Genomic DNA, 56827 nt, shown 5'->3' on the forward strand with positions numbered 1-56827 from the left:
AGAGTAACTTCGAGATCAGGTTGGGCCAGGAAATGGCCCAACCTGGCCTCGGATTACTCTAGGGGACCGGGCATGCGTTTTCTTGTTTTTCAACATCTGGATGTCGAGCATCCCGGGGTGTTCCGGGAATTCTGGGACGACGCCGGCCACGAGTGGGTCGGGGTCGAGCTGGACGCGGGGGAGCCCATCCCCTCCCTGGACGGATTCGACCGTCTGGTGGTCATGGGCGGGCCCATGGACGTCTGGCAGGAAGACGAACATCCCTGGCTGAAGCCCGAGAAGGAAGCGATCCGCACCTGGGTGCAAACCCTAGGGCGCCCGTATCTCGGGGTCTGCCTGGGTCATCAGCTTCTGGCGGCGGCCTTGGGCGGAGAGGTGGGCATGATGGCGCGGCCGGAGGTCGGGCTTTCCACCGTGTCCCTGACCGACGCGGGCGTGGCCGACCCGGTGCTGGGCACGCTTTCCCAGCCTTTTCTCACCTTCCAATGGCATGGGGCCGAGGTGGCGCGTCCGCCCGAGGGCGCCGTGGTCCTGGCGGCCAACGCCGCGTGCCCGGTGCAGGCGCTGCGCTGGGGGCGCCATGCCTATGGGCTTCAGTTCCACATGGAAATCGGCCCCGCCTCGGTGGGCGAGTGGCGCGCCGTTCCCGCCTACGCCGCCAGCCTGGAACAGGCGCTGGGGGCGGCGGGGGCGGCGGCCCTCGACGACACCCTGGCCCCCCACTGGCCGACATTCCGGGCCTCGGCCCAGGGGCTGGAGCGCGCCCTGGCCGCGCTGTCCTGAGGAAGGCGCGCCGCCGGCCGGGAAGGCGGCGCGTTTTCAGGGTCGTCCGGAGCCGGAAGAAGAAAAAACGCGGGCTCACCGGCAGGGCCTGGGTGTGTCATAATAAGCAAACAAGTACCCAATAAAGTAATAGAAGATTCGATTCCAGCCTTTAAGCGCGAGTTCTCCCTCATTGGATCGATAAAGACGCATTCTGGTGAGAAAATTAGGGATCTCTCTTGACAGGATGAAGACGGTCGGAGGATACCGTCTGTCTCTTGTGCGGTCGTCGCGGGTTTTGTCCCGCTTGCTAAGGGAGGCCGCACCAAACACGAGGGAATGAACCCGATGTCTTCGATTGCTCAAGGGGCCGCCGCGCCAAAGCTGGGAAATCCGGCCGTTCTTGGTCTTGCTGGATTCGGTCTGACGACGCTTCTTCTTCAGTTTCATAACCTGGGCCTGGCCGGAACGGGTCCCGTTGTCTGGACCGGTTTGATTTTTGGCGGCCTGGCTCAGATGATCGCGGGCCTTCAGGAGCAGAAGTGCGGCAATAATTTCGGGTATTCCGCGTTCACCTCGTTTGGTGCTTTCTGGATCTCGCTGGTTTTCATTTTTCTTGGAAACAAGTTCGAGATCTTCGCCCTGTCGTCGACCGATCTGGGGTATTTCCTGCTGGCGTGGGCTTTGTACACCGCCATTTTGTGGGTGGCGTCGGCGCGCATTCACATGGCGATGTTCCTGACCTTCACCACTCTTGAGATCGGCTTCATCTTGCTGGTGCTGGAGAAGTTCGGGTTTGGCGCGTCCTTGGGCTGGTGGGCCGGTGTTGACCTGACCGTGTGTGCCCTGCTCGCCTGGTACATGATGGCGCACACCATTTACCGCGATCTGTTCGGCCGCGATATTCTTCCGGTGGGCAAGCCGCTGGTGCAGTAACGAAGGGTGGCACGACCCCGGCCGGGGTCGTGCCCCTTCCAAACAGCGTGCCTGTTCTTCCCGCCGGACCCGGGGTCATGTCCTTCCCCACCGGGTCTTGATGGGGGGCGAGGGGTGGGTCAGGCCGCCACGGGCAGGGGGAGGGTGGACGCGGGCAGAATGACGCCGCCCTGGGTGGTCTGGGCCGCCCGCGCGCTGAGCGGCAGGGCCTGCACCCGGTGCGCCGTTTCATGGGGCATGACGATGCCAAAGGCCGCCGCCGCCCGGAAGCCGAACCGGCTGTAATAGGCGGGATCGCCCACCAGCACGACCATGTCGACCCCCAGCCGCCGGGCTTCGCCCAGGGCGTGGTGCATCAGCGCCGCGCCAATGCCCATGGCCTTCAGGGCGGGGTCAACGGCGATCGGGCCCAGCAGGACGGTGTTCAGCGGCTGTCCCAGCGCGTCGCCGCCCGACAGGGTGACGGGCCAATGCCGCACCGTGCCGGCCAGGGCGTGGTCGATCAGGGCGGTGAAGCACAGGGGGGCCAGGGGCGCGACCCCGTCCCGGTACCGGTACGAGGTCTTGGCGGTCCGCCCGGGACCAAACGCCTGATCAAGCAAGGTCTCGATCGACGCGGCGAAAACGGGCAATTCGTGCTGAAGGACGAGCATTCTGGAAGATCCCGGAAAAAAGGGGGCACGAGCGGATCGGAAAACCGCGCGTCACGGCGCCACCCAGCGGGATCGGAAAACAGGAAAAACGATCGCGGTCCCTGGGGTCTAGGCGACGGCACGCCTCCGCGCCATGGCGCGGAAGCCGGTTCGTCGTCGCAGACAGAGCATGACCGTTGGAGACAAGGGTCCCACCTTCCAAAAAGAACGGTGCTGTGAGTACACGACGCCAACGCCCCTGTCAAGGCGTGTCGATAGGTTTCGCAGGGCAATCGGTTCACCCGGTTGCCCTGAAGGGTTTCGGGAGCGGAAAACGGCGTGGGTCAGGGAGTGTCGGAGGAAGACACGAGGCCAAGCAGGCGTTTGACCGGCAGCTTCATGGGGACGGGCTGTTGCAGGGAAGCCCGGTCCCCTTCGCCCAGGAAATCAACCGTCCAGACATCGGAACGTTGTGTAAAGGCTTCAACTTCGCGGTTAATGGTATCCACCAGCAAATAGGCATGAAGCCCGGGCAGTCGCCGGTACGAGGCCCACTTGCGCCCGCGATCGCGCAGTTCGGTGCTGCCCGACAGGACTTCGACAACGATGACCGCGCTGGCAATTTCCCGGGTCGTGGTTTCGGCCAGGGCTTCGCGCGAGACCACCATGACATCGGGCAGGAAACGATCCTCGCCAATGCGCAGCCACGGACCCGCCGTCACCGCGTCGAAGCCATGGTCGCTGAGCACCGCCCGGAGCGCGAGCCCGACCCCCAGGACCGCGCGCGCATGGTCGCGTGTTCCCGTGGCCTGCAAAACCGGTTGTCCGTCGATGAACTCGGCGCGGTCGGCGACCGAATCGGCATACGACACGAACTCGGGCCAGGACCAGATTTGCGGCTGGGGCCGAAGAAGGGAGGACATCCGCACACCTCGCGGGCTGAACAGGTGTTCGCCATGCTGCGAAGGAAAGGGGCAGGGGCATGCCCCTGGAGGGCCGGGGGTGAGTCGGTCAAGGTGCTCCATGCCGTTGGAAAGGCACGGCTGTCCTTTGACTCCCGGTCGACAATGACGGACAGATCATAAGTATAGAGATCCGGTTCCCTGCTTTCAAGTTGGTTAACGCGGGTCGGGTTGGGGGGGCGACCAGGGCGGACACAAGGCGGCGACGGCGGCCAGGATGGTCCGGGTCGAGGCATCGGCCTGCCCCGTGACCGCCGACGGCCGGTAGTGGCGCTGGAAGGCGCGCACGGCCGCCGCCTCGTCGGTGGTGTCGTATCCCATGCGCGTCAGAAGGTGGGTTTCGTCTCCGGCCGGGGGCGCCGTGGCGTCTGCCGGCGGCACGCCCAGGCCGACCCCGGCCCGGGCCAGGCGCGGCCAGTCGAACAGTTCGCCGGGGTCCTCCTTGCGCGTGGGGGCGATGTCGGCGTGGGCGACCACGTTCCAGGGCAGGAGGGCATGACGGGCCACGATGGCGGCGCACAGATGCTCGACGGTGGCCATCTGGGCCTCGGGAAACGGGCGGTAGCCGAACTCATGGCCGGGGTTCACGATCTCGACTCCGATCGAGCGGGCGTTGATCGCCCGCTCGCCCCGCCAGAACGCCCGGCCCGCGTGCCAGGCCCGGCGTTCTTCGTCGACCAGACCCACCAGGCGGCCGTCCTCGTGCACCAGCCAGTGGGCACTGACCTGGGCGGCGGGGTCGGTCAGGCGCGCCAGGGCCGCCTCGGCCGAGGGCATCCCGGTGTAGTGAATCACCAGCATGTCGATGGCCTGGTCCCTGGGGCGGGCGTCGTGGTTGGGGCTGGCGATCCACGTGGGCGTCATCGGGGATCCTTGGCGGGAGTGAGGCAGGGCTCCTGCGGCCCCGGCTTCCGTTATGTCACGAAGCCGGCCGGGCCCAAAGCCCCAGGCCCGTTTTCCGGCCGGCCTTGCGCCGCCTCGGGCTTTCCTGTCGGGGACGGCACGAAAAAGGGGGCGCGCCACGCCCCCTTCGTGTGAAGGCAAAAAGCCGGTTATTCCCCCAGCACGAACAGGGGCACCCTTCCGCACGGAAGGGGAGCCGTCGACAGGGCGGTGAAGGGGGTGGCATTCAGGTGATGTTCGATGTGCCGGGCCAACTCGTGGCTTTTCAAGACGACCTCGGGGTCCTCGCACACCACCGCCCGCAGGCGCCGGGCCAGGGCCCGCAGCTCCTGCTGGCTTTCGGATTCGGAAAGGTCGAGCGGCGTAATCGCGTTCATCGGGGATGCCATTCCTTGAGAAATCGCCTGGCCGGGGCGCGAAGGCCCCACGCCCTTCTGGCCCCCCTAGCATGACGTGCTCCGTGCGCCTTGCGTCTTGAAGACTCCATGACAAATGCCCGCGAATCGGAATTCCCCTGAAAAACGGCCCTTCGTGGTGCCCGCCCGGGATCACTGCCCCTCTTGCCGCTGAGGCAGGGGCGGCAGGGCGAAGGCGGGCGTGTCGGGACCATCGGGATTGGCGTTGTCGCGGTTGACGGAGCCGTCGCGGCCGATTTCGAAGCCGGGCGCGACATGGCCGATCGCGCGCGGACCCTTGGCATCCCAGGCAATGCCGGGGAGCGAAAACAAGGGCAGGGGGCCGGCGTGCAAAACCCGCCGGCGGACCGACACGGGCACGCTCAGGCTGTCGCCCCGCACCAGGGCCCCCAGCACGACACGGGCCATGCTGGCCTCGGCGGCGCGCATCCAGCCGACGCGGGCGAGGCCGTCGATCAGGGGGAACAGGCCTTCGGTGCTGAGGGAAAGGCCGCCTTCGGGCTGCAGGTCCTTGTCCAGCGTGAACGACCCCGCGCCTTGCATCCGCAAGGGGGGCCAGTCCACGCTCACGCCATCGACCCGCACCAGTCCCTTGGCGTCGCGCCACTGGGGCAGGGCCTGGGCCAGGGGGCCGGGAGGCACGGGGCCGAACACCCGAAGCTCCAGGGCCGCGCGCTCGATGGTGGGGCCGAGGCCCAGCGGCAGGCGCGGGGGCGGCGAGAGGGCGTTTGCGTCGACGACCAGGCTCCAGGCCACGCTTCCCTTGGGGGCGGTGCCGTACAGGGCCCCCTTGAGGGCGTGCACGCGCAAGGTTCCCACTCTCGCCGGGCCCTCGGGCAGGCCGTCCACGCCGGCGCCGCGCACCAGAAGTTCGGCCTCCTCCAGGGCGTCCTCGTCGCCCCGGTCCAGGCGCAAGGTCAAGGTGTCCGCCGTCATCACCAGGCGGCGCGCGGGCGTGCCGGCCCCGGCGGGAAGGATCAGCGTCTGGGGCGCGTGTCCGTCGAGGGTCATGGTCGACGGGCTCATGGGGTTGATGTGCGCCGACACGGTCTCGGCCGACCAGGTCCAGCCCCCCGCCGACGCGGGCGCGGTGATTTCGGGCGCCGTGATCCGTCCTTCCACGGTGGAAGGAAAGCCCTTGATGGCAAAGGTGTCGTAGTTGACCCGGTAGCCTTCCGCCTGGCGCGCGGCGGCCCAGGACTCCAGGTCCTTGCGGACGTGGGCGGCCGCGCTGAACCACAAGGCCAGGTGCGTGAGCGCGAGCACGACCATGAGCGCCGCCGCGCCCATGCCCAGCGTGCGCGCCGTCGGGAACCGGCGGGGCTTGGGACGCACGAGCGTGTCGGGGGAATGAAAGCGGGGGTCGCGTCCCGACAGGGGGCGGCCTTCCGGGTTGCGTTCCGCCGCCTTCTGGGTGGGATCGTTGCGCTTGCGCGCCGACGGAGCCGCGGGCGCGGCGGCCTCAAGCGCGGGAGAGGGCGCGGAGGGCCTGGGGGGAGCGGAGGCGGAAGAGCCTTTTTTTCTGGTTGCCACGCCGGGATCTCCTCGGCTGGTGCACGCGGTCTCTGGCGAAAGGCCTTCCCTCGCCCCACGTTGACAGAACCGGGGGCGGTAGGTGACTCTGCCGCCCCAGACCCTAGCATGGATGATGGGAGCAGGGATACCCGATGACCGACCCCCAGGAAACCACCGACCCGGCTGCGGGCCTGGCATGGGTGTTCGCCTACGGCTCGTTGATGTGGCGTCCGGACTTTCCACACGTGGAAACCCATCCGGCCGTGTTGCAGGGCTATCACCGGGCGGCGTGTATCCTTTCAACTGTATACCGGGGCACGCCGGAGCATCCCGGGTTGGTCCTGGGGCTCAAGCCCGGGGGGGAGTGCCGGGGCCGGGCCTACCGGGTGGAGCCAGACCAGCGTCTGGCGGTGCTCGACGCGCTGCGCGCGCGCGAGATGATCAACGCCGTTTATGTCGAACGCCTGCTGCCCGTGGTCCTGGAAGACGGGCGCCGGGTGGAAGCCTTGTGCTACGTGGCGGATCCGGCGCACCCGCAGTATCGGGGCGACCTGACCCAGGCCGAGGCCGCGCAGCTGATCGTCCAGGGACATGGCGCCCAGGGGTCGGCGCGCGAGTACCTGGAACGCTCGGTGGCCCACCTGGAAGCCCTGTCGGTGTGCGACGAGGGCCTTTATCACCTGCTTCAAGTCGTGCGCGCGTCGGATGGCGGGGGCGATCTGGAGTCGCGACGGGGCGGGGTTCCTTTTTAGACGTCTCGCGCGGAAGAGGGCGACATTCCGGCGCGTGGTGGTGTATAATACCTCCCAAACGCTATCTTCCCCGCCTTTCCTTCGTTCTGGGGACACCGGACCATGGATCAAGTCACCCTCTCAACCGGCACGCAATCGGCCATACGGGCCTTGCAGCAAACGGACCGGGTTCAGTCCACCAACCAGCAGGAGCTGGCGACGGGACGCAAGGATCCCAGGTCCGACGTTATCGCCGAGCTGATTTCGCGCGCGCTCAACGACCAGGCCGCCGACTTGGCCAGCACCAAGGACGAGACCAACAGCGCGCTGAACACCATCCAGGCCGCCGACAATGGCCTCGACGCCATTGAGGAGTCGCTCAAGCTCGCGCGTTCGGTGGCCGAGCAGTATCAGAACACGAGCGATCCCGCCGAACAGGCGCGCCTCCAGGAGCAGTTCGACACCATCGCGAGCCAGATCGATGCCCTGGCCGCCGACAGCCGGGGCGTCAACGGCTCGCTGATCGCCAGCGACGCGCAGGACATGACGGTGAGCTATGGCAGCGCCTCCGATGGCTCGCTGACCGTCGCCGCCAGTCCCAGCGACAGCGCCTCGCTTGGCCTGACCTTGTCGGTCGATTCGGTCGACGCGGCCCTGGCCCAGGTGCGTGACACCCGCCAGACCCTGGATTCCGCCGCCTCCACCCTGGCCGAGCGCAACAACTTCACCGATGCGATGCAAAATAACCTGGAGGAGGGCGCGGCCGATCTCGTTGAAACCGATCTGAACGAGGACGCGGCACAGGCTCTGTCCTTGCAGACCCGCGACCGCCTGGGGGTGGCCAGTCTGGCCATGGCCGCCGAAAGCAACCGGGCGGTGTTGCAGTTGTTCTGATGCCCGTTCCGTCCGGATCGTGCGCGCACCATGCAAGAAACAAAGGGCGAGGAATCCAACTTTTTCGCGCAAGATAGAATGGCTCTCGTTGTGGATTCTTCATTTTAAACGCGGCCTGAGGAAAGAAGGCCGCGTTTTTCTTGTTTTGGGTGATTTTTTCTGTCGTGTCCCGCCGGACGGTGCGCTTTTCGCACTGTCGTCTTAATCTTTGTTGCGCGACTAGAGTGTTCCATTATCATGGGTGATGGTGGCTCAAGGCCATGTCCGGCCGGCGGGGCGTTTCAATTTGAAAACCCCCGACGTTGCGTGAGTCCCTTCAAGCCCATTCCCAGGGGGCGCCGACAAGACGGCGAACGTCGCCCAGAGCGAGACCCGAAAAGTGGGAACCGCTTTTCGGATAAGTCGAGCGTATGAATAAGGAATCAGGGCACCGTGTCCGGGTCCGGTTTGGTGCACGGTGCTTCAAGCGTGCGGAACGTCCCTTTGTTTTTGTCCCTCCGCCTCGACAACTCCGGAGACCGCGATGTCTCGACCAACCATCCGACCAACCAATGTTGAACGGTTTTTCGCCGAAGATGATGTGATCGTCTCGAAAACCGATCTGAAAGGCATCATTACGTATGCCAACAAGATCTTTCTTGATATCGCCGATTATACCGAAAAGGAGGTTGTCGGCCAACCGCATAATATCATCCGCCACCCCGAGATGCCGGCCGGTATCTTTCGGTTGATGTGGGATACGATACAAGATTCCCGAGAAATATTCGCCTATGTGTGTAACATGACCAAGGGCGGGGATCACTATTGGGTTCTGGCGCACGTGACACCAACGTTTAATGAGAAGGGTGTCCCCATCGGCTATCATTCGAACCGCCGGGTCCCCGAGCGTCGGGTGATGCCGGGAATCCAGGAGTTATACGCGCGGTTGCGCGCCGAGGAACGCCGCCATGCCTCGCCACGCGAGGGGGCAACCGCTAGCCTTGCGATTATCAATCGGATGTTGGCCGATAAAGGTGTGTCGTATGATGAATACATCCACGGTCTTTAAGCTCGCCCTGGGGGGCGTGCTGACCGTCGTGACAGCGCTGGCGGCCGCGGGGTGTGGCCTGGCGGGACTGGCGGAGGCGGCGGCCGGGGCAGCCCTGGCCGCGGCCGCGTGCGCGGGGTTCACCTTGTTGTTCGTCCGCCGGGTGATGGCCGAGGTCGACAAGGCCGCCGAGGCCGCCGAGGCGGCGGCGCGCGGGCATCTGGGTGCCCGTATCATGAACATTCACGACACGGGCCGTCTGGGCCAGATGCACCACAATATCAACCACTTACTGGACGTGATCGAAGCCTTCGCCCGCGAATCCGGCGCGGCGCTGGATTATGCCAGCCGGGGCGATTACTTCCGCAAGATCCTGGCGCGGGGCATGGTGGGCGACTTTGGCCTGTACGCGGCCACCGTGAACCGGGGCCTTGAGGCCATGGAAACCAAATCCAACGCGTTTCAGGACAGCGCGTCGCGGATGGGCGCGCGCATCATGAACGTGGTGGGCACGGTGTCGGCGGCCGCGTCGCAGCTGGAGGCGTCGGCGCAAAGCCTGTCGGGGGTCGCCGTCGAAGCCGATCACCAGTCCGCGCGGGTGGCGGCGGCCGCGCGCGAGGCCTCGGCCAATGTGTCCAGCGTCGCGGCGGCGACCGAGGAGTTTTCGGCGTCGATCAACGAGGTGGCCAACCAGGTGGGGCATACCTCGGAGGTGGCAAACGCGGCCGTGGCCTCGGCCAGCGCCGCCGAGCACACCATTACCACGTTGTCCGAGGCGTCGGCCCGCATCGGCGAGGTGGTGGGCCTGATCAACGACATCGCGAGCCAGACCAACCTGCTGGCGCTCAATGCCACCATTGAGGCGGCCCGGGCGGGCGAGGCGGGCAAGGGCTTTGCCGTGGTCGCGGGCGAAGTCAAGAACCTGGCCAACCAGACGGCCCGGGCCACCGACGAAATCGTGAGCCAGATCGACGACATGCGCACGGCAACCGCCGAGGCGGTGGCCGCCATTCAGGGCATCGCCGCGACCATTCGCGACATCAGCGGGGCGGCCCAGGCCATTCATGCCACCGTCGATGAACAGCGCGGCGTGGTGAGCGAGATCGCGGGCAACATTCACCGCGCCGTTGACGGGGTGCACGTGGTTGCCGATGGCATCGCCTCGGTGGCCGATGGCGTGCGGGAATCCACCGGCGCGGTGAACGAAATCACCAGCGCCGCCGCCGACCTGTCGCACAATTCCGAGGGGCTGAGCGACGACGTGCAGAAATTCATCCAGCAAGTGGCCACCATGCGCTGACGGGGGCTTTTGATCACCGCATTGCGCACGATAAGCGGGGGATGCGAAAAAGGGGGCCCGGGCCCCCTTTTTGCTGTCTCAAGGGGCGGCGACTCCGGGGATCACGGCCCGGTCTCGCGGTCGCGGCGCAGCAAGACGAGTCCGGCTCCGATGACCAGCGGCAGGCCCAGGAGGGTTTCCCGGTCGGGGAAATCACCGAACAGGAACCAGCCCAGCCCGGTGGCCCAGACCAGATAGGTGTAGTCAAACGGCGCCACCGTCGAAGCCGGCGCCAGGCGCAGGGCCATGGTCAGCAGGATTTGCCCCAGGCCACCCGCGATGCCCAGGCCCAGAAGCCAGGGCGCCTGATCCCAGGTTGGGGTGACCCACACGACGGGCAGCAGGGGAAGAACGACGAAGGGCGCCACGGCCAGGAACCAGAAGGCGCTGGTGATGCTGGTCATCACCCGGCCCTGGATGCGCAGGGTAATGATCAGCAGGGCATAGGCCAGGGCCCCGGCGAGCGCCAGCAGTCCCCCCGACGACACCACGCCGCCCCCGGGGCGCAAGATCACCAGCATGCCCGCGAATCCGACCAGCAGGGCGATCCAGTGCCGGCGCGAGACGGGCTCGTGAAGAGCCAGGGCGCCCAGCGCGGTGACCAGGAACGGCGCGGCAAACGAAACGGCGGCCACCTCGGCCATGCCCAGCGTGGTGAGGGCGGCGAAGTAAAGGGCCACGCCCGCCAGCCCCAATCCGGCGCGCACGGCCAGGAGCCCCGGGTTGACCAGCCGTCGCTGGGGGGCGGGCTGGCGGAAATACAGGGGGGCCACCACCAGCAAGCCGCCGATCAGACGGAAGAACACCAGCTCCGGCACGGGAAGCGACGCGCCAAGCAGTTTGGCCTGGGCATCCATCAGGGCAAAAAAGGCCATGGCGCCGATCATGCACGCGATGGCGCGACCGGGGCGGTCGATGGACAAATTTGGGGATGTCATGAAGGCTCCGGAATCGAGAGTCCGCAAGCCTACCGTTCTTCGCGAGAATCCCCAAGCTGTCTCGGGTTGATCCCGGACGTGTTTTTCTGTACGAGCATGGATGAAAGACTATATGAACGCCGACAGTTTACACGCGGAAGCAGGTTGCCTTAAGATGGCCTTCATTTCGAGTCCTAATCAATCCAAGGTCAACTCGGGCCTCTGGCGTCGCGGATTTTTCGGCCCATATAGGGGGCGGACGATCCAAGGGCCGAGAGGGAGTTCCCCGAACGCTCAGGGGAACAAGGTCCATCAGGGCACTTCCTGCCCGCCACTGGTCGACTCTCGCCAAGGGAGCGGCGCACTGGCCCTTGAACGGCCTTAGGGAGGACATGACCATGAAACAGGCTGCCCTGCGCATCAGTCGCGGCCCTTCTGCTGGGGCCTCTCCTCGCCCGTGGCGCAAGGGGCGGGCCCTGTGGCCCGATCCCTATCCCGGGACGGAGGAGCCGACCCTGGATGATCTCTTCAACGATGACGTGATGCAGTGCGTGATGATCAGCGACCGTGTCGCGCATGAAAGCCTGGCTTCGCTGATCGAGACCACGCGCGGCCGTCTTGGCCTGTAATCCGCTCCTCGCGGACCTGTCGCGGGCCCGCCGTCGCGCGGACCCGCCCCCGGGCCAGGAGAAGCATGCCATGCCGGCCAGGAAAACGGCCCCGTCGGGCACGGCGCGCGCGATGGCGTGGCGGTCTGCCGGACGCGGGAACTTGGCCCCTTGATGTTCCCTTGATCGCGTCGTCTTGCGCTCCTTTCCTTTGATCAATGACAATTCGCAAGACGAGAAAAAGGGAAAAACGGTATTCTCTCATACCCGGGATTGAGAGAGGGGCCGGCTGTCCGGCCCCTCTCTTGAGGCCGTTCATACGGACGATGGAGAGAAACACATGAATGCGAAACGCATCCCGAGTCGATGGGGCGTCGCCGTTGCGGTTCTTGGTGGGGCGTTGATGCTGGCCGGGCCTCTGGCGGCCCAGGGCATGGGCGGCGGTCCCGGCATGGGCATGGGCGGGGGCATGGGGCGGGGCATGCAAGGAGGCGGCATGCGCCAGGGCGTGCTGCCGCCCGATCCCGCCACCTTGGAGACGCTGAAGGGTCAGTTGGGGATCAGGCCCAATCAGGAAAAGGCGTGGGACACGTATGCCGAGGGCGTGCGCAACGCGGCCGATTTCCGCTCGGCCATGCAGGCTTCCCGCCCCGCCACGCCTGCCGAGCGCCTGAGCGAGCGGCCCGAGCGCCAGATGGCGGCCGGCGACGTGCACCGCGACATGGCCGACCGGCGCAAGGGGCTGTGGGATGTGCTGGATTCCAAGCAGCGGGCGATTCTCGACAAGGAAGCCCCGTTGCCCCCGGGCCCGCCGGGCATGACCGCGCCGCAATAACGCCTTGAGGCCGGGCAAGGCTGTCTTGCCCGGCTTCCGGGGGCGGGAGTTCCCGGGAAATCCGCCACCCCCCGATGAACAGCCGGGGCAACCGGGTTGGTCCGATTGCCCCGGCAAGACAAGGAAGGGCTCCCGGGGTCAGCTCACCGCGCTGGCCAGGGCGGCGGTCAGGCGGCGGGCAAAGGCCACCGGGTCGGCCGGGGCGTCGCCTTCCAGGATGCGGGCCTGATCCATCAACAGATGAGCGGCATCCTGAAGGCGGGCATCGTCGGCCGGGGCCTCGGCGCAGCGTTTCGCCAGGGCGCGGATCAGGCCATGGCGCGGGTTGATTTCCAAAACGCGGTCGTCGGGCAGGTCGGTGGACTGGTTGGCCTGGCTCAGCAGCTTGCGCAGGTGCGGGCTGAGCGAGCCTTCCTTGGCCACGAGGCAGACGGGGCTGTCGGTGAGGCGGCTGGACGCGCGCACGTCGGCCACGTCCTTGCCCAAGGTGGCGCGCAGGGCGGCGATCAGGCGATCAAGCTGTTCTTGGTCGGTGGGGGCGCGTTCCTGCGCTTCCTCGGCGGTTTCGGGCTCGGTCAGGGGCAGGGCGTCGAGGTCGGCCCCGGCGGCGGCCACGGGCTTGAGCGGCTTGTCGTGGACGGTGGGAACGGCGCTGACCCAGAATTCATCAATGGGGTCGGTCAGAAGCAGGACCTCGATCCCGCGCGCGAGGAAGCCTTCCACCTGCGGGCTGCGGGCCAGGGCGTCGGCATCGTCGCCGGTGATGTAGTAAAGGGCCTTCTGGCCTTCCTTCATGCGCCCGGCGATGGTTTCCAGCGAGACCGGCGTGGTCGAGGCCGTGGTGCGGAAGCGGGCGAGGCGCAGGATTTCGTCCTTGCGCTCGAAATCCTCGTAGATGCCTTCCTTGAGCACGGCGCCGAACTGGGTCCAGAAGGTCAGGTAATCCTCTTCGTTGTCGCGCGCGCGCCTGGCCATCTCGTCGAGCAGGCGCCGGGTCAGGCCCGAGCGGACCTTGCGCAGGCGCGGGTCCTCTTGCAGCATTTCGCGGCTGACGTTGAGCGGCAGGTCCGAGGAATCAACAACGCCGCGCACGAAGCGCAGGTACGAGGGCAGCAGGGCTTCGCAGTCGTCGGTGATGAACACCCGGTTCACGTACAGTTTCAAGCGCGGCTTGCGCTCGGGCGTGAACAGGTCGAAGGGGCGTTCCTGGGGGATGAACAGAAGGCCCGTGTATTCCATCACGCCCTCGGCGCGGAAATGCACGGTGTGCCAGGGGGCATCCATGCCGTGGGCGACGTGGCGGTAGAAGGCCGTGTACTGCTCCTCGGTGATGGTATCGCGCGGGCGCGTCCACAAGGCGCTGGCTTCGTTCACGGTTTCCAGGGTCGGGGTGCCATTTTCGTCGTGGCCCACGAACTCGACCGGAATGGCGATGTGATCCGAATAGGTGCGCACGATGGTGCGCAGGCGGTGTTCGTCCAGGAACTCGTGGGCGTCCTCGCGCAGGTGCAAGGTGATGGCGGCGCCCCGCGTGGCCTCGGGCGCCTCGGCGATCGAGAAGGTGCCCGATCCGCCCGACGTCCAGCGCCAGCCGTGCGCATCGCCCGCGCGGCGCGTGACCACGTCCACCCGGTCGGCGACCATGAACGACGAGTAGAACCCGACGCCAAACTGACCGATCAGCGACAGGTCGGCTTTATCGTCGGCTTGGCGCGCCTTGACGGCCTCGGCGAAGGCCTGGGTGCCCGAGCGGGCGATGGTGCCCAGGTTGTCCACCAGTTCCTGGCGGCTCATGCCAATGCCGTTGTCGGCGATGGTCAGGGTGCTGGCTTCCTTGTCCACCGACAGGCGGATGCGGAAGGTGGCGTCTCCTTCCAGTAGCGCGGGCTCGGTCAGGCCTTCATAGCGCAGCTTGTCGCACGCATCCGAGGCATTCGAGATCAGCTCGCGCAGGAAGATCTGCCGGTCGGAGTATAGCGAATGAACGACAATATCCAGAAGTTTCGAGACTTCGGCTTGGAAGGACAGGGTTTCCTCGGACATGACCGGGCCACTCTTCTCTATTTGTGTTTACAGGATGAAACGGGATCCTCCGGCCCCCTGGTTCGGGCCGCCCGGGACCGGAGCGCGCCCCACATATGAGGCCCTCGCGCGCGCGACGCAAGAGAGCCGTGCCCTTGTCCCTCCTTGCCCGCCGGGCAGGTATCCGTTCCAAGCCAGGAAACGTTTTGTGATTCGAATTGTGGCCCGAAGGGCTTGACCCCGCCCCCAAAAATCGGCTTGGCTGAGGGGGTCCGTCCTATCCGACTCCTCATGAGGGAGAGCTCCATGCAGAGTCCCGCCCAGATCGTCTTTCACGGAATCGACCACTCCGACGCCGTCGAGGAAAGGATCCGTGAAAAGCTTGCCAAGCTGGAGCAGTTCCATAAGAACATCACGGCCTGTCGCGTGGTGGTGGAACTTCATCACAAGAACACGTCCCAGGTCCATAAGCGCGGAGAGCCGTTCCTGGTGACGATTTCCGTCAGTGTCCCCGGCGAGGAACTGGTGGCGTCCTCCGATCCTGGCACGCCCGACGGGTTGAAGGCGCACGAGGATATCGGGCTTGCGCTTCGCGATGCGTTCGAGTCCATGGAACGCCAGCTGCGTGATCTGGCCGATCGCCGCAAGTCCGAGATGAAGGCGGTCGTGGCCGACTGATCGCAAGCCCCGGGAAGGCGCCCGCCTTGGCGTCCCGCGTGTCGTTCGGGCTTGCTTTTTCGCACGGCGCGCGCAACGGTGTGCCTGTCATGACGGACCCAGGCACACCGGCCCGCATCACGGCCGTACTCGGCCCCACCAACACCGGCAAAACCCACCTGGCCATGGAACGCATGCTTGGCCACGCGTCGGGGATGATCGGGTTCCCGTTGCGCCTGCTCGCGCGCGAGAACTACGACAAGGCGGTGCGCCGCATGGGCGCGACCCGGGTGGCCTTGGTGACGGGCGAGGAAAAAATCATCCCCCCCCGACCGCTGTACTACGTGTGCACGGTCGAAAGCATGCCCGTGGATCGGCCGGTTGAGTTCCTGGCCATCGACGAAATTCAGCTGTGCGGCGATCCCGATCGCGGCCACCTGTTCACCGACCGCCTGCTGCACGCGCGCGGCCGGGTGGAAACCATGTTCCTGGGCGCCGAAACCATGGCGCCCCTGATCCGTCGCCTCGTGCCCGGCTGCACGTTCGATACGCGGGAGCGCTTTTCGCGCCTGACCTGTTCGGGGCACGGGCGCCTCACCCGCTTGCCCCGGCGCTCGGCCGTGGTCGCGTTTTCCGCCGACGATGTCTATGCCATCGCCGAGTTGACCCGCCGCCAGCGCGGCGGCGCCGCCGTGGTCATGGGGGCCCTGAGCCCGCGCACCCGCAACGCCCAGGTGGCCTTGTACCAGTCGGGCGAGGTGGATTACCTGGTGGCGACCGACGCCATTGGCATGGGCCTGAACATGGACATCGACCATGTGGCCTTTGCCGCGCTCGACAAGTTCGACGGTACCTGGCAGCGCGCCTTGACCCCGCAGGAAGTGGCCCAGATCGCCGGGCGGGCCGGACGGCATCGCAACGATGGCACCTTTGGCACCACCGCCGACGCCCGGGCATTGTCGGAAGACATGATCGCGCGCATCGAGGCCCACTCGTTTCCGGCCCAGCGCACGATCTTCTGGCGCAATTCCGCCCTTGACTTCCGCTCGGTTCGGGGACTGCTGTCATCCCTGGCGGCTCCGCCTCCGGCGGAAGGCCTGATCCGGGCGCGCAGCGTTGGCGATCAGGAAGCCCTGGAGGCGCTCACCCGCGATCCCGAGATCCTCGGCGCCGCCAGCGGCGTTGACCGGGTCGCGCTCCTGTGGGATGTCTGCCGGGTACCGGATTTCCGCAAGCTGCAGGCGGAAAACCATGTACGCTTGCTAGGCCAGATCTATCGTCATCTGGTCGGGGCGAAGCGGGTCCTGCCCGACGACTTCGTGGCCGGACACGTGCGACGCCTTGACCGGGCCGACGGTGACATTCATGCCCTGGTCGATCGAATCGCAGCCATCCGCGTGTGGACCTACGTGTCCCATCAGGCGGGCTGGACGACCGACCCGGGCCATTGGCAAGGCATAACACGCGCGATCGAGGATCGCCTGTCGGATGCCCTGCACGACCGCCTTACGCAGCGGTTCGTCGATCGGCGAGCCGTGATCCTCCTGCGCCGTTTGGGAGAACGCGCAATGCTCGAAGCCGAAGTGGCGGCCACCGATGGCCGCGTCCTAGTGGAAGGCCAAGACGTGGGCCGGCTGGTGGGGCTGACGTTCCATCCGGAACAAACCGGGGAACGGGAAGGAGACCGCGCCGTGCTCAATGCCGCGCATCAGGCGCTACGCCGCGAAATCGGCGAGAGGGTCGCGCGACTGGCCGCCGACGGGGACGACGCCTTCTCCCTGGATGCCAACGGGCGCCTGCTGTGGCATGGCGATCCGATCGCCCGCCTGGAAAAAGGCCCCCATCCGTTGCGCCCGGGGGTCACCCGGCCCTCGAACCCGTTCCTGGACGAAGCGCAGCTCGATACCGTTGCCTTGCGTTTGAAGACGTGGCTGGACGGTCAGCTGCAATTGCGCCTGAAGCCTCTGATGGATCTGGAGACCGCGCCCTTGCAAGGCGCGGCCCGGGGGCTGGCCTACCAGGTGGCCGAGAATCTGGGCACGCTGCCCCGCACCGGGGGCGCCGACCAGATCGACCAGCAGGTCCGCGCGCTGGGCGACGTGGACCGCAAGGCCCTGGCCCGGGCCGGCGTGCGCCTGGGCGTTGAATGCCTGTTCATGCCCGAGCTTCTCAAGCCCGAGCCCCAGCGCCTGCTGGCGGTGCTCTGGCGCCTGTTCCATGGCCGCAGTGGGGGCGAGGTGCCCACCGACGGCCGGGTGTCCTTCCCCGCCGACAAGCGCGTGCCCCACGCCTTTTATCTGGCCATCGGCTACCGGGTGATCGGGGCCAAGGCGCTGCGCGTGGACATGGTCGAGCGTTTCGCCGCCGATATCCGCCGTCTGGTGCGCGAGGGACTGCGCAAGCCCGAAACGACCCCCGCCGAGGGTGCGGACGCGTCCGGGGGCGAGGAAGCGCAGGCCGACGCAAGCCTCTCCGAGATCGTGACCACCGAGGTTCCCTTGGAGGACGCGCCCGCGCCCGAGGCTCCCGTGCCGGAGACGGCGGACGACGAAGCGCCGGCGGCGGTCGAGGAAACTCCGGAAGTCCCGCAAGAAGCACCCGAGGGCGAGGCCGTCGAGGCCGAGGCCGCGACGGAGGAAACCCCCGAGCCCGCCGAAGCCGCCGACACGGCCGAGGGCACCGGGGACGGGGAAACCGAGGACGCGGAAGCCCGTCCGGCCCGCGAGCCGCGCGTGATTCCGGAAGCCCGTCCGGGCGAAGTCCGCCTGCCACCCGAGGTTCTGCCGCAGCTGGGCATCGGTCTGGATGAAGGCGCCCAGGTGCTGCTGGCGTTGGGCTATCGCGCGCGCCAGGACGAAGGCGCGGTGTTCCTGCGCCCCGGACGGCGCAAGCCGGCGGGAGCCCCGCCCGGTCGCGGCCGGGGACGCGGGCGTGGTCGCGCCGACGCCGCCCCGGGCACCGGAGCCCCGGAAGGCACGGCCGAGGGCGAAGGCGCGGGACGCGGGGGGCCGCGCGGCGGCCGGGGGCCGGGACGCGACCGGCGACCCGACGAGCGCGGGGAGCGCGGCGAGCGTGGCGCGCGGGGTGATCGGCCCGACCGCGGAGAACGCGGCGAGCGTCCCGATCGCGGGGAACGGGGTGAGCGTCCCGATCGCGGCGATCGTCGGGGCGGCAAGGGGCAGGGCCCCCGCCGGGGACCGGGCGAAGGTCGGGCCCCGTCGTCGCAGACCATCGATCCCGACAGCCCGTTCGCGATTCTTGGCACCTTGCTCAAGCGCTGAGGTCCCATGCACGACAAGGCCCCGGACGGGGCCGGGGGCGCCGACATTCCGGCCGGCGCCCAACGCCTGGACAAGTGGCTCTGGTACGCGCGTTTTTGCAAAACGCGCACCCTGGCGCAGGCGTTGTGCGGGGCCGGGCATGTCCGGCGCGACGGCCAGGCCCTGCTGAAACCCTCCACCCTTGTGCGCCCGGGCGATGAACTGGCCTTGTTGCTGGGCCCGGTGCAGCGCCATGTCGTGGTCCGCGCCCCGGGCACCCGGCGCGGTCCGGCCCCCGAGGCCCAAACCCTGTACGACGAACCCACCCCCCCGGTGCGCCTGGTCGATCCCGTCGCTCCTCCCGGCGGCGTGCGCGAGGCCGGCTCCGGCCGCCCGACCAAGAAAGACCGCCGCGCCCTGGATCGCCTGCGCGGGGGGGACGAGTAGGGGGCGAGGTGCGATAGGGCTTGCGCCCTGTGGGGACTGCCGTCCCCACGCCCCCGCTTGGGGAAGCGTGCTTCCCCAAACCCCAACGGTTTTGACTTTCCAATACGGCGTATCTGGTTTTGAACCAGGGCGGGCCCTTGCCGCGTGGCGCGCGCGGCACGGTGCGCGTCGAGCGCTTGCTGATTTGATACGAACGCTTATTCATTGCTACTCTCTGGTTTCGGGCGTACCATTCTCGCGGATAAAAAGGTCCGTGATCACTCGAATGGGTGATGAACTGGGCCAGGAGAGACCAGGAGAATCAGAATGGTTCAATCCTCTGGGGTTGGCGGTACGTCGGTTTCTCCCTACGCCTTGGGGCTGGAGAGCAGCCGGGCGCGAACCAGCCAGAACGACGCAGCCGAAACACAAGGAACGACAACGGCCGCAAGCGCCCAAAGCGCGGCCTCCACGGCGGCTTCGGCCCGGGTGGACGCGGCAGGCCTGATCGCGGATCTGGAAGAGCGCTTGGGTGCCAAGGTTGGCGTGGGCGCCTGGGGTGGCGAGGCGCAGGCGCGGGGCCTGGTGGCCAGCGGGGTGAAACGATCCGTCACCATCGATCCCGCCGCCTTCGAGCGCATGCAAACCGATGAAACCTTCCGGGCCAAGGTGACCAAGGATCTGGAAGACGTCGACGCGGCCTTGAAGGCCCAGCCGATTCCGGGGCTGGTGTCGCAGGGCATGGTGGTGGACGCCGAGGGCAACATCAGCACATGGTCGGTCAGCCAGACCTCGACCGAAGGTCCCGGCGACCGCCGGAAGGAAGACGAAAAGGCCCGGGCCGCCAAAAAGGACGAAGAGGAACGCGCGGAGGAAGCCCGCCAGAAGCGGGCCGAGGAACGCGAGGCCCTGCTGGAGAAAGCCGGGGCCGACGACACCCAACCCCCGCCGCCCCCCGAGCCGGAGCCCGAAACGGCCCCCGCAGCCCCGGACAATACCGCCGCCGACGCCTTGGTCTACGTGCAGTCGATGGCCCGCCTGGGAGTGCCGGTCAACCTTCAGGCTTGAGCGCCGCCGGGGCTGGGAAGGGGAAATGGGAAGGGGAAGGGGGGGGCGGGGCTCGCGCCCTGTGGGGACTGCCGTCCCCACGCCCCTGCTTGGGGAAGCGCGCTTCCCCAAACCCCAACAGTGGCAAAACGTAGATTGGTTCATTACGAGTGACGGAAGAAAAAGGAAAAGGCGCCCAAGGGCGCCTTTTCAGAAAGAATGGGGGCTCACTTTTCAACAATCACAAAAAGAACACAGAAATTATGAAGTGTAAAAGATCGAGTGCCGTTTCAGAGGCTTCCGGAAGATTTAGGTTTCCATCGACATAACTGCTGATATTTCCAAGTACATCGCGCATAATTTGGTGGAGGTCATAAGATTCTATGTACAGCGAAATATACTTCTTCCATGTATCGCCGTCACGCTGCGACATTTTCTGCCGTGGCCATGTGTGGGTTTCCTTCCGCCGGGCAATCGCTGTTGTATTCTATCCAAAGTAGTCATCATCATATCTCGCTACCGCTTCATTCGATAAAAGTTGTATCAAGGGCGTAGATCTACACAGAGATGTGGCGGAGCCCCCAGGAACCACCCAGGGACATATGTGGGCGGTCGCCGGCCGGCGCAAGGGGTGCCACGAGCGTGATCACCCTCGGGGTCCGGGGAGGCCCCGCCTCCCCGGGCGGGGGTTGGGGGCCGCGCCCCCAAAAGGCGCGCCAGCGCCTTCCACACCGCCCTCTTCCAAGCCCCGCCCCCCGCTCAATCCCGCCGACGCGAGCGTCCGCGTCCGAGGCCGCCGGACCCGGGCTTGCCGGCGGTTGAGCGGGGCGTGGGGCGGGGGGACGGGGTGTCTTCGGCCAGGTCGCGGGGAGAGCCCAGGCCGAGGTCGGTGGCTTCCAGGCGGCGGATTTCGTCGCGCAGGCGGGCGGCTTCCTCGAACTCCAGGTCGGCGGCCGCCGCGCGCATGCGCTGCTCCAGGTCGGCGAGGTGGGCTTTCAGGCTCTTGCCCTGGAAGGACGGGGCGCTGGCTGCGGTATCGACGGTGACGTAGTCGCGCTCGGCCACGTGGGCCAGCACGTCGGTGATGCGCGAGCGGACCGAGGCCGGCGTGATGCCGTGTTCGGTGTTGAAGGCGCTTTGGATTTCGCGCCGGCGCTGGGTTTCGCTGATGGCGTAGCGCAAGGACTCGGTCATCGTGTCGGCGTACAGGATCACCCGGCCTTCCACGTTGCGGGCGGCGCGGCCGATGGTTTGGATCAGCGAGGTTTTCGAGCGCAGGAAGCCTTCCTTGTCGGCATCCAGAATGGCGACAAGGCCGCATTCGGGGATGTCCAGGCCCTCGCGCAGCAGGTTGATGCCCACCAGCACGTCGAAGGCGCCCAGGCGCAGGTCGCGAATGATCTCGATGCGTTCCAGGGTATCGACGTCGGAGTGCATGTAGCGCACCCGGATCTGGTTTTCGGTCAGGTATTCGGTCAGGTCCTCGGCCATGCGCTTGGTCAAGGTGGTGACCAGCACCCGCTGGCCCTTTTCGGCGCAGGCGCGGGCCTCGGCCAGCAGGTCGTCGACCTGGGTTTCGACCGGGCGGACCTCGCATTGTGGATCGATCAGGCCGGTGGGGCGGATGAGCTGTTCAACGATTTCGCCCTTGGTTTGTTCCAGCTCCCAGGGGCCCGGGGTCGCCGACACAAAGATGCTTTGCGGGCGCATGCGCTCCCACTCCTCGAACTTCAAGGGGCGGTTATCGACGCAGGACGGCAGGCGGAAGCCGTAGTCGGCCAGCACGCTTTTGCGGTTGAAGTCGCCCCGGAACATGCCGCCGATCTGGGGCACCGCCACGTGGCTTTCGTCGACGAACAGCAAGGCGTCCTCGGGCAGGTATTCGAACAAGGTGGGGGGCGGTTCGCCGGGGGCGCGGCCAGTCAGGTGGCGTGAATAGTTTTCGATCGATTTGCAGTGTCCCGTGGCTTCCATCATTTCCAGATCGAAGCGGGTGCGCTGCTCCAGGCGCTGGGCTTCCAGCAGCTTGCCCTGGGCGTTCAGGTCGTCCAGGCGCTGGGCCAGTTCCACCTTGATGGTGCGAATGGCCTGCGACAGGGCCGGGCGCGGGGTCACGTAGTGGCTGGCGGGGTAGACCACCACCTGGTCGAGGGCCAGCACCACCTCGCCGGTCAGGGGATCGAACTCGCGCACCGATTCGATTTCGTCGCCCCACAGGCTGACCCGCCAGGCGCGATCCTCGTAGTGGGCGGGGAAGATTTCGATGGCGTCGCCGCGCACCCGGAAGGTACCGCGCGTGAAGGCGATATCGTTGCGGCTGTATTGCAGCTCAACCAGACCACGCAGGATATCGGCCCGGTCCACGGTGGCGCCCCGGGTCAGGGTGAGGATCATGTGGGCGTAGGATTCAACCGCGCCAATGCCATAGATGCACGAGACCGAGGCCACCAGGATGACGTCGCGCCGTTCCAGCAAGGCGCGGGTGGCGGCGTGGCGCATGCGGTCGATCTGTTCGTTGATGCTGGAATCTTTTTCGATATAGGTATCGGTCCGGGGCACGTAGGCCTCGGGCTGATAATAATCGTAGTAACTGACGAAATACTCCACAGAGTTCTCGGGGAAGAAACTTTTGAACTCGCCGTACAACTGGGCGGCCAGCGTTTTGTTGGGGGCCAGGATCAGGGCCGGGCGCTTCAAGGCCGCGATGACCTGGGCCATGGTGAAGGTCTTGCCCGAGCCGGTGACCCCCAGCAGCACCTGATCGCGCTTGCCGGCGCGCAGGCCCTCGGTCAGGGCGGTGATGGCCTGGGGCTGGTCGCCGGCGGGGTCGAAGGCGCTGCTCAGGCGAAAATCGGCCGGGGCTCCGGCGGGCGGGCGTTCGTACATCGGAACGGGAACGGGCAGGATCATGGGGCCAGGATCCTCGTGGGGCAAAAACAAAGGGGTTCGGGGCATCGCCCCAAGCGGGTTCGGGCGGCAGCCCAAGGGAAGGCGCCTTCCGCCGTGACGCGGGAGGAGGAGGCGCTTTCCCTGTTCAGACGATTCGTTGAAACGGCGTGCGATCGGGCGGCCCGGCGGCGAACCACAGCCGGCCCTGGCCCCTGGCATGCCCGGGTTCGGGCAGGGCGACCAGGGTGGAACACACGGTGCCAAAGCCCTGTTCGGTCATGAAGCACACGGCCGAGGTCGGGCGATCGGGCCGGGCCGGGGTGGTGTCGGCAAGGACGGCTTGCCAGGCGTGCCAGCCGTCTTCTTCGTCCTCGGGGTTGGGGCGGGGCAGGGCGCGCAGCCGGGGCAGGGCACCGGCCAGGCGGGGATCGGCTTCGTCATTCAGATCCAGCGCGGTCAGCACCGACAGCCCCACGGGCAGCGGATGGACCGTGATGGGCGCGGTGCCGGTGGGGTCGGCGTGGCGAATCCAAAAGGCATCGCGGTTGTCGGCCACGATCAGGTTGAACGGGCGATAGGCGCGTCCGTCCAGCTCGGCCAGGGCCTGGGCGCCGTCCACGGCGTCGGCGTGGTCGAGGGCATCAAGCACCAGTTCCCCCCGGCTGCGTCGGCCCGGGGCCGGGCCCAGGGTTCCCAGGCGGTTGAGCACGCAGGCGACCACGCCGGTCTCGTTCAGCCCGATCCACGAGCCTCCGGCCAGGGAATCGATCGGGGCCAGCACGTCGGGGCGATCGGGCCAGTGGCGGGCCGGGCCTTCCCACGGTCGGGACCGCATTTCGTCGCGGTTGCCGGCGAGCAGCAGGGGCCATACGGTACCCGGGCGCCAGTCAAGGACCACCGTGCACATGAAAGAGTCTCCTTGGGCTGCCTTCGGTGGCGTTGCCCTGGAGTTTGGGGGTGCACGTTCCCCTGGGCAAGCGCTATAAACCGCGCTCAAGGGCGCGTGGAGGCGGCTCCGGCGCGCCACGCCCGGCGCTGTGCATAAGTTGCAACTTTTAGGCGAAATAGAGGGTCACGATCCCATGAGCGATGCGTTTACCGACCGAGAGCGCGCCTTTGAGGCCGGTCACCAGCACGAACAGGAAGTTCAGTTCAAGGTGGCGGCGCGTCGCGACCGGCAATTAGGGCTGTGGGCCGCCACCGAGATGGGGTTGGAAGGCGACGCCGCTGAAGCCTATGCCAGGGCCCTGGTCGAGGCCGGCCTGGAAGCCGCTGGCGAGGATGGGCTGATTGCCCGGGTTCTGGCCGATCTGACGGCCAAGGGCGTGGAGATGACCGAGGGTCGACTGCGCATTAAACTGGATCGCCTGCGAGCGGAGGCCGAAACGGCGGTTCGCGCCGGCTGACGCGTTTTTGAGGGGGGGAGCGACCGGGTCTGCCTTGACCCGCCCTTGGGCCGTGCAAGGCTGGTGCCCGGGTTTTGGTCCGGAGGCTTGCGCTTCCGGCCTTCCCCCTGTTTTTCGGTTCATGGCGTAGTAAAACGAAGGCGGTCCGGGGCCCCGTTGTGGCGGGGCACGGGCCGCCTTTTTCGTTTCAGGATTACGCGGTCGTGCCTTCAGGGCCGCGTGACCCGGGGCACGATCAGGCGCACCGGCTCGGGGGCCATGACGATCTCGACCGGCATGTGCGCGATGGTATCGCCGTCGGCGTGCAGGGGCTCGGCATCCTGGATGCCGATGCGCACGCGGGTGGCCTCGATCACCCGCACGTCGGGCAGGCGTTCCAGCCGGCCCAGGGCCAGCCACAGGCCATAGCGCAGCACGTTGAGCAGGCCCGGCCGGGGCAGCAGGACCACCTGGAAGGTGGGACGCGAGATGTCGGCGGCGCGGGCGGCCACGAACGGCCCCCCGTAATGGCGGCCGTTGCACACCACCACCGTGGCGGCCGTGGCGCTGGTTTGGGTGCCGTCCGGCCCCCAGACTTCCACGTGGCAGGGCGGGAAGGTGTAGGTGAAGGCGCGGTGAAGGGCGCCCCAGGCATAGGCCAGCCCGCCGGTGCGGCGCTTCAGCCCCAGATCAACCTTGTCCACCACATGGGCGTCGAAGCCGGCCCCGGCCATCATCACGAAGCGGCGCGGGCCGCCCAGCGGGGTTTCCGCGCTGGTCCGCACCTCGCCCAGGTACAAGGGCCGCTCGCCCCCGGTGGCGATCACGCGCGCGGCCCGGGCTGGATTGCGCGGCAGGCCGGCTTCGATCGCCAGCACGTTGGCCGTGCCCAGGGGAATCACCCCCAGGGCAACCCCCGACCCGGCCAGGCCGTTCGCCACCTCGTTGATGGTGCCATCGCCGCCGGCCGCCACCACCACGTCGATTTGCCCGCTGGCCGCCGCCTCGCGCGCCAGGCGGGTGGCATCGCCGGGGCGGGTGGTGGCGCGCACGCTCACCCGGCAGCCCAGGGCTTCCAGGCGGGCCAGGGCCCGGGCCAGACGGCGCCCGCGCAGGCTGCCGGCGGCCGGGTTGGCGATCACGCACACGCGCCGGGGTTCCGCCTGCGGGTGTTCGGCAAGCGGTCCGCGCGAGAGAAGCGACAAGATCCCCGGGCGCGGGGAGGGAAGGGGCTTCGCGGACATGGGCAGGTTCCTCGGGGCGGCCCCGGCGGCGCGGGGAACAAAAAAACGCCCCGCCTCGGGCCGTGGGACGGATCGGGCAAGGCGCGCTGTGTGCGCTCTATACATAGGAGTGTTTCAGTTCGGCGGCAAGGGTGTTAAACAATCGTGGCGTTGGCGGAATCGGTTGGCCGGGCCTTGAACGACGGGGTACAACGCCGCAGCCGCCGGGCAGGCGGGGCCGATCAACCGGCGGGTTTCCTTCCCCCGGCGATCACGCAAGGTCCACCCATGCCGCCCGGCATGTCGGATCATCGTTTCAGGGATGCGCAGTCAAGGCCATGACGACGGACATCACCCGCTACCGCGCGATTTTCCTGTCTGACATCCACCTGGGGACGCGCGGCTGCAAGGCCGAGTACCTTCTGGATTTCCTGCGCTACACCGAGTCCGATACCCTGTATCTGGTTGGGGATATCGTGGACGGCTGGCGTCTGCGCAAGAACTGGCACTGGCCGCAGGCTCACAACGACGTGATCCAAAAGCTGCTGCGCAAGGTGCGCAAGGGCAGCAAGGTCATCTTCATTCCCGGCAACCACGATGAGTTCGCCCGCGGCTACTGCGATGCCGAGTTCGGGGGCATCACCGTGGTGCGCGAGGCCATCCACGAAGGCGCCGACGGCCGGCGCTACCTGGTTTTGCACGGCGACGAGTTCGACGGGGTGGTCAAATACGCCAAATGGCTGGCCCGCCTCGGCGACTGGGCCTACAACGGGCTTTTGGAGGTGAACCACTGGTTCAACTACGGCCGCCGGCGGATGGGGCTGTCGTACTGGTCGTTGTCCAAGTATCTGAAGCACAAGGTCAAGAACGCGGTGAAGTTCATCGACGATTTCGAGACCTCGATGGCCGATCTGGCCCGCCGCCGCGACCTGACCGGCGTGATTTGCGGCCATATTCACCAAGCCGAAATGCGCGACGTGGACGGAATCCTCTATTGCAATGATGGCGACTGGGTGGAAAGCTGCACCGCCCTGGTCGAGCATTACGACGGGCGCATGGAAATCCTGCACTGGTCCGAAATGCGCAAGCTGTCGATGTACGACGCCTACGCCGGGGCGCGCGACGGGGCCGACACGGCCCACTCTCCGGCCGAGGCCCTGGCCCACGCCCGCGACGACGAGGCGGTTTCGACGCCCGCCGACTAGATCGGTGACGGGAAGCCGGATCGGGCCGGCGCGCTGGATCACTCTGTTCGGAAGATTGGGACACTGGATGAGAATCGTCGTCGTCACCGATGCCTGGTTCCCCCAGGTCAATGGCGTGGTCAGAACCCTGGATACCTTGCGCGCGCGTCTGATCGCGCGCGGCCACGAGGTCGAGTTCATCACCCCGCAGTCGTTTCGCACCGTGCCGTGTCCGACCTACCCCGAGATCCGGCTGGCGCTGCGGCCCCGCCGTCACATGGCCCGGACCATTGAAACCTTTCAGCCGTGCGTGGTCCACATCGCCACCGAGGGCCCCCTGGGCCTGAGCGCCCGCGCCTACTGCGTGCGCCGGGGTATTCCGTTCACCACCGCCTTCCACACCAAGTTCCCGGAATACGTCAACGCCCGCCTGCGCGTGCCCGTGTCGTGGGGCTACGCCGTGCTGCGCTGGTTCCACAAGCCGTCCCGGGCGATCATGGTGGCGACCCAGGGCGTGGAGGACGAACTGCGCCGCTGGGGGTTTTCCGCCATCCGCCGCTGGACGCGCGGCGTGGATACCGACCTGTTCCGCCCCCGCCCCAAGGACAGCCTGGACGGCGTGATCCAGGGCCCGCGTCCGTGGTTCGTGTACGTGGGCCGGGTGGCGGTCGAAAAAAACATCGAGGCCTTTTTGTCGCTGGACCTGCCCGGCACCAAGATCGTGGTCGGTGGCGGCCCGCAACTGGAAGCCCTGCGCGCCCGCCATCCCAAGGTGGTGTTCGTGGGCGAAAAGCATGGGGACGACCTCGCCCGGCATTTCGCGGTGGGCGACGTGTTCGTGTTTCCCAGCCGCACCGATACCTTTGGCCTGGTGCTGCTGGAGGCGCTGGCCTGCGGGTTGCCGGTGGCGGCCTATCCGGTGGCCGGGCCGCTCGATGTCATCGGCGACGCGCCCGTGGGCGTGCTCGACGAAGACCTGGGCGCCGCCGCCCTCAAGGCGCTGGACATGGACCCCGAGGCCTGCCGGGCCTTCGCCCTGGGCCGGTCGTGGGAAACCTCGGTCGATCAGTTCCTGTCCAATGTCTGCCCCTTCGAACCCGCCGATTTCTTCGGTCCCGAGCCGCCCGCTCCTCCGGCGCCTCCCGTGTAAGGCGGCCTCCGCGACTCCTCGGATTCGCGGCGGCGTCTCCTGGTCCCCAAGGCCGGGAGAACAGCGCGGAACCGGGGCGGACCGGCCCGGAATACCCAATCCAGACGTAGCCTTTCGGTGATCGCGTCCGACGGCCGCTGACCCCTGGACAGCGGCCGTCGGGTGTGGTGTATATGCACCCACGCCCTGATCCCCTGGCGGGCCGGGACGTCATGGTGGCGCTCCATCCATGTCCAGCCAGAACCACCCTGCCGTCCCAGGCGGGATGTTTCGTGTTGCGACGACAGCGAGGAGATCCCCCATGTCCCTGTGTGGGCAAGATACCCTGAAGACCCGGCGGACCCTGACGGTCAACGGGCGCGAGGTTGACTACTTCAGCCTGGAAGCGGCCGGTCTTGAGGGCATCGACACGTTGCCTTGCTCCCTCAAGGTCCTGCTTGAAAACCTGCTGCGTTCCGAGGACGGCCGCAGCGTCACCACCGACGATATCAAGGCCGTGGCCGACTGGGCGCGCGAGCGCCGCTCGGACCGCGAGATCGCGTTCCGTCCCGCCCGCGTCCTGATGCAGGACTTCACCGGCGTGCCGGGCGTGGTTGATCTTGCCGCCATGCGCGAGGCCATGAAGGCCCTGGGCGGCGATCCCACCCGCATCAATCCGCTGTCGCCCGTTGATCTGGTCATCGACCACTCGGTGATGATCGACCACTTCGGCAGCGCCGACGCGCTGACCCGCAACATGGCCCTGGAGTTCGAGCGCAACGGCGAGCGCTACGCCTTCCTGCGCTGGGGCCAGAAGGCGTTCAACAACTTCCGCGTGGTGCCGCCCGGCGTGGGCATCTGCCACCAGGTGAACCTGGAATACCTGGCGCGCGGCGTGTGGACCAGCGAGGAAGACGGCCGCGTCGTGGCCTTCCCCGATACCCTGGTGGGCACCGACTCGCACACCACCATGATCAACGGCCTGGGCGTGCTCGGCTGGGGCGTGGGCGGCATCGAGGCGGAAGCGGCCATGCTGGGCCAGCCCCTTTCGATGCTGATCCCCGAGGTGATCGGCTTCGAGCTGACCGGCACCCTGCGCGAGGGCACCACCGCCACCGACCTGGTGCTGCGGGTCGTGGAAATGCTGCGCAAGAAGGGCGTGGTCGGCAAGTTCGTGGAGTTCTACGGCGACGGCCTCGACGCCCTGCCGCTGACCGACCGCGCCACCATCGCCAACATGGGCCCGGAATACGGCGCCACCTGCGGCTTCTTTCCCATCGACGCCGAAACCCTGCGCTACCTGCGCTTCACGGGCCGCGACGAGGACACGGTGGCCCTGGTCGAAGCCTACGCCAAGGCCCAAGGCCTGTGGCGGACCTCGGGCGCCCCGGCCCCGGTGTTCACCGATACCCTCAGCCTCGACATGGGCACGGTCGAGCCCTCGCTGGCCGGCCCGCGCCGCCCGCAAGATCGCGTGGCCCTGTCGTCGGCCGCCCCCGCCTTCGCCGAGGCCCTCAAGACCCTGGCCCCCGATGCCGGCCTCGGCCGTGCCGTGCCGGTGGATGGTGCCAGCTACTCGCTTGAGGACGGCTCGGTGGTGATCGCCGCCATCACCTCGTGCACCAACACCTCGAACCCGTCGGTGATGATGGCCGCCGGCCTGCTGGCCCAGAAGGCCGTCGCGCGCGGCCTGACCCGCAAGCCGTGGGTGAAGACCTCGCTGGCGCCCGGGTCCCAGGTGGTGGCCGATTATCTGGTCAAGGCCGGCGTGCAAGATGCCCTCGACGCCCTGGGCTTCCAGATCGCCGGCTTCGGCTGCACGACCTGCATCGGCAACGCCGGCCCGCTCGACGAGCCGATTGCCCGCGCCATCGATGGCAACGGCCTGGTGGTCGGCGCCGTGCTGTCGGGCAACCGCAACTTCGAAGGCCGCATCAGCCCGCATGTCCGGGCCAACTACTTGGCGAGCCCGCCCCTGGTGGTGGCCTACGCCCTGGCCGGCTCGCTGCGCATCAACCTGGCCACCGACCCGCTGGGCCGCGACAAGGACGGCAACGAGGTCTTCCTGAAGGACATCTGGCCGACGGCCGCCGAGGTTGCCGCCGCCATCGACGGCGGCATCACGCCCGACATGTATCGTTCGCGCTACGCCAACGTGTTCGACGGCACCCCGGAATGGCAGGCCATCGAAGTGGCCGAGGGCGAAACCTATGCCTGGGATGCCGCGTCAACCTACGTGCAGCATCCGCCCTACTTCCAGGGCATGAGCGCCACGCCCGCGCCCCTGTCGGACGTGGTCAAGGCGCGCCCGCTGGCCATCCTGGGCGATTCGGTGACCACCGACCACATCTCGCCCGCCGGTTCGATCAAGGCCGATAGCCCGGCCGGCCAGTACCTGGTGGCCCACGGCGTCGCCAAGGCGGATTTCAACTCGTATGGCGCGCGGCGCGGCAATCACGAAGTGATGATGCGCGGCACCTTCGCCAACATCCGCATTCGCAACCTGATGGCTCCGGGCACCGAAGGCGGCGTGACCAAGCACCATCCCTCGGGCGCGGTCATGCCGATCTACGACGCGGCCATGGCCTACCAGCGCGAGGGCGTGCCCCTGGTGGTGATCGGCGGCGCCGAATACGGTACCGGCTCGTCGCGCGACTGGGCGGCGAAGGGGACCAACCTGCTGGGCGTCAAGGCGGTGATCGCGATCAGCTTTGAACGCATCCACCGTTCCAACCTGGTGGGCATGGGCGTGCTGCCCTTGCAGTTCGCCGCCGGCGTCAACGCCGCCGCCTTGAACCTGGACGGCACCGAAACCTTCACCATCACCGGCCTGGCCGACCTCTCGCCGCGCCAGAACGTGGACGTGACCCTGACCCGCGCCGACGGCTCGACCACCACGTTTGAAACCCTGTGCCGGATCGATACCCTCGACGAGGTTGACTACTTCCGCAACGGCGGCATTCTGCAAACCGTCTTGCGTCACCTCACCCGCTGACCAATAACGCGTTAACGGGTTTTCCTTCGGGCGCGGCTCCTTAAAGGGAGCCGCGCTTTTTTTCTTGGGGAGAGGTGATGTGATCACTCTTTCGATCGTCGAAGTCAGCGAACGCGCCGCGTTCAAGAAACATCTTCAAGAGGCCTTCGCGGTGGCCGTCATTGAAACGTTCGGATCCCTGCCCGACGGCCCGATTCCCTCCGACGACGACCTGGACCAGTCGTTCGCTTCCCCCGGTGCCGAGGCGCTCCATGTCCTTGACCAGGGCCGGAAGGTTGGCGGCGCCATTGTCACCATCAACCAGGAAACCCACCGCAACACGCTGGATCTGTTTTTCATCAAGCTGGGGGAGCATGGCCATGGGCTGGGCCTGAGGGCGTGGCAAGCGATCGAAAGGCGCTACCCCGACACGCGGGTTTGGGAAACGCACACCCCCTTGTTCGAGACGCGCAACATCCACTTTTACGTGAATAAATGCGGATTCAAGATTGTTGAGTTTTTCAACCCGCACCATCCAAACCCCCACGGCCCCGGGGGCGACGACCTGCCCGGCGAGGAGGCCGACTTTCGCTTCGAAAAGGTCATGTGACGCGTCATGGGGGGCGTGGAGAAGGGCTGGCGCCCTTTGGGGGCGAGGCCGCCCCCAAGCCCCCGCCCCGGGGAAGCGAGGCTTCCCCGGACCCCTGGGCAACAACGGGAAAGGCGTGGCGGGGCTTGTCGGGCCGGGGGCGGGTGGATACCCTGGCGGACTTTTGGGGAGCGGCGTTCGGGATCGCGAACGAGGCCGCCCCCAGGTCGGAAGGGTGAGGGCCACATGAACGCCGTTGAAATTGAACAAGCCGTTTCCCTGCTGGCGGAACAACCCTTCGATGCCGAGGAGTTCCCGTTTGCCTTCCTGCGGGCGTTCGGAAACAAGGAAACAACAATCAAGCGGTTGCGCAAGGGCGATACCAATAAATCCGACCAAAACGGCGTTCTGCAAACCAATAACATTCATATCGCGGTTGCCCCCGCCGGTCAGGTAAAGGCAACCCTGGATGCCCTGCGCGGCAGCCCGGCCACCCAACGCCACAAGGCCCGCTTTATCCTCGCCACCGATGGCGAAACCCTGGAAGCCGAGGACCTGGGCAGCGACGAGGCGCCCATTGTCTGCCCCTACGCGGAGTTCCCCAACCACTTCGGTTTTTTCCTGCCCCTGGCCGGGATTTCCACGGTGCGGCAGATCCGCGAAAACGCCTTCGACATCCGGGCCACCAGCCGGTTGAACCGGTTGTATCTGGAGTTGCTGAAGGATAATCCGGACTGGGGAACGGCGGAACGGCGCCCGGAAATGAACCATTTCATGGCGCGCCTGATTTTCTGCTTTTTTGCCGAGGATACCGATATTTTCAACGGCACCGGGTTGTTCACGGCCACGGTCGAGCAGATGAGCGCCCGGGATTCATCGAACACGCACGAGGTGATCGGCGAAATCTTTCGTGCCATGAACACGGCCATTCCCAACCGGGCAACGGCCCGCCTGCCGCGCTGGGCCGATGTGTTCCCGTTCGTCAATGGCGGCCTGTTTTCCGGCTCCCTCGCCGTGCCCCGATTCAGCAAGATCGCGCGGTCGTACCTGCTGCATATCGGCAACCTGGACTGGACCCGCATCAACCCGGATATCTTTGGATCAATGATCCAGGCCGTGGCCGACGACGAGGAGCGCGGCCGGCTGGGCATGCATTACACCAGCGTGCCCAATATCCTGAAGGTCCTCAACCCGTTGTTCCTGGATGACCTGCGCGCGCGCCTGGAAGAGGCGGGAACCAATGCTCGCATGCTGTTGAATCTGCGCAAGCGGCTGTCGAAAATCCGCGTTTTCGATCCCGCGTGTGGATCGGGAAATTTCCTGGTGATTGCCTACAAGGAAATGCGTGGCATCGAGGCGGAGATCAACCGGCGCCGAAGCGAAGGGGATCGGCGCACCGATATTCCCCTCACCAATTTTCGGGGCATCGAAATCCGCGATTTTCCCGCCGAAATTGCCCGCCTCGCCCTGATCATCGCCGAGTATCAATGCGATGTTCTTTATCGCGGGCAAAAGGAAGCCTTGCAGGATTTCCTGCCGCTGGATGCCGAAAACTGGATCTTGTGCGGCAACGCCTTGCGCCTGGACTGGCTGTCCATCTGCCCCCCCTCCGGCGCCCGCGCCACCCCGCGCGGCACCGATTTGCTGGACCTCCCTTCCGACGCCCCCGACGTGGCTTTTGAAAACGAGGGTGGGGAAACCTATATTTGCGGGAATCCGCCTTATGTTGGGTCTACCTGGCAAGATGAACAGCAGAAATCAGATTTGGGTTATGTTTTTTCAGGTATTACAAAAAATTGGAAGTCTCTGGACTATGTGTCTGGGTGGTTTATGAAAGCGGCGGAATATGGTTCTATAACAAAAATATCAGCGGCATTCGTTGCTACAAATTCAATATGCCAAGGGCAGCAGGTATCTTTTCTTTGGCCTCTTATATTGGAATTGGGGCAGGAAATTATATTTGCGTATAAAAATTTTAAGTGGTCAAATCTAGCTAGCAATAAAGCCGGGGTGACTGTCGTTGTTGTTGGTATTTCAAGTTATTCAACCCACATTAAAAAGATTTATTGTGTATCGGAAAGTGGATCTATTGTGGAAAAAAATGCCTGCAATATAAATCCGTATTTGGTTGATGCCCCTAATGTTATTATAAAAAAAGAGATGCAACCTAAAAATGATGTTAGTGCAATGGATTTCGGTAACAAGGCGGACGATGGAGGGCATTTAACAATTGTCCCTAATCAATTAAATGCAATGGGATTGACTGAATACTATCGAAAAAAATTTATAAAGCGGTTTTTTGGATCCAAAGAATTTATTAATGGTGAGATACGTTATTGTATCTGGATTAGTGACGATGATCTTTCTGAGGCTGAATCAAATTATTGCATCAAAATGCAGGTGGATAAGGTGAGAAATGCTCGTCTTGCTAGTAAAGATGCCTATGCACGCAGTCTTGCTTCGCGTCCTCACCAATTTAAAACGCCACGTCTTGCAAAAAAAAGCGTTATTGTTACTCCTCGCGTAAGCTCTGAAGAAAGGCCTTATCTGCCTGTAGGATTAATGGATAGCAACGGAGTTGTTGGAGATAGAAATTTCGCCCTCTACGACGCCCCCCTTTGGAACATGGCGTTGATCGCCTCTCGTTTGCATTGGGTGTGGGTGGGGACGGTGTGCGTGCGGTTGAGAACGGATTTTTCCTATTCCAATACCCTGGGATGGAACACCTTTCCCGTACCGCCCCTGACCGAGAACCAGAAGGCCGCGCTGACCCGGTGTGCCGAGGATATTTTGCTGGCGCGCGAGGCGCACTTTCCGGCCACCATCGCCGATTTGTATGATCCCGACACCATGCCGGAAAACCTGCGCGCGGCCCATGATCGCAACGACGAGGTGTTGGAGCGTATTTATATCGGGCGGCGTTTTCGCAACGATACCGAGCGGCTGGAAAAGCTGTTCGAGATGTATAGCAAAAAGGTGGCCCCCCAGGGGAGCCGCAAGGGCAAGACAGGGGGGCGTTCATGAGCGGTGGCAGCCAGTCCGTTCCGTCCGTTTCGGTTTCGTATACCCGCACCGGACGCTCCACCCGGGCCAACGAATGGGGCATGCGCCCGATGCAAGAGCGCGCCTACGAAAAACGGGGCGAGCCCTATTTGTTGATCAAATCGCCCCCGGCATCGGGCAAAAGCCGGGCCTTGATGTTCATCGCCCTGGACAAGCTCAACAATCAGGGATTGAAGCAGGCGGTGATCGTGGTGCCGGAAAAATCCATCGGTGCCAGCTTCAACGACGAACCCCTGACCCGGTTTGGTTTCTGGGCCGATTGGACCGTGGCGCCGCGCTGGAACCTGTGCAATGCGCCCGGGGGCGAGGGCGGCAAGATTCGCGCCCTGGGGACGTTCCTGGAAAGCACCGACCGGATTGTGGTGTGCACCCATGCCACCTTCCGCTTCGCCGTGGATCAGTTCGGCGTGGCGGCCTTTGATGACCGGCTGATCGCCATCGACGAATTCCACCACGTTTCGGCCAATCCGGACAACAAGCTGGGCGTGCACCTGGGCCAGTTCATGGCCCGCGATCGCGTGCACATCGTGGCCATGACCGGATCGTATTTTCGCGGCGATGCCGAGGCGGTGCTGGCCCCCCAGGACGAAGCCCGATTCGATACCGTGACCTATACCTATTACGAACAATTGAACGGGTATCAGTATCTGAAACACCTCGATATCGGCTATTTCTTTTATACGGGATCGTATACCGAGGATATTCTTCGGGTTTTGAACCCGGCCGAAAAAACCATCGTCCATATTCCCAGCGTCAACTCGCGCGAAAGCACCGGGCAGAAAATCAAGGAAGTGGAACACCTGATCGAGGCCCTGGGCGAATGGCAAGGCACCGATCCCACCTCTGGGTTCCTGCGCATCAAAACCCCCGACGGGAGGATCTTGCGCGTTGCCGACCTGGTGGACGATGATCCCCCCTCCAAGCGCGAGCGGGTGATGGCGGCCCTGCGCGATCCGGCCCACAAGAACAACCGCGACCACGTGGACCTGATCATCGCCCTGGGCATGGCCAAGGAAGGGTTCGACTGGATTTGGTGCGAACACGCCCTGACAGTGGGCTACCGTGCCAGCCTGACCGAAATCGTGCAAATCATCGGCCGCGCCACCCGCGACGCGCCGGGCAAGACCCGGGCCCGTTTCACCAACCTGATCGCCGAACCCGACGCTTCCGGGCAAACCGTGGCCGAGGCGGTCAACGATACCTTGAAGGCCATCGCCGCCAGCTTGTTGATGGAACAGGTTCTGACGCCCCGCTTCGAGTTTAGGCCCAAGAACCCGGCCGGCGCGCCCACCCCCGGCTTCGACTACGGCGAGGCTGGATACGACCCTTCGCGCTGTAACGTGGGTTTTAACGAGGACCAGGGCGTTTTCGAAATCGAGATCAAGGGACTGGCCGAGCCCACAAGCGACGAGGGCCGGCGCATCTGCCAGCAGGACCTGAACGAAGTCGTGGCCGCCTTCGTGCAAGACAAAACCACGATCGAACGCGGGCTGTTTGATTCCGAACTGGTGCCCGAGGAATTGACCCAGGTCCGCCTGGGCAAGATCATCAAGGACAAATACCCCGACCTGGACGCCGCCGACCAGGAAGCCGTGCGCCAACACGCCATCGCCGCCCTGACCTTGACCCAAAAAGCCAAGGAAACCGCCCAGGGCGCAGGAGAGGGCCCCGAGGAGCAGGGCCCCAACATCGCCTTCGTGCTGGGCGTGCGCCGGTTTGTCACCGACGTGCGGGACCTGGATATCGATCTGATCGACCGTATCAACCCCTTCGGGGAGGCCTACGCCATCCTGGCCAAGGCCATGGACGAGGAAAGTCTGAAACAGGTCAAGGCGATGATCGAGGCCAAGCGCGTGGCCTTGTCGATGGAAGAAGCCCGCGCCCTGGCCACCCGGGCCCTGGCTTTCAAGAAGGAGCGCGGCCGCTTGCCGTCGATCACCGCGCCCGACCCCTGGGAAAAACGCATGGCCGAGGGCGTGGCGTTTCTTGCAAGGATGAAAGCGGAGGCGGCGCGTGGCTGACTTCACCGACGAGGACGACGCCCTTCTTGATGCCTTGGGCGTCGAGGTTGAAACCAAGGCAGACAGCGCCCGTACCCCGCGCGAGGAACGGATCATCGCGGGGTTCGAGGATATCCAGCGCTTTGTTCAGGAAAAAGGCCACGCGCCCCGCCACGGCGAGGACCGCGATATCTTCGAACGCCTGTACGCCGTGCGCCTGGACCGGCTGCGGGCGCTTGAGGAATGTCGAACCCTGCTGGCGCCCCTGGATCATCAGGGCCTGTTGTCGGCCGAAACAACCGAAGCCGCCCCCGATCTCCTGGACAACGACGCCTTGCTGGCCCAGCTGGGGATTGAAGACCGCGCCGCGTCGCCTCTCACCCAGTTGCGCCATGTGCGCTCCGCCGCCGAACGTCGCGTCGCCGAGGAAATCGCCGCCCGCGAGCCATGCCACGACTTCGCGCGCTTTAAGCCTTTGTTCGAGGCGATGAAGCGCGATTTGGACGAAGGAGAGCGCGTCTCGCGGGCCATCCGCAAGGACGCCGGGTTCCTGAAAACTGATATCCGTAAAGGTGAGTTTTTCATCCTGGGCGGACAAATCTTGTACGTGGCCGAAAAGGGCGAGCCGATCAAGGCCCCCAACGGGGAAATGGATGCCCGCCTGCGCGTGGTCTATGACAACGGCACCGAAAGCAACCTGCTGCTCCGCTCCCTTCAGCGGGCCTTGTACAAGGATAAAGCCAGCCGGCGGATCACCGAACCGCTGCCCGGCCCCCTTTTCGCCGAAACTTACGACTCCGACGATTCGGCGAGTGGGACCATCTATGTCGTGCGCAGCCTGTCCGATCACCCCGGCGTGGCCGCGCATCGGGACGTGTTGCACAAAATCGGCGTGACCGGCGGCGCCGTGGAACGCCGGATCGCCAATGCGCGCCTGGATCCCACCTTCCTGATGGCCGATGTCGAGGTTGTCGCAACCTACGAATTGTTCAACATCAACCGGGTTCGGTTGGAAAACGTGATCCACCGGGTGTTCGGTTCCGCCCGCCTGGAGGTTGAAATCAAGGACCGCTTCGGAAAGCCAGTAGTCCCTCGCGAATGGTTTATCGTCCCGCTTCCGGTGATCGACGAGGCGATCGGCAAGATTCGCGATGGGAGCATTGTCAGCTGTGTCTATGACCCCAAGGAAGCCCGTCTCGTACCCGCGTAAGGGGCTACGAGCCCTGCGAGGGCCAGCGGGGAGCGGGGCGGAGCCCCGCAGCCTTGGGCCTTGTCGTGCCTCCGGCCCCTTACGCCGCGTTCACGGTAAAACTTTCGCCGCAGCCGCAGCGGGCGGTTTCGTTGGGGTTGTGGAAGACGAACGACGACGACAAGGTGTCGGCCTTGAAGTCCATGGTGGCGCCGATCAGGAACATCACCGCGCCGGCTTCCACGAACACCGTTACCCCGTCCTGGGTGACGGTTTCTTCCAGGGCGCGCGGGCCGTCCTCGGCGAAGTCCACCTTGTAGGACAGGCCCGAGCAGCCCTTGCGGGTGATGCCCACCCGCACGCCCACCACCGGGGTTTCGGCCTGGCTCATCAAGGTGGTGATCCGCTCGACGGCGGCGGGGGTCAGCGTCAGAAGGGGCGGCAGGCTCATGCGGACTCTCCTCGTGGCGGAAAAACGCAGGCGTCGGGCCGCGCCCTCGCGGGATCAGAACATGTCGAGCGCGACCCGGGCCACATCACTCATACGTTCCGGGGTCCAGGGCGGATCCCAGGCGAGGGTGACAATCACCTCGCCCACGCCGGGCACCGAGGCCACCCGGTGGGCCATTTCGTGGGGCAAGGTGCCGGCCACCGGGCAGGCCGGGGCGGTGAGGGTCATCAGGATGCGGCACGTCCCCGCGTCGTCGAGGGCGACGTCGTAGATCAGGCCCAGGTCGTAGACATTGACCGGGATTTCCGGGTCGTAGATCTCGCGCAGGGCCTCCGTCACCGCCTCGATGGGGGCGGGGGGGGTGCCGGGATCGAGGGGGGCGCCGGCTTTGGCGACCTCGCCCGCCTCGGGCGGGGGCAAGGGCGAGGCGGACAGGGCATAGGGAGGCATCATCGGGGGATCTCGCTTTCTCGACCAGGCATCAGGCGAAGAACGAGCGGACCGTTTCCAGTCCGCGCACCAGGGCGTCGATATCGGCGCGGGTGTTGTACAAGCCCAGCGAGGCGCGCGCCGTGGCACTCACCCCCAGCCGCCCCATCAGCGGCTGGGCACAGTGGTGCCCCACGCGAATGCACACCCCGCTTTGGTCCAGGACGGTGGCCATGTCGTGGGGATGGGCACAGTCCAGGGTAAAGGATATCACCGCCACCTTGCCCGGCGCGGTGCCATACAGGCGCAGGCCCGGCACCGATGAAAGCGCCTGGACCGCGTAGGTCAGCAGATCGGCTTCGTGGGCCGCGATCGCCGCTTGCCCCAGGCCGGTCACGTAGTCGATGGCGGCGGCAAGGCCGATGGCCTGCACGATGTTGGGGGTGCCGGCCTCGAACTTGGCGGGCGGCGCCGCCCATTCCGAGCGCTCGAACGACACCGAGGCAATCATGTCGCCGCCCCCGCGCCACGGCGGCATGGCCTCCAGAAGGGCGTGGCGGGCGTACAGCACCCCGATCCCGGTGGGGCCATAGAGCTTGTGGCCCGAGAACACGTAGAAGTCCACGTCCAGCGCCTGGACATCGACCCCGCCATGCACCACGCCCTGGCAGCCATCCATCAGCACCAGCGCGCCCTGGGCATGGGCGCGGTCGATCAGGCGCCGGGCCGGCGGCACCGTGCCCAGCACGTTCGATGTCTGGGTGAAGGCCACCAGCTTGACCTCGGGGGTCATCAGGCGATCGAAGGCCTCCAGGTCCAGGGCGCCTTCGTCGGTGATCGGGCAGACCTTCAGCGTCACGCCCTTTTCATCGCGCAGCATCTGCCAGGGCACGATGTTGGAGTGGTGCTCCATTTCCGTGATCAGCACCGCGTCGCCGGGGCCAAGGTGGGCGCGGCCGTGGGTTTGGGCCACCAGGTTGATGGCGTCGGTCGCCCCCATGGTGAACACGATTTCCTCGGGGCGGGCGGCGTTGACGAACCGGCGCACGGTCTCGCGCGCCTGTTCATAGCGCACGGTCGCGCGTTCCGACAACCAGTAGGTGCCGCGATGGACGTTGGCGTATTCGCCTTCCATCATCTGGACCATGGTGTCGATGACCGCGCGCGGCTTCTGGGCCGAGGCGCCACTATCCAGGTAGATGATCGGCTTGGAGCCGTGCACCTTTTTCTGGAACACCGGAAAATCGGCCCGCGCCGCCTCGACGTCAAAGCTCGTCGGGTTGGACGCTGGCGAGGAACCCCCTGTCGTCGTCATCATCGCTTCTCACACGTTCCAGGTCGCCTGGGCGCGGCCGCGTTGCCAGTCGCGCACCCGTTCGGTCAGGGCGTCGCGCACCGCCTCGTCGGCCACGGTGGTCAGGGCGTCTTCCAGGAAGGCCTCGACCAGCAAGGCCCGCGCCGTTTCCTCGTCGATGCCCCGGCTTTGCAGGTAGAACAGAGCCTCGGCATCCATTTCGCCGGCGGTGGCGCCGTGACTGCAAGCCACGTCGTCGGCGTAGATCTGCAATTCGGGCTTGATGTCCACCTCGGCGCCCGGGGTCAGCAACAAGGCCTGGTGCAACTGCTGCCCGTCGGTGCCCTGGGCATCGCGCCGGACCAGGATCTTGCCCTGGAACACGCCGCGCCCGGTTTCATCCAGCACGCCCTTGAACAGCTGCGACGATTTGGCGTTGGGCACCGCGTGATCCACGAACACCGTGTTGTCGATGTGCTGGCCCTTGCGCGCGGCGTAGGCCCCGTTGACGTGGGCCTGGGCCCCTTCGCCGTCCAGCAGCACCCGTATTTCGTTGCGCACCAGCCGCCCGCCCAGGGTCAAGGTGAAGGCGTCGTAGCGCGCCCGCGCCCCCACGGTGGCGAGCACGGCGCCGATGTGCACGCCCTCGGGGGCTTCCGCCAGCAGGCGGACGTGGGACAGGTGGGCGTCTTCCCCCAGCACCACGTCGGTCACGGCGTTGATGACCGAGGGCGCCCCGGGCAGGCCGGAGTAGCTGACCGCGAGCGTCGCCCGCGCGCCGGCCCCCAGGCGGATCAGGCCGCGCGGGTGGGCCAGGGTGGCGCTCTCGCCGGGCACGCTCAGATGAATGATATGCAAGGGCCCCTCGACGCTCACGCCGGCGTCGATCTCCAAAACCAGGCCATCGGACAAGAAGCCGGTGTTGAGCGCCGCCAGCGGCAGCGTGGCCACGGCTTCCTGGGCCTGGGGCCGCTCCAGCACGGGGCGCAGGTGCCCGGGATCGGTCAGCAGCACCGCGCGCAGGCTGCCGGCCCGCACCCCGGCCGGCAGGCGGTCGAGGTCGGAAAGCGGCGCGCTGAAGCGGCCGTTCACGAACACCAGGCGCGGCACGTCCAGGGGCAGCAGGCGATCACCCGGCAGGTCGGCCGCCGTCAAGGCCGGCACGGCAGGCGGGGTTTCGACCGCCAGGCGGCCAACGGCGGAAAGATTGGTGTACTTCCAAGCCTCGTGGCGGGGGGTGGGGAAGCCCTGGCGGCGGTAGCCGTCAAGGCCCGCCTGGCGCACGGCGCCCAGCCAGCCCCCGCCCTCGGCGCGGGTTTCAGGATCCAGGAACGGGGTCGCGGCGGCAACGGGGGTGGCGGTCATGGGATCAAGCCGCCTGGGAAACGAAGTCGGCATAGCCCTTTTCCTCCAGCTCCCGGGCCAGCTCCTTGCCGCCCGAGCGCACGATGCGCCCATCGGCCAGAACGTGGACGAAATCCGGTTCGATGTAGTCCAGCAGGCGCTGGTAGTGGGTGATGCACAGCACCGAGCGCGTCGGGCTGCGCAGGGCGTTGACCCCTTCGGCCGCGATGCGCAAGGCGTCGATGTCGAGGCCGCTGTCCATCTCGTCCAGGATCATGAGATCGGGTTCCAGCATGGCCATCTGCAACACCTCGGCCCGCTTTTTCTCGCCGCCCGAAAAGCCGACGTTGAGCGGCCGCTTGAGCATGGCATCGGGAATGCCAAGCGCCTTGGTCGCGGCCTTGAGCCTGGTCAGGAAGGCGGCGGCGTCGATCTCGCTTTCGCCCCGGGCCTTGCGCCGGGCGTTCAAGGCGGTGCGCAGGAAGGTGGTGAAGCCCACCCCGGGGATTTCAACCGGGTACTGGAAGCACAGGAAGATCCCGGCCCGGGCGCGCTCCTCGGGGGCCATCGCGCTCAGGTCCTGGCCCTTGAAGCGCACGGTGCCCTCGGTCTGCTCGTAGCCCGGGCGCCCGGTGATCAGGTTGGACAAGGTGCTCTTGCCGGCGCCGTTGGGCCCCATGATGGCGTGCACCTCGCCCGGGTTCACGGTCAGGGACAGGCCCTTGAGGATCGGCTTGTCCTCGACTTGGGCATGCAGGTTGATGATCTCCAGGAGCGCCATGGATCAGGTCCTTGTTCGGGGCGGGCAAAGGGCAACGCGAGGAAAAGAGGAAAGGGGGCGCCAGGGCCTTAGCCGACGCTGCCTTCCAGGCTGATACCAACCAGTTTCTGGGCCTCGACGGCGAATTCCATAGGCAGGGTTTGCAAGACTTCCTTGCAAAAACCGTTGACGATCAGGGCCACCGCCTCTTCTTGCGACAGGCCCCGTTGCAGGCAATAGAACAACTGGTCGTCGCTGATGCGGCTGGTGGTCGCTTCGTGCTCGACCTTGGCCGACGGATTGCGGCTTTCGATGTAAGGGACGGTGTGCGCGCCGCAGCGATCGCCGATCAGCAGGCTGTCGCACTGGGTATGATTGCGCGCCCCTTCCGCCTTGGGCAGCATGCGCACCAGCCCGCGATAGGTCTGGTCGGAGCGGCCGGCGGCGATGCCCTTCGAGACAATGCGCGAGCGCGTGTTGCGCCCGATGTGGATCATCTTGGTGCCGGTGTCGGCCTGCTGGGCGTTGTTGGTGATGGCCACCGAATAGAACTCGCCCACCGAGTTGTCCCCTTGCAGCAGGCAACTGGGGTACTTCCAGGTCACGGCCGAGCCGGTTTCCACCTGCGTCCAGGAAATGCGCGAGTTCACGCCCCGGCAGGCGCCGCGCTTGGTGACGAAGTTGTAGATGCCGCCCCGGCCCTCGGCGTCGCCCGGGTACCAGTTCTGCACCGTGGAGTACTTGATGCGGGCGTTGTCCAGGGCGATCAGCTCGACCACGGCGGCGTGCAACTGGTTTTCGTCGCGCTGGGGCGCGGTGCAGCCTTCGAGGTAGGAAACCTCGGATCCCTCGTCGGCGATGATCAGCGTGCGTTCAAACTGGCCGGTGTTGCGCTCGTTGATGCGGAAATAGGTGGACAGCTCCATGGGGCAGCGCAGGCCCTTGGGGATGTACACAAACGAGCCATCGGTGAACACGGCGCAGTTCATGGTGGCGAAGAAATTGTCGGTGTAGGGCACCACCGAGCCCAGATAGCGCTGAACCAGCTCGGGATGCTCGCGGATGGCCTCGGAAATGGGGCAGAAGATCACCCCCATGTCGGCCAGCTTCTTTTTGTAGGTGGTGGCCACCGACACCGAGTCGAACACCGCGTCGACGGCGACCACGCCGGCCAGGATTTCCTGTTCCTTCAGGGGGATGCCCAGCTTGCTGTAGGTTTCCAGCAGCTCGGGATCGACCTCGTCGAGGCTCTTGGGGCCTTCCTTGTGCTTGGGGGCCGAGTAGTAATGGATGTTCTGGTAATCGATGACCGGGTAGGTCACGGCGGCCCAGGTGGGTTCCTCCAGGGTCAGCCAGTGGCGATAGGCCTTCAATCGCCACTCCAGCATCCACTCGGGTTCTTCCTTGCGCGCCGAAATGAACCGGATGATGTCCTCGCTCAGGCCCTTGGGCGCGGTTTCGGCCTCGATGTCGGTCACGAAGCCGTACTTGTACTGCCCCGTGACGTCCTGGAGGGTTTCGACCGTTTCTTGCGTGGCAACCATGATGCAATTCTCCGGCGCTTCGGGGCGCGAGGGCAGGAAGGGATAGGGAACGGATCAGGAGGCCATTTCGCCGGCCCTCTCGGCGCCCATCTCGGCGGCAAGGACGGCGGCGCGGGCCCGGGTGAACTCGGGGGCGAAGGCGGGCAGGGGACCGGCGGCCATGTCGGCCAGGGTGACCGTGCGCAAGGCGGCCTCGACGCGGCGGTTGACCGTGTCCCACTGGCCATTCATCGGACACAGCGAGCCCAGGCCACAGGCTTCCTCGCCGTCGGCATGGGGGGCCTTGTCCACGCACGCGGTCAGCGCGATCGGGCCTTCCAGGGCCTGGATCATGTCGGCGACGGTGATGGAACGGGGCGGATGCGCGAGCCCGTACCCGCCACAGGCCCCCCGGTGACTGACCACCAGGCCGCTGCGCAACAGCGCCTTCATGACCTTGGCCACGGTGGGCAACGGCACCCCGGTATCCAGGGCGATCTGCTGGGCCGCGCGCACCTTGTCGCTGCGGGCCATGTCGACCAGCAGCACCACGGCGTAATCGGTCAGTTTGTTGATCCGGAACATGACGGTCCTGCCCCCACGGCGAAAACAGCGATGTGGACCAAATTGGTCTTCTTTTCATAAGGGGCGATTTGACGAAAGATCAAGCGATGAATCACGGCACCCGGGCTGTCCACCGTTTTTTTCGCGCGCGGCCGTGTGGGGTTACCGGAGACGGTGCCATGGTGCGCGTGCGCCGGGGACTCGTTCGCCGGGCGGGACTCGGAGTCGTTCGCAAGCCGTTCCCTCGCGCACCCGGGCACCAGGGGCGCGGTATTATCTGGGGTCGTTCCAAGAAAAATGCGTCATGGTTGTTGACCAGCCTTGCACCCGCTTGGCGTCCGCCGGCATGATGCGCGCGCCGCACCAAGCGGGATCCACTGCCCTCGGGAGCGACCGCCCATGAATGATGATTTGCGCAAGCGCATTGAGATGCGCGCCTATCTCCTGTCCGAGGCCGAGGGGCACCCCGCCGGCCGGGAACAGGACTTCTGGAACCGGGCCGAGGCCCTGGTCCAGGCCGAACTGGAAGCCGAAACCGCCGCCGAACCGGCCGTGATTCCTGTCGCCGAGCCGGCCCCTGTTGTCGTCGAGCCGCCGCCCGCGCCTGTCGCCGCCGAGCCGCCGCCGGCCCCTGTCGTGATCGAACCCGCCCCGGCTCCCGCCGCTCCGGCTCCTGCCGCTCCGGCTGCGCCGGGAACGCCCGAGGCCGGGGCTCCGGCCCCTGAAACGCCCGCGGAGCCGCCCAAGCGCAAGACCGCGACCCGCAAGAAGAAGGACCCCGACGCCGCCAGCGAGGACAAGCCCGCCAAGCCCAAGACCACGCGCGCGCGCAAGAGCACCAAGGCGCCGCCGGCCGACAGCTAAAAAGGGAAACGGGCCGGCGGCTGTTTCGTCCTCTTGCCCGAATCCCGATCGCCTTGCGCACTTTCCCCCTTCTTACGTTTCGACGTGTTGGAGCACCATGGACCCGAAAGCCTTTTCCGAAGCGGTGGCCGCCCTGGTTGGGGCTCGTCACGGCAATCCGTTCGGCCTTCTGGGCTTGCACAGCGGCTCGGTCGAGGGGGGAGGCAAGGGGTACTGCGTGCGCTGCTTCCGTCCCCATGCGGCCTCGGTCAGCCTGATCGATGTCGCCGATGGCTCGGTCGTGGGCCCCATGCGCCGGGTGCATCCCGCCGGCGTTTTCGGCCTCGACCTGCCCGAGGGACGAGGGCCTTTTTCGTATCGCCTGCGCGTCGAGGAAGACGGGCAGATCCGCGATATCGATGATCCCTACCGCTTCGGGCCTGTCCTGGGCGATCTGGATCGCTATTTGCTGGGCGAAGGCACCCATCTGGAAATCTATCACAAGATGGGCGCCCACCCGATGACCGTCGATGGCAGCGCCGGCACCAGCTTCGCCGTGTGGGCGCCCAATGCCCAACGGGTCAGCGTGGTGGGCGAGTTCAACCGCTGGGACGGGCGCGTGCATCCCATGCGCCAGCATCCGGGCAGCGGCGTGTGGGACATTTTCATTCCCGGCGTCCACAAGGGCGCGCTTTACAAGTTCGAACTGGTCGGCCCCGATGGCGCCTTGCTGCCCGCCAAGGCCGACCCTTACGCTTTTTACGCCGAGCGCCCCCCCCACACCGCTTCCGTGGTGTGGGGCCTGCCGGATCATGTCTGGCATGACGACGACTGGATGGAGCGGCGCGCCGAGACCGTGGCGTGCAACGCGCCCATCAGCGTCTACGAGGTGCATCTGGGATCGTGGCGCCGCGACGCCCATGGCGAGCCCCTGAGCTACCAGGACTTGGCGGACACGCTGATCCCCTACGTGCGCGACATGGGCTTTACCCATATCGAGCTGCTGCCCGTCAGCGAGTATCCCTTTGATGGGTCCTGGGGGTATCAGCCGATCGGGCTGTTCGCGCCCACCAGCCGCTACGGCTCGCCCGAGGATTTCCGCGTCTTCGTCGACCGCTGCCACCAGGCCGGCATTGGCGTGATCCTGGACTGGGTGGCCGGCCACTTCCCCGAGGACGCGCACGGTCTGGCCTGGTTCGACGGCACCCATCTTTACGAACACGCCGATCCCCGCCAGGGCCGCCACATGGATTGGGGCACGTTGATCTTCAACTATGGCCGCAACGAAGTGCGCAACTTCCTGCTGGCCAATGCCCTGTACTGGCTCGATCAGTTCCACATCGATGGCCTGCGCGTGGATGCGGTGGCCTCGATGCTGTACCTCGATTATTCCCGCGAGGAAGGCCAGTGGATTCCCAACCGCTACGGCGGGCGCGAGAATCTGGAAGCCATCGATTTCCTGCGCCGCATGAACACGCTGGTCTACGACCGCTTCCCCGGCGCCGTCACCATCGCCGAGGAAAGCACGGCGTGGCCCATGGTCAGCCGTCCCGTCCACCTGGGCGGGCTGGGCTTTGGCTACAAGTGGAACATGGGCTGGATGAACGACACGTTGCGCTACATCAGCCACGAGCCGGTGCATCGCCGCTTCCACCAGAACGAACTGTCGTTCGGCCTGCTTTACGCCTTCACCGAAAACTTCGTCTTGCCCCTGTCCCACGACGAGGTGGTGCATGGCAAGCGCTCGATCCTGGGGCGCATGCCGGGGGATGCGTGGCAGCAGTTCGCCAACCTGCGCGCCTACTACGCCTTCATGTGGACCCATCCGGGCAAGAAGCTGCTGTTCATGGGCAGCGAATTCGCCCAAGGCCAGGAATGGAACCACGCCCAGAGCCTGGACTGGCATCTGCTGGCGGTGCACTGGCACCAGGGCGTCCAGGCCCTGGTCCGCGATCTCAACCGCCTGTACCAGGACATGCCCGCGCTTTACGAACGCGACACGGAAGGCGACGGCTTCGCCTGGGTGGATTGCACCGATAGCGATCAGTCGGTGATCAGCTACGTTCGCTACGGCGAGGCGCCGGCCCCCACCTCGGCCGCGACCATCGACTGCGAGCGCATCGAGCAGCCCATGCTGCTGGTGGTGTGCAACTTCACGCCCGTGGTGCGGAACGGCTATCGCCTGGGCGTCCCCCGGGCCGGCGTTTGGGATGAAGTCCTGAACACCGACAGCGGCTATTACGGGGGCTCCAACGTGGGCAACGGCACGATCGAAACCCAGGCCATTGTCTCGCATGGGCGTCCGCAATCGCTCTCGTTGACCTTGCCCCCGCTCGCGACCATCGTTTTGAAACCTCGGAGCTGACCGCCATGGAACGGCACCTGGAACCCGGCCTGCCCTGGCCTCTTGGTGCCCACCTCGTCGACGGCGGGGTGAACTGGGCGGTTTTTTCCGCCCATGCCACCGCCGTCGAGCTGTGCTTGTTTCCCGAGGATCGCGACCAGGAAATCCGGATGGCGCTTCCGGGACGCACCGGCCCGGTTCTCCACGGGTTCCTGCCCGGTGCCGGGGCCGGCTTGCGCTATGGCCTGCGGGCGCACGGGGCCTATGAACCCGAGCACGGCCATCGTTTCAACCCGAACAAGCTGCTGATCGATCCCCTGGCCCGGGCCCTGGACGGCCCGGTGATCTGGGATAACGCCCTGTTCGGCTACCTGCCCGACGCGGCCGAGGGGGATCTGACCTTCAGCACCACCGACAGCGCGCCGTTCGTCCCCCGCGCCCTGGTGATCCCGGAACAGGGTCGTCCGGGCCTGCCCCGCCCCCTCGATCCCGGCCGGCTGGTGATCTACGAAGCCCACGTGCGGGGCTCGACCATGACCCGCGACGATGTCAGGCGCACCGCGCGCGGCACCTTCGAGGCGTTCGCGGCGCCCGGCATGATCGATCACCTGCGCCGGCTCGGCGTGACGGCGGTTGAACTCCTGCCGGTGTGGGCCTTCGCCGACGAAGCCGCCTTGTGGCGCACCGGGCGCACCAACTACTGGGGCTACAACCCCATCTGCTTCGCCGCGCCCCACACCGCCTATGGGGACCCGGACGCCTTTTGTCGTCTGGCCGACCGCCTGCACGAGGCCGGGCTGGCCCTGATCTTGGACGTGGTCGTCAACCACACCGCCGAGGGGGACGAATTCGGCCCCACCTTGTCGTGGCGGGGGCTTGACAATGTGTCGTGCTACCGGCTGCGTCCCGACAACCCGCGCCGGTACCTCAACGACAGCGCGTGCGGCAATACCTTGCGCCTGGAGCACCCGCAGCTGCTGCGCATGGTCATGGATGCCTTGCGTTTGTGGGTGCGCGAGCGCGGCGTGGATGGATTCCGGTTCGATCTGGCCCTGACGCCCGCGCGTCATCACGGGGTGTTCGATCCGCAAGGGCCGTTCCTTTCGGCCCTGGCCCAGGATCCGCTGCTGTGCCAGGTGCTGCTGATCGCGGAGCCCTGGGACATGGGGCCGGGGGGGCATGCCACCGGGCGTTTCCCGCCGCCCTGGCACGACTGGAACGACGCTTTCCGCGATGGGGTCCGCCGGTTCTGGCTGCGCGAGGGCACGGCGGGCACCCTGGCCACCGCCCTGGCCGGATCCAGTCCGGTGTTCCAGCCGGCGGGACGGGGACCGCTGGCCGCCATCAACTATGTGACCAGCCACGACGGCTTCAGCCTGTCCGATCTGGTCAGCTACGCCCGCAAGCACAACGAGGCCAACGGCGAAGGCAACCAGGATGGCATGGACGCCGATTTCTCGGCCAACCATGGGATCGAGGGACCGACCGACCATCCCGGGATCCAGGCGTTGCGCGACCGTCAAAGGCGCAATCTGGTGGCGTCGCTGTTCCTGGCGCTGGGCGTGCCCATGCTGCGGGGCGGCGACGAAATGGGCCAGAGCCAGGACGGCAACAACAACGCCTATTGCCACGACGGCCCCCTCACATGGCTGGATTGGGAAAAAGAGGATCCCGCGTTCGCAACCTTCATCGCGCGGGTGGCCGCCTTGCGGGCCCGTCTGCCCCAGGTGCGCCGCGATGTGTTCCTGAGCGGCGCGCCGGGCCAGGATGGCATGAGCGATGTGGTCTGGCGTCGTCCCGACGGCGATCCCATGGGACTGGGGGAGTGGAACGGTCCCCTGAAGGCCTTTTCCATGCGCCTGAGCGGCGGGAACGGAACGCCCGATCTGCTGTTGCTGGTCAACGGTGGAGGCCTTAGTCAAACCTTCCGCCTGCCGGAGGATCGTCCCTGGGTCGTGGCGGTTTCCACCTGCGAGGCGGACAATCCCGATTTTGTTCCGCAAGCGACGCCCTCCGCCTCCGTCCCCTCCGAACCGGAGGCGCTGCTGTTGCCGCCGTTGTCGCTGGTGGCGTTGACCGGATAGGAAGCCATCCCGTGTTGCAAGGGCGGGCGGGGACTCGGTCCGCCAATCCAGGAGGACGCCCCGGCACGCTGGCCTGACTGTCGGGCGCATTTCAGCGCCGCGCCGGCACCGTGGTGGCGCGCACCCGGCAGGGCGGCGCCCGGCGCCCGGATCACGACGACGGGGGGGCATGGATCAGGCCGTGGTCGAGCAGGACCTGGCGCAGGGCTTCCACCTGATCGGACAGGATCTTGACGTTGCGGTTGGCGCGATCGAGGGCGGCGTTGAGCGCGCTGGCCACGGCCGCGTCGGTGAACACGTTTCCGGTGGCCAGCGTCACCTGGGCATCGGCCAGGCGGCCGTCGGCGGCAGCGCTGAGGCCCGCGCGGTCGGGGGACGCGAGCGAGGGCGGAGTCAGGCCGGCGCCCAGGCGTCGCCAGCTTGCGATCATCCAGGCGCCCGCGTACTGGGCCACCAGATGGACCAGGGCGCCTTGAACCGTCCATTCGGTGACGGAGCCTCCGTCGAAGCCCCCTTCGGCGACCAGGGTCATGGTGGCATCGGGGTCGGGGCCGGGGGCCAGCCACAGGGATTGCCCCTCGGGCACGGCGGCCATGGAGTCGGGCAAGGTCACGCGCGCGCCGTCGGAAACCACGATCAAGGCCCCCATGTCGGCCGCTCCCAGGATTGGATCGTCGTACAGGGGCAGGGTGTAGAGCCATGACGACAGGTAAGCCGGGGTGCCGGGCAGGGAAAGGCGGCAGGCCACCCGCCAGGCGTTGGCGCCCTCGTGGATCAGCCAGGCTCGTTCCGAGGTCAAGGTGAGGCGGGTGTAGGGGGCCTCGATCGTGCCGTTGGTGGCCTGGACCATGACACTGGCCCCCAGGGGGGCTTCCACCCACACACTGGCCCCGGCTTCCAGGGAGGCCCCGGCAAGGGTGATCCGTCCGCCGGCGGGCGGGCACAGCAAGACCCCGAGGTCGTCGGCGCTGATGGTCCAGGGGGTGGACACCGCCCGCGCCGTCCGCCATGCCGCCGAACCCGCTCCGCCTGCCTCGCCGGCCTCGCCGGCGGGGCCGGGTTCGGCGGCGGGCACCACGAGGGGGTCGGCCAACGGGCCGGTGCCGGAGGCCCGTTCCACCGCCACGCCCAGTTCCCACAGCGTGGCACCGGCGGCGTAGGTGTCGACCAGCCCTTCCATCCAGCGCTCGCGATCGCCTTGCGAAAGGACCCGCACCCGCTGCCCCGGATAGAAGGCCGCGCCGCCCGGAACCTCCCAGGTCAGGGTCACGCCCGTGGTCAGGGTGTGAACGGTGGGGCTGTCGGTGTGGAGCGCGGCCACGGTGGCCCACGTTCCGGCGCGTTGATCGCTCCACCAGTCGGGCGCGGCGACGTGGGTGTTCAAGCACAGGTAGGCGCCTCCCAGGCGGGTGACCACGTCGCCCCTGGCATAGGCGTTGCCCGCGCGCCAGGGACCACGCGCCTGCACCTGGGGGGCCGGCAGGCTGACGCGGGAACTGGTGCCATCGCTCAAGGTCACGATCAAGGCGCCGTCGCTCGCGCCCACGCTGGCGATGCCCACGGCCTGGCCCGGCGCGATCGCGGCGAGCGCCTGGCGCAGGGCAAAGAAATTGCGGTCCACTTCCGAGGCGGCGAGGGGCGCCCCCTTGCCGGCGCCCCAATCGGGATCGCTGGTCCGAAAGGTCAGGCTGATCACGCGAAACGCTCCCACGAAAAGGAAACAGGAAGAACACGGGGGCCGGCGTCAGGTCGCGGAGGTCCCGGCCGGGGCCGGGTCGAGGATCAGCACCATCCGCTGGCCGTTTTCGGCCCGGAAGGTCAGGCGCCGCGCCCGGGCGATGTCGATCCAGGCGCCCGAGCCATCGGAGGCTTCCACGCGCACCACGTCGCTTTCGCGCGCCACCTCGGTCCACACGGCTTCGGCGGCGGGGACGCGGGGCCGGGGCAGGCGCAACGAGCGTTGCGGCGGCACCAGGGCGCGCGCGCAGGTGTCGCCCTTGTCGGGGTTGACGGTTCCGGTCGCGGCCACCTCGGCGGCGGACGCGCGCGGGGTTTCCTGGGCGGCGCGCACCGCCCGGGTCAGGGTATCGCTCATCGGCGGGCCCGTGGCTTGAGGAAGGGAAAACGCGAGGATCGGGCGGGGGCGCGGGGTTATCCGGGCCACGCGCCCAGGCGGCCCCAGCGCGACACGGTGGTGGCGTCGGCGGGGGGGATGTCCACGCCGGCCGGGTCCAGGGTCCAGGCCTGGAAATCACGGGTCAGGGCGGCGTGAAGGGTGCCGGTCGCGTCGCGCAGGCAGGCAAGCCAGAGGCTTTCGCGGGAAGAGGCGTCGGGATCGGCCAGGCAATGGGCCCCATCCAGCGACAGGCCGTCGGGCAGGGCGTGGAAGAGAGGGGCGGCCCCCGTGTCTTCGAGCACCAGCACGCCGGCCGGGGTGCTGGAAACAAAGGACCCGGTGCCGGTCACGACCCGGGTGGGCACGGCGCCCGCGACCAGCCGGGTTCCCGGCCACAGGCCACCGCGCCGGGCGCCGGGCGAGGGCAGGCCCAGGGCCTCGGGGGCCTGGATCATCACGCCCCACGGCTGGGGCGTGGTGTCGAGAGCGCTCGCCCCCCCGGTTTCAAGCACCAGGACGGGGGCGCCGCCGGGGGGCAGGCGATAAAGGCGGTGGCTTTCGTGCCGGGGGGTGCTCCGGGTCGCGGCGATCCAGAATGCTTCGCGCCAGGCGATCACGGCCGAGGTGCGCCAGCGCACGAAACCGTCGCTCACCTCGGGCAGGGCCTCGACCAGGCGCCGGCTGGTCCACGGGGGGGAAATCTCATGGCCCAGGGGGGCCCAGCCCTCGGTCGCCGGCAGGCTGCTGCTGGTGCCGCCAATGAACAGGGTGTCTCCCACCACCCCGATGCCGTTGACCGGCACCAGCAACCCGATGGCGGTTCCACTGACCGGATCGCTCATGTCGTTGATGAGGACGACCGCGCCCAGGGTCGCCCCGGCGTCCAGGACTCCGGTTCTGAGGGCCAGGGTATTGTATTCGGCGCCGCACACCACCGCCTGGCCGTTTCCCAGGCGTTCGAGGCGCGGCAGGTCCAGGCGGGTGAAGGGGGCGCTTTCCAGGGTGGGGGTGGGCACCACCGCGCTGGCCGGCTGAACAAAGGCCGTCAGGCGGGTGCCGGTGGCATTCAGGCGCAGGCCCGCCACCCGGCCTTCGGGCCAGGCGACCAGGTCGGCGAGCCCCGGAACCTCGGCCAGGACGCGACCCCGGGCGTCGAGCACCACGGCGCGGGCATGGGCCTGGCCCTGGGCATCCTCGCGGTGGTGGAACACGATGCGCCGCGCCAGGGGACCGCCAAGGTCGATCGGCACGCTGAAGGGATCAAGGGCAACGGGCTCAGCCACGGGGCGCCTCCGGCCAGAACGAGGGCGGCAGGCCAAAGCGGCCGGCCGGGGTCAGCGTGTGGGTGTGGGTCACCTGATCGAGTCCGCGCAGCGGACGCAGCGCCAGGCACACGTCGGTGGGAACCGCCGACAGCAGCCAGCGCGGGCTGGTGGTGCCATTGCGGTGCAGCCAGATGTAGGCGTCCTGCTCGGCCCACAGGTTGCGCAGGCACAGGCGCCCGATCAGGTCGGCGGCGGTCCAGGCATGGGCGCCGGCGAAGGCGTCGGTGGGGCCGGGGCCGGGGTCGTCGGTCCAGGCCACGCGCAGGGGATCACCCTCGGGGCCGCTTTCAAACACCGTGCCGGCGGCGGCGTAGTCTTCCCAGGTGTCGGCGGCGTAGGCGTCGCTGCCCGGCGTCGGGGCCGCGAAGGTGCCGCCTCCCCCGATGGAACAGGCGATGACGACTTCGGTGGCCGAGCCGTCCTCGTCCCACGACCAGCGCAGGGCCACGACCTTGCCCGTGGCCTTGCCCCCGGGCAGGCGGGGACTTTCCAGGGTCACGGTGGTGTCGAGGTCCAGGGCCAGGGTCTCGGCCGACCAGCCGGGCAGGCGGGCGCGCACCTGAACGCAGCGCTGGGCAAAGGCCAGGCGCACCGCCAGCACCCGCATCATGTGGGCGATGGCCTGGCGGCCGCGCGGGGTGGGGGCGAAGCGGGGATACAGGGGATCGCCAATGGGCAGGCCGGTGTCGGCCTCGCCCGAGGTCACTTCGTCGAGGCCGCTGGGCACGGTGGAGGTGTCGGTGTCGGAAACCCGGGGGCGCGAGAGCGACAGCAAGGTGTCGCAGTCGGGGATATCCGCCTCGGGGGACGTGCCAGCCGCCGCCACGCCCACGTCGCGCAGGCCAAAGGCGATGGTTTCGCCGGGCCCCGATCCGGCCAGGTCCGAGACCAGATGGCTTTCCAGCCGGCAGACCAGGATTTCGCGCCGTTTCTGGCGAAAGTCCCAGCGCACCCGCAGCACCGGCCAATAGGCGCGCTTGTCGAACGAGACCCATCCCGCGAACACGCCGGCGGGAAACAGGCTGGAGCGGGTGGCGGTGGGGCCGAAATCAACGCTGCCCTGAACCCCCAGCCCGTTGCCGGAGGCGATGACCCGGGTATGCCCGTCGTCGCTGGTCACGACGCTGGGGTCGTTGGCCAGGGTATCGTCCAGGTCCTCGACTTCCTGGGCGACCAGGGCGCTGGCCACGATCTGGTAGCCGCTGGTGCCCCCCAGGCGGTGCCCGGCCCTGGGCCAGCCGTCGGCGAACTCGGATTCGGGCGACAGGGTGATCAGCGCCCCCCCGGCCTCCCGGGCGATCAGGGTGCCGAAATCGGCGATGGCGCCCCCCCTTTGCGTCCACGCCACCACGGCGCGGCCCTCGATCCAGGCCGGCGGCGGGCCCTGGGGCTGGGTGATCTCGATCGAGCCTTCTTCCAGGGTTTCGGGGCCGAGCGTTGCGTGGGTACGGCCGGTCAGGCCATCCGACACGCTGACCGCGCCACTCAGGCGATCAATGCACGGCCGCGCGAACCAGCCATCCAGGATTTCCTCGGGCTCGTCCTCGCGGCCCTCGGCGATGAACAGGGGGTCGAAGGCCGGAGCGATCTTGAGGGGGGCGAGGGCGGCGGCCAGGCGGGCGGCGGTGTCGCCCGTGCGACTGTCGAAGGTCAAGGTCAGGAAGGGCCCGGCCAGCCCCAGCGGCACCTGATTGAGCACGCCCCGGAACAAGGGGCGCACCGTGCCGTCGATCCGCGCCGAAATCACGATCTGGCGCTGGCCCCGGGGACCGGCCAGGGCGCCGGGTCCGTTGGCCACGACCACGCGGGCGAACGGCGCCTCGCCTTCCTCGGCGCGGACCTCCAGGGCGCGCACGGCCAGATCGGCGCGGGCATGCAAGGCGGGATCAAAGGCCGCGTCGGCCTCGATCCAGGCCAGATAAAGGGCATCGACCATGGCGAAACCTCGGGGGCGAAGGAGGAGGGAGGGGGAGGGGGAGGGAGGGGAGTGGAAACGCCATTCGAGACCACCGGGGATGTCTCTTTCGGGCGGCAGCCCCGAGGAGGCGAAGAAGCCTCTTGTTCCGGTTCGCGGGACCAGCGCCTAGATCTCTTCCAGCACCAGCCGCCAGGGGTGCAGGCCGTCCCATTCCTCCAGCCCCAGCGACCATTCGCGGACCATCATGGCCAGCACCGGGCGGGCGGAGACGCACACGGGGGTGTCGTGGGCGCCGACGGTGACGTGGCGGTCCTGGATGTCGAGGACCGGGTGAGCGGCGCCGTCGGCCCTGAACGCGCGCACGCTGTCGGCGAGAAGGGGGCGTTCGGCGTCCCAGGTGTCGGTGCCCGGGCCCAGGATGATCCCCAGGCGGATGGCGGCGCCGACCGTGACCGGCGCGCCGGGCCACAGGGTGGCAAACGCGGGCGGGCGCACGTCGGAGGCCGAGAGGCTCAGCATGTAGCGGGCCCCGGGCAGGGGGGCGAAGTGGGCGGTGCCGTTCTGGTCGCGCCAGAACTCGCCCCGGGGCAACGGGGTGAGGAGGTGGCGGGCGCCTCGGGCACTCCAGCGCCCCAGAAGGGACGGGCCGTCCAAGGTCAGGTCGGTTTCGGGGATGTCGGTGCCGCTCATGCTAGCGCACCCCGCGCTGGGGGCGGCCCAGGGTCCTGGGCGCGAGACCGCCGAACGCGTCGCGCCCCTCGGGATCGCCGGCCACCCCCAGGCGGCGCGACGATGTCAGGGGTTGGGACAGCGGGCTGGACCCGGCGCCGGACAGGGCAGGGGCCTGGGGATTGGGAAATGCCGGGGCCGTGGGGGCGGCGGGCAAGGACGCGGGCGGCGAGGAGGAGGGGCGTTCGGGCATGCTTATTCCCTCGGGCCAAGGGCGTGATAGGAAAGCTCCAAGGACAGCTGGCGAAACGAGCCTTCAACCACGAGGCCGGCCCGGGCCAGGGGGCCGGTGACGAGGGCCAGCCCGTTGGTGTCCAGGCGGCGGTTGGCGAGGGCGTCGGCCAGGGCATCGGCGGTGGCCTCGGCGCTTTCCAGGGCGCTGGTCAGGGGGTCGTGCAAGATCAGGCGCAGGCGGCCGTGCCAGGCTTCCCAGTCGTCTCCGGCCTCGGTCTGCTCGGGCAGCAGGACAAGGCGCATCCAGGGCACGCCGGCGGGAGGGCGGGCGAGCGGGCTTTCATCGACAAGCGGGCGCAAGCCCAGCCCGGCCACGGCCCGGGTGAGCACGGCGCGCACGGTGGCCGCGCTCATGACCCGGTTTCCTCCAGCGGGCGCAGCGTGGCGCGAAACAGCAGGCCGAGGCCGCCCGAGGCGTCGGCGGCGTCCACCACCCACCACGCGCCGGCGCTGGTTTCCACCCGATCGGTGGGGCGCGGCGCGGGGGCGTCGGGGGTCAGGATCAAGGCGGGGCGATCGGCGGGGGCGCGCACCGGATCACCCGGTGCCTGGGGGGTGACGCGCAGCCACAGCAAGCGCACGGCCACGCGGGCCGCTTCGGTACCGGCGGGATCGAAGGAGGCATCCACCCTTCGTTCCAAGGTGGCGGGGTGCACCACCTCGCCCACCTTTGTCATCACGTGTTCCAGGGCGTCGAGAACCCGGGCTCGGGCAAGCAGGGAACTGGTCATGGGGCAGGGCTTTCGCTTCAGGTCCGGGGTCAGGTCCGGGGTCAGGTCCGGGGTCAGGTCCGGGACAGCACGGTTCCCCCCGGGCGCAGCAGGGGCGCCAGCAGGGCGCGGGCCAGGGGCACGGCCGGGGGAGGCGAGGCGTCGGGGGTGTACACGGTGTGCGTGGTCAGGGCGTCCACGCTCAGGCGTTCCTCGATGACGCGGGGGCCGGCGTCGCGGTCGGCCATCAGGGGGGCGGTGATCGCGCGCGCCGCCAGCTCGCAGCAGGCTTCCACGATCTCGCGGGGCACGCGATCGCCGGGGAGCGGCAGGCCTTCCTGGTCCCAGGCGTCGCGCCGGGGCCAGGCCAGGCGCTGGTCGCGCCCGTGCGCCGGCCGGCCGGGAAAACGCGGGCCGAACAGCACGTCGATGTGGGTGGTGGCCTCGCGCAGGGCGCCTTCGCGGGTTTCCTCGGGCGTGGCGGCCCAGGGGGCGGCGAGGGGACTGTGCGGGCGCAAGGCCCAATACGCATCGGCGCTGGCCAGGGGCACGTAACTGTCGGCGTCGGCAAGGCCGGCCCCGGTTTCAACGCAAAGCACCATGGCGGGAGTCCTCGGGATCGGGAAAACAGCTACTCGGAATGCA

General features: G+C 67.1%; 50 protein-coding genes (1 of these 50 cut by a window edge). 23 read left to right on the forward strand and 27 right to left on the reverse strand.

Annotated features, from left to right (window positions below; genetic code table 11):
* Nucleotides 1–72: 72 nt before the first annotated feature.
* Together ROR02_RS02625 and ROR02_RS02630 are read left to right on the forward strand one after the other, a co-directional pair.
* Nucleotides 73–783, forward strand: a complete 711-nt coding sequence (locus tag ROR02_RS02625; protein WP_147162455.1) for a type 1 glutamine amidotransferase — start codon at nucleotides 73–75, stop codon at nucleotides 781–783.
* A gap of 327 nt (nucleotides 784–1110) precedes the next feature.
* A complete protein-coding gene (locus ROR02_RS02630) occupies nucleotides 1111–1698 on the forward strand; it encodes an acetate uptake transporter (RefSeq protein WP_147162456.1) in 588 nt (195 codons plus the stop codon).
* A gap of 119 nt (nucleotides 1699–1817) precedes the next feature.
* Here ROR02_RS02630 and ROR02_RS02635 read toward each other — a convergent pair whose 3' ends face one another.
* The 5 genes from ROR02_RS02635 to ROR02_RS02655 all read right to left on the reverse strand — a co-directional run bounded on the left by ROR02_RS02635 (nucleotide 1818) and on the right by ROR02_RS02655 (nucleotide 6144).
* Nucleotides 1818–2351: a GNAT family N-acetyltransferase gene (locus ROR02_RS02635; protein ID WP_147162457.1), complete on the reverse strand. Its 534-nt coding sequence runs from the start codon at nucleotides 2349–2351 to the stop codon at nucleotides 1818–1820.
* Nucleotides 2352–2674: 323 nt separating this feature from the next.
* Nucleotides 2675–3253, reverse strand: coding sequence for a Uma2 family endonuclease (locus ROR02_RS02640; protein WP_170244923.1), 579 nt, complete (start codon nucleotides 3251–3253; stop codon nucleotides 2675–2677).
* A gap of 195 nt (nucleotides 3254–3448) precedes the next feature.
* Nucleotides 3449–4156 carry an N-acetylmuramoyl-L-alanine amidase gene (locus ROR02_RS02645; RefSeq protein WP_147162459.1) on the reverse strand — a complete coding sequence of 236 codons (708 nt, stop codon included), beginning with the start codon at nucleotides 4154–4156 and terminating at the stop codon, nucleotides 3449–3451.
* A 188-nt stretch (nucleotides 4157–4344) separates the two neighbouring features.
* Nucleotides 4345–4572 carry a hypothetical protein gene (locus ROR02_RS02650; RefSeq protein ID WP_147162460.1) on the reverse strand — a complete coding sequence of 76 codons (228 nt, stop codon included), beginning with the start codon at nucleotides 4570–4572 and terminating at the stop codon, nucleotides 4345–4347.
* A gap of 171 nt (nucleotides 4573–4743) precedes the next feature.
* A complete protein-coding gene (locus ROR02_RS02655; protein WP_170244924.1) occupies nucleotides 4744–6144 on the reverse strand; it encodes a DUF2125 domain-containing protein in 1401 nt (466 codons plus the stop codon).
* 134 nt (nucleotides 6145–6278) lie between these two features.
* Here ROR02_RS02655 and ROR02_RS02660 point away from each other — a divergent pair, with 134 nt between their 5' ends.
* From ROR02_RS02660 to ROR02_RS02675, 4 genes are all read left to right on the forward strand, one after another.
* A complete protein-coding gene (locus ROR02_RS02660) occupies nucleotides 6279–6878 on the forward strand; it encodes a gamma-glutamylcyclotransferase (RefSeq protein WP_147162462.1) in 600 nt (199 codons plus the stop codon).
* Between the two features lie 102 nt (nucleotides 6879–6980).
* On the forward strand, nucleotides 6981–7751 hold the full coding sequence (locus tag ROR02_RS02665) for a flagellin (protein WP_147162463.1): 771 nt from the start codon (nucleotides 6981–6983) through the stop codon (nucleotides 7749–7751).
* Nucleotides 7752–8274: 523 nt separating this feature from the next.
* Entirely contained in the window at nucleotides 8275–8799 is a 525-nt protein-coding gene (locus ROR02_RS02670) for a PAS domain-containing protein (protein WP_147162464.1), read from the forward strand.
* Nucleotides 8774–10078 carry a methyl-accepting chemotaxis protein gene (locus ROR02_RS02675; protein WP_147162465.1) on the forward strand — a complete coding sequence of 435 codons (1305 nt, stop codon included), beginning with the start codon at nucleotides 8774–8776 and terminating at the stop codon, nucleotides 10076–10078. Before ROR02_RS02670 ends, ROR02_RS02675 begins: the two co-directional genes overlap by 26 nt.
* Before the next feature lie 101 nt (nucleotides 10079–10179).
* Here ROR02_RS02675 and ROR02_RS02680 read toward each other — a convergent pair whose 3' ends face one another.
* A complete protein-coding gene (locus tag ROR02_RS02680) occupies nucleotides 10180–11055 on the reverse strand; it encodes a DMT family transporter (RefSeq protein WP_147162466.1) in 876 nt (291 codons plus the stop codon).
* A 377-nt stretch (nucleotides 11056–11432) separates the two neighbouring features.
* Between ROR02_RS02680 and ROR02_RS02685 the strand changes: the two genes are divergently transcribed.
* Nucleotides 11433–11663 carry a hypothetical protein gene (locus tag ROR02_RS02685; protein ID WP_147162467.1) on the forward strand — a complete coding sequence of 77 codons (231 nt, stop codon included), beginning with the start codon at nucleotides 11433–11435 and terminating at the stop codon, nucleotides 11661–11663.
* A 319-nt stretch (nucleotides 11664–11982) separates the two neighbouring features.
* Entirely contained in the window at nucleotides 11983–12477 is a 495-nt protein-coding gene (locus ROR02_RS02690) for a Spy/CpxP family protein refolding chaperone (protein WP_147162468.1), read from the forward strand.
* Nucleotides 12478–12615: 138 nt separating this feature from the next.
* Here the strand turns inward: ROR02_RS02690 and htpG are convergent, their stop codons facing one another.
* Nucleotides 12616–14520, reverse strand: a complete 1905-nt coding sequence (htpG, locus tag ROR02_RS02695) for a molecular chaperone HtpG (protein ID WP_147162469.1) — start codon at nucleotides 14518–14520, stop codon at nucleotides 12616–12618.
* 285 nt (nucleotides 14521–14805) lie between these two features.
* On the opposite strand from htpG, the gene ROR02_RS02700 reads away from it, so the two are divergent.
* The 4 genes from ROR02_RS02700 (at nucleotide 14806) to ROR02_RS02715 (ending at nucleotide 19910) form a co-directional block, all read left to right on the forward strand.
* Entirely contained in the window at nucleotides 14806–15177 is a 372-nt protein-coding gene (locus ROR02_RS02700) for an HPF/RaiA family ribosome-associated protein (RefSeq protein ID WP_147162470.1), read from the forward strand.
* Between the two features lie 89 nt (nucleotides 15178–15266).
* Nucleotides 15267–18437 (forward strand): helicase-related protein, encoded by a 3171-nt coding sequence (locus tag ROR02_RS02705; RefSeq protein WP_147162471.1) that lies wholly within the window; start codon nucleotides 15267–15269, stop codon nucleotides 18435–18437.
* Between the two features lie 6 nt (nucleotides 18438–18443).
* Nucleotides 18444–18863: an RNA-binding S4 domain-containing protein gene (locus ROR02_RS02710; protein ID WP_147162472.1), complete on the forward strand. Its 420-nt coding sequence runs from the start codon at nucleotides 18444–18446 to the stop codon at nucleotides 18861–18863.
* Between the two features lie 306 nt (nucleotides 18864–19169).
* The gene (locus ROR02_RS02715; protein ID WP_147162473.1) at nucleotides 19170–19910 is read left to right on the forward strand and encodes a DUF6033 family protein; all 741 of its coding nucleotides are present in this window, start codon (nucleotides 19170–19172) and stop codon (nucleotides 19908–19910) included.
* Between the two features lie 738 nt (nucleotides 19911–20648).
* Here ROR02_RS02715 and uvrB read toward each other — a convergent pair.
* Both uvrB and ROR02_RS02725 read right to left on the reverse strand, forming a co-directional pair.
* Entirely contained in the window at nucleotides 20649–22799 is a 2151-nt protein-coding gene (uvrB, locus tag ROR02_RS02720) for an excinuclease ABC subunit UvrB (RefSeq protein ID WP_170244925.1), read from the reverse strand.
* A gap of 124 nt (nucleotides 22800–22923) precedes the next feature.
* Nucleotides 22924–23685 carry an NRDE family protein gene (locus ROR02_RS02725; RefSeq protein ID WP_147162475.1) on the reverse strand — a complete coding sequence of 254 codons (762 nt, stop codon included), beginning with the start codon at nucleotides 23683–23685 and terminating at the stop codon, nucleotides 22924–22926.
* Between the two features lie 175 nt (nucleotides 23686–23860).
* Between ROR02_RS02725 and ROR02_RS02730 the strand changes: the two genes are divergently transcribed.
* Nucleotides 23861–24184 (forward strand): DUF1476 domain-containing protein, encoded by a 324-nt coding sequence (locus ROR02_RS02730; protein WP_147162476.1) that lies wholly within the window; start codon nucleotides 23861–23863, stop codon nucleotides 24182–24184.
* 209 nt (nucleotides 24185–24393) lie between these two features.
* Here the strand turns inward: ROR02_RS02730 and ROR02_RS02735 are convergent, their stop codons facing one another.
* The gene (locus ROR02_RS02735; protein ID WP_147162477.1) at nucleotides 24394–25407 is read right to left on the reverse strand and encodes a diacylglycerol/lipid kinase family protein; all 1014 of its coding nucleotides are present in this window, start codon (nucleotides 25405–25407) and stop codon (nucleotides 24394–24396) included.
* Nucleotides 25408–25724: 317 nt separating this feature from the next.
* Between ROR02_RS02735 and ROR02_RS02740 the strand changes: the two genes are divergently transcribed.
* From ROR02_RS02740 to ROR02_RS02770, 7 genes are all read left to right on the forward strand, one after another.
* A complete protein-coding gene (locus ROR02_RS02740; protein ID WP_147162478.1) occupies nucleotides 25725–26591 on the forward strand; it encodes a UDP-2,3-diacylglucosamine diphosphatase in 867 nt (288 codons plus the stop codon).
* A 67-nt stretch (nucleotides 26592–26658) separates the two neighbouring features.
* The gene (locus ROR02_RS02745; RefSeq protein WP_147162479.1) at nucleotides 26659–27720 is read left to right on the forward strand and encodes a glycosyltransferase family 4 protein; all 1062 of its coding nucleotides are present in this window, start codon (nucleotides 26659–26661) and stop codon (nucleotides 27718–27720) included.
* Between the two features lie 301 nt (nucleotides 27721–28021).
* On the forward strand, nucleotides 28022–30694 hold the full coding sequence (gene acnA / locus ROR02_RS02750; RefSeq protein WP_147162480.1) for an aconitate hydratase AcnA: 2673 nt from the start codon (nucleotides 28022–28024) through the stop codon (nucleotides 30692–30694).
* Nucleotides 30695–30773: 79 nt separating this feature from the next.
* Entirely contained in the window at nucleotides 30774–31283 is a 510-nt protein-coding gene (locus tag ROR02_RS02755; RefSeq protein ID WP_246135368.1) for a GNAT family N-acetyltransferase, read from the forward strand.
* A gap of 225 nt (nucleotides 31284–31508) precedes the next feature.
* Nucleotides 31509–34286, forward strand: coding sequence for a class I SAM-dependent DNA methyltransferase (locus ROR02_RS02760; RefSeq protein WP_147162482.1), 2778 nt, complete (start codon nucleotides 31509–31511; stop codon nucleotides 34284–34286).
* Nucleotides 34283–36346, forward strand: a complete 2064-nt coding sequence (locus ROR02_RS02765; protein WP_147162483.1) for a DEAD/DEAH box helicase — start codon at nucleotides 34283–34285, stop codon at nucleotides 36344–36346. The genes ROR02_RS02760 and ROR02_RS02765 overlap by 4 nt, the downstream gene beginning before the upstream one ends.
* Nucleotides 36339–37535: a GIY-YIG nuclease family protein gene (locus tag ROR02_RS02770; RefSeq protein WP_147162484.1), complete on the forward strand. Its 1197-nt coding sequence runs from the start codon at nucleotides 36339–36341 to the stop codon at nucleotides 37533–37535. The genes ROR02_RS02765 and ROR02_RS02770 overlap by 8 nt, the downstream gene beginning before the upstream one ends.
* A 79-nt stretch (nucleotides 37536–37614) precedes the next feature.
* On the opposite strand, the gene ROR02_RS02775 is transcribed toward ROR02_RS02770, so the two are convergent.
* The 7 genes from ROR02_RS02775 to ROR02_RS02805 form a co-directional block, all read right to left on the reverse strand.
* Entirely contained in the window at nucleotides 37615–37965 is a 351-nt protein-coding gene (locus ROR02_RS02775) for a HesB/IscA family protein (RefSeq protein ID WP_147162485.1), read from the reverse strand.
* Nucleotides 37966–38019: 54 nt separating this feature from the next.
* Entirely contained in the window at nucleotides 38020–38418 is a 399-nt protein-coding gene (locus ROR02_RS02780) for a DUF59 domain-containing protein (RefSeq protein WP_147162486.1), read from the reverse strand.
* Nucleotides 38419–38446: 28 nt separating this feature from the next.
* On the reverse strand, nucleotides 38447–39712 hold the full coding sequence (locus tag ROR02_RS02785; protein ID WP_147162487.1) for an aminotransferase class V-fold PLP-dependent enzyme: 1266 nt from the start codon (nucleotides 39710–39712) through the stop codon (nucleotides 38447–38449).
* A gap of 6 nt (nucleotides 39713–39718) precedes the next feature.
* Entirely contained in the window at nucleotides 39719–41053 is a 1335-nt protein-coding gene (sufD, locus tag ROR02_RS02790) for a Fe-S cluster assembly protein SufD (protein ID WP_147162488.1), read from the reverse strand.
* A gap of 4 nt (nucleotides 41054–41057) precedes the next feature.
* A complete protein-coding gene (gene sufC / locus ROR02_RS02795) occupies nucleotides 41058–41813 on the reverse strand; it encodes a Fe-S cluster assembly ATPase SufC (RefSeq protein ID WP_147162489.1) in 756 nt (251 codons plus the stop codon).
* Nucleotides 41814–41881: 68 nt separating this feature from the next.
* The gene (gene sufB, locus ROR02_RS02800; protein WP_147162490.1) at nucleotides 41882–43336 is read right to left on the reverse strand and encodes a Fe-S cluster assembly protein SufB; all 1455 of its coding nucleotides are present in this window, start codon (nucleotides 43334–43336) and stop codon (nucleotides 41882–41884) included.
* A 54-nt stretch (nucleotides 43337–43390) separates the two neighbouring features.
* Nucleotides 43391–43900, reverse strand: coding sequence for an SUF system Fe-S cluster assembly regulator (locus tag ROR02_RS02805; protein WP_147162491.1), 510 nt, complete (start codon nucleotides 43898–43900; stop codon nucleotides 43391–43393).
* Between the two features lie 378 nt (nucleotides 43901–44278).
* On the opposite strand from ROR02_RS02805, the gene ROR02_RS02810 reads away from it, so the two are divergent.
* From ROR02_RS02810 to glgX, 3 genes are all read left to right on the forward strand, one after another.
* The gene (locus ROR02_RS02810; protein WP_147162492.1) at nucleotides 44279–44743 is read left to right on the forward strand and encodes a DUF2934 domain-containing protein; all 465 of its coding nucleotides are present in this window, start codon (nucleotides 44279–44281) and stop codon (nucleotides 44741–44743) included.
* A gap of 97 nt (nucleotides 44744–44840) precedes the next feature.
* Nucleotides 44841–47087, forward strand: coding sequence for a 1,4-alpha-glucan branching protein GlgB (gene glgB, locus ROR02_RS02815; protein WP_147162493.1), 2247 nt, complete (start codon nucleotides 44841–44843; stop codon nucleotides 47085–47087).
* A gap of 5 nt (nucleotides 47088–47092) precedes the next feature.
* On the forward strand, nucleotides 47093–49150 hold the full coding sequence (glgX, locus tag ROR02_RS02820) for a glycogen debranching protein GlgX (protein WP_147162494.1): 2058 nt from the start codon (nucleotides 47093–47095) through the stop codon (nucleotides 49148–49150).
* A 151-nt stretch (nucleotides 49151–49301) separates the two neighbouring features.
* Here the strand turns inward: glgX and ROR02_RS02825 are convergent, their stop codons facing one another.
* The 10 genes from ROR02_RS02825 to ROR02_RS02870 all read right to left on the reverse strand — a co-directional run.
* Complete coding sequence (locus ROR02_RS02825; RefSeq protein WP_147162495.1) at nucleotides 49302–50846, reverse strand: carbohydrate-binding protein; 1545 nt, start codon at nucleotides 50844–50846, stop codon at nucleotides 49302–49304.
* Nucleotides 50847–50894: 48 nt separating this feature from the next.
* Nucleotides 50895–51245, reverse strand: a complete 351-nt coding sequence (locus tag ROR02_RS02830) for a hypothetical protein (RefSeq protein ID WP_147162496.1) — start codon at nucleotides 51243–51245, stop codon at nucleotides 50895–50897.
* 56 nt (nucleotides 51246–51301) lie between these two features.
* On the reverse strand, nucleotides 51302–52549 hold the full coding sequence (locus ROR02_RS02835; protein WP_147162497.1) for a hypothetical protein: 1248 nt from the start codon (nucleotides 52547–52549) through the stop codon (nucleotides 51302–51304).
* Nucleotides 52542–54527: a hypothetical protein gene (locus ROR02_RS02840; protein ID WP_147162498.1), complete on the reverse strand. Its 1986-nt coding sequence runs from the start codon at nucleotides 54525–54527 to the stop codon at nucleotides 52542–52544. The genes ROR02_RS02835 and ROR02_RS02840 overlap by 8 nt, the downstream gene beginning before the upstream one ends.
* A gap of 147 nt (nucleotides 54528–54674) precedes the next feature.
* Nucleotides 54675–55199, reverse strand: a complete 525-nt coding sequence (locus ROR02_RS02845; RefSeq protein ID WP_147162499.1) for a hypothetical protein — start codon at nucleotides 55197–55199, stop codon at nucleotides 54675–54677.
* A gap of 1 nt (nucleotide 55200) precedes the next feature.
* On the reverse strand, nucleotides 55201–55431 hold the full coding sequence (locus ROR02_RS02850) for a hypothetical protein (RefSeq protein WP_147162500.1): 231 nt from the start codon (nucleotides 55429–55431) through the stop codon (nucleotides 55201–55203).
* A gap of 2 nt (nucleotides 55432–55433) precedes the next feature.
* Entirely contained in the window at nucleotides 55434–55826 is a 393-nt protein-coding gene (locus tag ROR02_RS02855) for a hypothetical protein (protein WP_147162501.1), read from the reverse strand.
* A complete protein-coding gene (locus ROR02_RS02860) occupies nucleotides 55823–56203 on the reverse strand; it encodes a hypothetical protein (protein WP_147162502.1) in 381 nt (126 codons plus the stop codon). The genes ROR02_RS02855 and ROR02_RS02860 overlap by 4 nt, the downstream gene beginning before the upstream one ends.
* Nucleotides 56204–56256: 53 nt before the next feature.
* Nucleotides 56257–56784: a DnaT-like ssDNA-binding protein gene (locus tag ROR02_RS02865; protein ID WP_147162503.1), complete on the reverse strand. Its 528-nt coding sequence runs from the start codon at nucleotides 56782–56784 to the stop codon at nucleotides 56257–56259.
* A gap of 29 nt (nucleotides 56785–56813) precedes the next feature.
* Nucleotides 56814–56827: the final stretch of a hypothetical protein gene (locus ROR02_RS02870; protein ID WP_147162504.1), read on the reverse strand. 481 nt of this gene lie beyond the right edge of the window; only the last 14 of its 495 coding nucleotides appear in the window; its start codon lies off the right edge, out of view; the stop codon is at nucleotides 56814–56816.

The sequence above is a fragment of the Pararhodospirillum oryzae genome (assembly GCF_007992075.1).
GTDB classification, from domain to species: Bacteria; Pseudomonadota; Alphaproteobacteria; order Rhodospirillales; family Rhodospirillaceae; genus Pararhodospirillum; species Pararhodospirillum oryzae.

Bases quoted from the DNA above. Each gene is read 5' to 3' on its own strand.
- ROR02_RS02690 (WP_147162468.1), top strand. From the start codon at position 11,983: ATGAATGCGAAACGCATCCCGAGTCGATGGGGCGTCGCCGTTGCGGTT.
- ROR02_RS02830 (WP_147162496.1), bottom strand. From the start codon at position 51,245: ATGAGCGATACCCTGACCCGGGCGGTGCGCGCCGCCCAGGAAACCCCG.
- ROR02_RS02805 (WP_147162491.1), bottom strand. From the start codon at position 43,900: ATGTTCCGGATCAACAAACTGACCGATTACGCCGTGGTGCTGCTGGTC.
- ROR02_RS02765 (WP_147162483.1), top strand. From the start codon at position 34,283: ATGAGCGGTGGCAGCCAGTCCGTTCCGTCCGTTTCGGTTTCGTATACC.
- sufB (WP_147162490.1), bottom strand. From the start codon at position 43,336: ATGGTTGCCACGCAAGAAACGGTCGAAACCCTCCAGGACGTCACGGGG.
- ROR02_RS02665 (WP_147162463.1), top strand. From the start codon at position 6,981: ATGGATCAAGTCACCCTCTCAACCGGCACGCAATCGGCCATACGGGCC.
- ROR02_RS02785 (WP_147162487.1), bottom strand. From the start codon at position 39,712: ATGATGACGACGACAGGGGGTTCCTCGCCAGCGTCCAACCCGACGAGC.
- ROR02_RS02635 (WP_147162457.1), bottom strand. From the start codon at position 2,351: ATGCTCGTCCTTCAGCACGAATTGCCCGTTTTCGCCGCGTCGATCGAG.
- ROR02_RS02715 (WP_147162473.1), top strand. From the start codon at position 19,170: ATGGTTCAATCCTCTGGGGTTGGCGGTACGTCGGTTTCTCCCTACGCC.
- ROR02_RS02675 (WP_147162465.1), top strand. From the start codon at position 8,774: ATGATGAATACATCCACGGTCTTTAAGCTCGCCCTGGGGGGCGTGCTG.
- ROR02_RS02740 (WP_147162478.1), top strand. From the start codon at position 25,725: ATGACGACGGACATCACCCGCTACCGCGCGATTTTCCTGTCTGACATC.
- ROR02_RS02725 (WP_147162475.1), bottom strand. From the start codon at position 23,685: ATGTGCACGGTGGTCCTTGACTGGCGCCCGGGTACCGTATGGCCCCTG.
- ROR02_RS02705 (WP_147162471.1), top strand. From the start codon at position 15,267: ATGACGGACCCAGGCACACCGGCCCGCATCACGGCCGTACTCGGCCCC.
- ROR02_RS02700 (WP_147162470.1), top strand. From the start codon at position 14,806: ATGCAGAGTCCCGCCCAGATCGTCTTTCACGGAATCGACCACTCCGAC.
- glgB (WP_147162493.1), top strand. From the start codon at position 44,841: ATGGACCCGAAAGCCTTTTCCGAAGCGGTGGCCGCCCTGGTTGGGGCT.
- acnA (WP_147162480.1), top strand. From the start codon at position 28,022: ATGTCCCTGTGTGGGCAAGATACCCTGAAGACCCGGCGGACCCTGACG.
- ROR02_RS02625 (WP_147162455.1), top strand. From the start codon at position 73: ATGCGTTTTCTTGTTTTTCAACATCTGGATGTCGAGCATCCCGGGGTG.
- ROR02_RS02670 (WP_147162464.1), top strand. From the start codon at position 8,275: ATGTCTCGACCAACCATCCGACCAACCAATGTTGAACGGTTTTTCGCC.
- sufD (WP_147162488.1), bottom strand. From the start codon at position 41,053: ATGACCGCCACCCCCGTTGCCGCCGCGACCCCGTTCCTGGATCCTGAA.
- ROR02_RS02660 (WP_147162462.1), top strand. From the start codon at position 6,279: ATGACCGACCCCCAGGAAACCACCGACCCGGCTGCGGGCCTGGCATGG.
- ROR02_RS02650 (WP_147162460.1), bottom strand. From the start codon at position 4,572: ATGAACGCGATTACGCCGCTCGACCTTTCCGAATCCGAAAGCCAGCAG.
- ROR02_RS02745 (WP_147162479.1), top strand. From the start codon at position 26,659: ATGAGAATCGTCGTCGTCACCGATGCCTGGTTCCCCCAGGTCAATGGC.
- ROR02_RS02710 (WP_147162472.1), top strand. From the start codon at position 18,444: ATGCACGACAAGGCCCCGGACGGGGCCGGGGGCGCCGACATTCCGGCC.
- ROR02_RS02865 (WP_147162503.1), bottom strand. From the start codon at position 56,784: ATGGTGCTTTGCGTTGAAACCGGGGCCGGCCTTGCCGACGCCGACAGT.
- ROR02_RS02760 (WP_147162482.1), top strand. From the start codon at position 31,509: ATGAACGCCGTTGAAATTGAACAAGCCGTTTCCCTGCTGGCGGAACAA.
- ROR02_RS02680 (WP_147162466.1), bottom strand. From the start codon at position 11,055: ATGACATCCCCAAATTTGTCCATCGACCGCCCCGGTCGCGCCATCGCG.
- ROR02_RS02850 (WP_147162500.1), bottom strand. From the start codon at position 55,431: ATGCCCGAACGCCCCTCCTCCTCGCCGCCCGCGTCCTTGCCCGCCGCC.
- ROR02_RS02780 (WP_147162486.1), bottom strand. From the start codon at position 38,418: ATGATGCCTCCCTATGCCCTGTCCGCCTCGCCCTTGCCCCCGCCCGAG.
- ROR02_RS02685 (WP_147162467.1), top strand. From the start codon at position 11,433: ATGAAACAGGCTGCCCTGCGCATCAGTCGCGGCCCTTCTGCTGGGGCC.
- ROR02_RS02845 (WP_147162499.1), bottom strand. From the start codon at position 55,199: ATGAGCGGCACCGACATCCCCGAAACCGACCTGACCTTGGACGGCCCG.
- sufC (WP_147162489.1), bottom strand. From the start codon at position 41,813: ATGGCGCTCCTGGAGATCATCAACCTGCATGCCCAAGTCGAGGACAAG.
- ROR02_RS02640 (WP_170244923.1), bottom strand. From the start codon at position 3,253: ATGTCCTCCCTTCTTCGGCCCCAGCCGCAAATCTGGTCCTGGCCCGAG.
- ROR02_RS02860 (WP_147162502.1), bottom strand. From the start codon at position 56,203: ATGACCAGTTCCCTGCTTGCCCGAGCCCGGGTTCTCGACGCCCTGGAA.
- ROR02_RS02810 (WP_147162492.1), top strand. From the start codon at position 44,279: ATGAATGATGATTTGCGCAAGCGCATTGAGATGCGCGCCTATCTCCTG.
- ROR02_RS02840 (WP_147162498.1), bottom strand. From the start codon at position 54,527: ATGGTCGATGCCCTTTATCTGGCCTGGATCGAGGCCGACGCGGCCTTT.
- glgX (WP_147162494.1), top strand. From the start codon at position 47,093: ATGGAACGGCACCTGGAACCCGGCCTGCCCTGGCCTCTTGGTGCCCAC.
- ROR02_RS02630 (WP_147162456.1), top strand. From the start codon at position 1,111: ATGTCTTCGATTGCTCAAGGGGCCGCCGCGCCAAAGCTGGGAAATCCG.
- ROR02_RS02855 (WP_147162501.1), bottom strand. From the start codon at position 55,826: ATGAGCGCGGCCACCGTGCGCGCCGTGCTCACCCGGGCCGTGGCCGGG.
- ROR02_RS02645 (WP_147162459.1), bottom strand. From the start codon at position 4,156: ATGACGCCCACGTGGATCGCCAGCCCCAACCACGACGCCCGCCCCAGG.
- htpG (WP_147162469.1), bottom strand. From the start codon at position 14,520: ATGTCCGAGGAAACCCTGTCCTTCCAAGCCGAAGTCTCGAAACTTCTG.
- ROR02_RS02775 (WP_147162485.1), bottom strand. From the start codon at position 37,965: ATGAGCCTGCCGCCCCTTCTGACGCTGACCCCCGCCGCCGTCGAGCGG.
- ROR02_RS02730 (WP_147162476.1), top strand. From the start codon at position 23,861: ATGAGCGATGCGTTTACCGACCGAGAGCGCGCCTTTGAGGCCGGTCAC.
- uvrB (WP_170244925.1), bottom strand. From the start codon at position 22,799: ATGATCCTGCCCGTTCCCGTTCCGATGTACGAACGCCCGCCCGCCGGA.
- ROR02_RS02735 (WP_147162477.1), bottom strand. From the start codon at position 25,407: ATGTCCGCGAAGCCCCTTCCCTCCCCGCGCCCGGGGATCTTGTCGCTT.